The 41,131-nt window shown below is 34.4% G+C and carries 46 protein-coding genes and 2 other annotated features; of the genes, 29 read left to right on the top strand and 17 right to left on the bottom strand.

Annotated features, from left to right (window positions below; genetic code table 11):
- From RZ74_RS06230 to RZ74_RS06220, 3 genes are all read right to left on the bottom strand, one after another.
- Positions 1 to 432, bottom strand: a 432-nt coding sequence (locus tag RZ74_RS06230; protein ID WP_083437194.1) for an Rrf2 family transcriptional regulator, incomplete at its 3' end; no start/stop codon positions are given.
- Positions 432 to 1,286, bottom strand: a complete 855-nt coding sequence (locus RZ74_RS06225) for an NAD(P)H-binding protein (RefSeq protein WP_053950540.1) — start codon at positions 1,284 to 1,286, stop codon at positions 432 to 434. The genes RZ74_RS06230 and RZ74_RS06225, both read right to left, overlap by 1 nt.
- Before the next feature lie 115 nt (positions 1,287 to 1,401).
- Complete coding sequence (locus RZ74_RS06220; protein ID WP_053950539.1) at positions 1,402 to 1,851, bottom strand: TM2 domain-containing protein; 450 nt, start codon at positions 1,849 to 1,851, stop codon at positions 1,402 to 1,404.
- A gap of 153 nt (positions 1,852 to 2,004) precedes the next feature.
- Between RZ74_RS06220 and RZ74_RS06215 the strand changes: the two genes are divergently transcribed.
- Both RZ74_RS06215 and RZ74_RS06210 read left to right on the top strand, forming a co-directional pair.
- Positions 2,005 to 2,442, top strand: coding sequence for a DUF805 domain-containing protein (locus tag RZ74_RS06215; RefSeq protein ID WP_053950538.1), 438 nt, complete (start codon positions 2,005 to 2,007; stop codon positions 2,440 to 2,442).
- 120 nt (positions 2,443 to 2,562) lie between these two features.
- Positions 2,563 to 2,946, top strand: a complete 384-nt coding sequence (locus RZ74_RS06210; RefSeq protein WP_053950537.1) for a DUF805 domain-containing protein — start codon at positions 2,563 to 2,565, stop codon at positions 2,944 to 2,946.
- A 38-nt stretch (positions 2,947 to 2,984) separates the two neighbouring features.
- Here RZ74_RS06210 and alsS read toward each other — a convergent pair whose 3' ends face one another.
- Positions 2,985 to 4,658, bottom strand: coding sequence for an acetolactate synthase AlsS (alsS, locus tag RZ74_RS06205; protein WP_053950536.1), 1,674 nt, complete (start codon positions 4,656 to 4,658; stop codon positions 2,985 to 2,987).
- A 157-nt stretch (positions 4,659 to 4,815) separates the two neighbouring features.
- Here alsS and RZ74_RS06200 point away from each other — a divergent pair, with 157 nt between their 5' ends.
- A complete protein-coding gene (locus RZ74_RS06200; protein ID WP_053950535.1) occupies positions 4,816 to 5,229 on the top strand; it encodes a MarR family winged helix-turn-helix transcriptional regulator in 414 nt (137 codons plus the stop codon).
- Positions 5,230 to 5,254: 25 nt separating this feature from the next.
- Here the strand turns inward: RZ74_RS06200 and RZ74_RS06195 are convergent, their stop codons facing one another.
- The 4 genes from RZ74_RS06195 to RZ74_RS06180 all read right to left on the bottom strand — a co-directional run bounded on the left by RZ74_RS06195 (position 5,255) and on the right by RZ74_RS06180 (position 8,547).
- Positions 5,255 to 5,986, bottom strand: a complete 732-nt coding sequence (locus RZ74_RS06195; RefSeq protein ID WP_053950534.1) for a CAP domain-containing protein — start codon at positions 5,984 to 5,986, stop codon at positions 5,255 to 5,257.
- A 196-nt stretch (positions 5,987 to 6,182) separates the two neighbouring features.
- Positions 6,183 to 7,205 (bottom strand): YdcF family protein, encoded by a 1,023-nt coding sequence (locus RZ74_RS06190; protein ID WP_053950533.1) that lies wholly within the window; start codon positions 7,203 to 7,205, stop codon positions 6,183 to 6,185.
- A 65-nt stretch (positions 7,206 to 7,270) separates the two neighbouring features.
- The gene (locus RZ74_RS06185) at positions 7,271 to 8,305 is read right to left on the bottom strand and encodes an SEC10/PgrA surface exclusion domain-containing protein (RefSeq protein ID WP_053950532.1); all 1,035 of its coding nucleotides are present in this window, start codon (positions 8,303 to 8,305) and stop codon (positions 7,271 to 7,273) included.
- An 11-nt stretch (positions 8,306 to 8,316) separates the two neighbouring features.
- The gene (locus RZ74_RS06180; RefSeq protein ID WP_053950531.1) at positions 8,317 to 8,547 is read right to left on the bottom strand and encodes a hypothetical protein; all 231 of its coding nucleotides are present in this window, start codon (positions 8,545 to 8,547) and stop codon (positions 8,317 to 8,319) included.
- Between the two features lie 149 nt (positions 8,548 to 8,696).
- Between RZ74_RS06180 and RZ74_RS06175 the strand changes: the two genes are divergently transcribed.
- The 4 genes from RZ74_RS06175 to RZ74_RS06160 all read left to right on the top strand — a co-directional run bounded on the left by RZ74_RS06175 (position 8,697) and on the right by RZ74_RS06160 (position 11,742).
- Complete coding sequence (locus RZ74_RS06175; RefSeq protein WP_053950530.1) at positions 8,697 to 9,929, top strand: MFS transporter; 1,233 nt, start codon at positions 8,697 to 8,699, stop codon at positions 9,927 to 9,929.
- 64 nt (positions 9,930 to 9,993) lie between these two features.
- On the top strand, positions 9,994 to 10,248 hold the full coding sequence (locus tag RZ74_RS06170) for a hypothetical protein (RefSeq protein WP_053950529.1): 255 nt from the start codon (positions 9,994 to 9,996) through the stop codon (positions 10,246 to 10,248).
- A gap of 90 nt (positions 10,249 to 10,338) precedes the next feature.
- Positions 10,339 to 11,373 (top strand): oxidoreductase, encoded by a 1,035-nt coding sequence (locus RZ74_RS06165; protein ID WP_053950528.1) that lies wholly within the window; start codon positions 10,339 to 10,341, stop codon positions 11,371 to 11,373.
- 87 nt (positions 11,374 to 11,460) lie between these two features.
- Positions 11,461 to 11,742 (top strand): hypothetical protein, encoded by a 282-nt coding sequence (locus RZ74_RS06160; RefSeq protein ID WP_053950527.1) that lies wholly within the window; start codon positions 11,461 to 11,463, stop codon positions 11,740 to 11,742.
- Between the two features lie 34 nt (positions 11,743 to 11,776).
- Here RZ74_RS06160 and RZ74_RS06155 read toward each other — a convergent pair whose 3' ends face one another.
- Complete coding sequence (locus RZ74_RS06155; protein WP_053950526.1) at positions 11,777 to 12,376, bottom strand: DUF3862 domain-containing protein; 600 nt, start codon at positions 12,374 to 12,376, stop codon at positions 11,777 to 11,779.
- 121 nt (positions 12,377 to 12,497) lie between these two features.
- Positions 12,498 to 13,067, bottom strand: coding sequence for a TetR/AcrR family transcriptional regulator (locus RZ74_RS06150; protein ID WP_053950525.1), 570 nt, complete (start codon positions 13,065 to 13,067; stop codon positions 12,498 to 12,500).
- A gap of 611 nt (positions 13,068 to 13,678) precedes the next feature.
- On the opposite strand from RZ74_RS06150, the gene RZ74_RS06145 reads away from it, so the two are divergent.
- Positions 13,679 to 14,401, top strand: coding sequence for an MIP/aquaporin family protein (locus RZ74_RS06145; protein ID WP_263505224.1), 723 nt, complete (start codon positions 13,679 to 13,681; stop codon positions 14,399 to 14,401).
- 907 nt (positions 14,402 to 15,308) lie between these two features.
- A complete protein-coding gene (gene budA / locus RZ74_RS06140) occupies positions 15,309 to 16,022 on the top strand; it encodes an acetolactate decarboxylase (RefSeq protein ID WP_053950523.1) in 714 nt (237 codons plus the stop codon).
- A gap of 40 nt (positions 16,023 to 16,062) precedes the next feature.
- On the opposite strand, the gene RZ74_RS06135 is transcribed toward budA, so the two are convergent.
- Entirely contained in the window at positions 16,063 to 17,121 is a 1,059-nt protein-coding gene (locus RZ74_RS06135) for a hypothetical protein (protein ID WP_053950522.1), read from the bottom strand.
- 173 nt (positions 17,122 to 17,294) lie between these two features.
- Between RZ74_RS06135 and RZ74_RS06130 the strand changes: the two genes are divergently transcribed.
- Both RZ74_RS06130 and RZ74_RS06125 read left to right on the top strand, forming a co-directional pair.
- Entirely contained in the window at positions 17,295 to 17,921 is a 627-nt protein-coding gene (locus RZ74_RS06130; RefSeq protein WP_237756939.1) for a YdhK family protein, read from the top strand.
- A gap of 314 nt (positions 17,922 to 18,235) precedes the next feature.
- Positions 18,236 to 18,940: a class I SAM-dependent methyltransferase gene (locus tag RZ74_RS06125; RefSeq protein WP_053950521.1), complete on the top strand. Its 705-nt coding sequence runs from the start codon at positions 18,236 to 18,238 to the stop codon at positions 18,938 to 18,940.
- Positions 18,941 to 18,978: 38 nt separating this feature from the next.
- Here RZ74_RS06125 and RZ74_RS06120 read toward each other — a convergent pair whose 3' ends face one another.
- Complete coding sequence (locus tag RZ74_RS06120) at positions 18,979 to 19,710, bottom strand: gamma-glutamyl-gamma-aminobutyrate hydrolase family protein (protein WP_083437192.1); 732 nt, start codon at positions 19,708 to 19,710, stop codon at positions 18,979 to 18,981.
- A 174-nt stretch (positions 19,711 to 19,884) separates the two neighbouring features.
- On the opposite strand from RZ74_RS06120, the gene RZ74_RS06115 reads away from it, so the two are divergent.
- From RZ74_RS06115 to pnuC, 9 genes are all read left to right on the top strand, one after another.
- Positions 19,885 to 21,507, top strand: coding sequence for a peptide ABC transporter substrate-binding protein (locus RZ74_RS06115; protein ID WP_053950519.1), 1,623 nt, complete (start codon positions 19,885 to 19,887; stop codon positions 21,505 to 21,507).
- Between the two features lie 159 nt (positions 21,508 to 21,666).
- Positions 21,667 to 22,548, top strand: coding sequence for an ABC transporter ATP-binding protein (locus tag RZ74_RS06110; protein ID WP_053950518.1), 882 nt, complete (start codon positions 21,667 to 21,669; stop codon positions 22,546 to 22,548).
- Positions 22,548 to 23,405, top strand: coding sequence for an ABC transporter permease (locus RZ74_RS06105; RefSeq protein WP_053950517.1), 858 nt, complete (start codon positions 22,548 to 22,550; stop codon positions 23,403 to 23,405). The genes RZ74_RS06110 and RZ74_RS06105 overlap by 1 nt, the downstream gene beginning before the upstream one ends.
- 32 nt (positions 23,406 to 23,437) lie before the next feature.
- A complete protein-coding gene (locus RZ74_RS06100; protein ID WP_053950516.1) occupies positions 23,438 to 23,893 on the top strand; it encodes a LytTR family DNA-binding domain-containing protein in 456 nt (151 codons plus the stop codon).
- Between the two features lie 8 nt (positions 23,894 to 23,901).
- The gene (locus RZ74_RS06095) at positions 23,902 to 24,327 is read left to right on the top strand and encodes a DUF3021 family protein (protein WP_148562082.1); all 426 of its coding nucleotides are present in this window, start codon (positions 23,902 to 23,904) and stop codon (positions 24,325 to 24,327) included.
- A gap of 57 nt (positions 24,328 to 24,384) precedes the next feature.
- Positions 24,385 to 25,179 (top strand): CPBP family intramembrane glutamic endopeptidase, encoded by a 795-nt coding sequence (locus RZ74_RS06090; protein WP_053950514.1) that lies wholly within the window; start codon positions 24,385 to 24,387, stop codon positions 25,177 to 25,179.
- Between the two features lie 94 nt (positions 25,180 to 25,273).
- A complete protein-coding gene (locus RZ74_RS06085) occupies positions 25,274 to 25,981 on the top strand; it encodes a CPBP family intramembrane glutamic endopeptidase (protein ID WP_083437191.1) in 708 nt (235 codons plus the stop codon).
- A 105-nt stretch (positions 25,982 to 26,086) separates the two neighbouring features.
- Positions 26,087 to 26,458 (top strand): hypothetical protein, encoded by a 372-nt coding sequence (locus tag RZ74_RS06080; protein WP_053950512.1) that lies wholly within the window; start codon positions 26,087 to 26,089, stop codon positions 26,456 to 26,458.
- A 307-nt stretch (positions 26,459 to 26,765) separates the two neighbouring features.
- Positions 26,766 to 27,512 (top strand): nicotinamide riboside transporter PnuC, encoded by a 747-nt coding sequence (gene pnuC / locus RZ74_RS06075; protein ID WP_053950511.1) that lies wholly within the window; start codon positions 26,766 to 26,768, stop codon positions 27,510 to 27,512.
- 37 nt (positions 27,513 to 27,549) lie between these two features.
- On the opposite strand, the gene RZ74_RS06070 is transcribed toward pnuC, so the two are convergent.
- Positions 27,550 to 28,722: a tetratricopeptide repeat protein gene (locus RZ74_RS06070; protein WP_053950510.1), complete on the bottom strand. Its 1,173-nt coding sequence runs from the start codon at positions 28,720 to 28,722 to the stop codon at positions 27,550 to 27,552.
- Between the two features lie 127 nt (positions 28,723 to 28,849).
- Here RZ74_RS06070 and RZ74_RS06065 point away from each other — a divergent pair, with 127 nt between their 5' ends.
- Positions 28,850 to 29,713 carry a TPM domain-containing protein gene (locus RZ74_RS06065; RefSeq protein WP_053950509.1) on the top strand — a complete coding sequence of 288 codons (864 nt, stop codon included), beginning with the start codon at positions 28,850 to 28,852 and terminating at the stop codon, positions 29,711 to 29,713.
- A gap of 16 nt (positions 29,714 to 29,729) precedes the next feature.
- Positions 29,730 to 30,338, top strand: a complete 609-nt coding sequence (locus tag RZ74_RS06060) for a LemA family protein (protein ID WP_053950508.1) — start codon at positions 29,730 to 29,732, stop codon at positions 30,336 to 30,338.
- Positions 30,339 to 30,389: 51 nt separating this feature from the next.
- Here the strand turns inward: RZ74_RS06060 and RZ74_RS06055 are convergent, their stop codons facing one another.
- From RZ74_RS06055 to brnQ (RZ74_RS06040), 4 genes are all read right to left on the bottom strand, one after another.
- On the bottom strand, positions 30,390 to 31,028 hold the full coding sequence (locus RZ74_RS06055) for an LptM family lipoprotein (protein ID WP_053950507.1): 639 nt from the start codon (positions 31,026 to 31,028) through the stop codon (positions 30,390 to 30,392).
- An 86-nt stretch (positions 31,029 to 31,114) separates the two neighbouring features.
- On the bottom strand, positions 31,115 to 32,503 hold the full coding sequence (gene brnQ / locus RZ74_RS06050) for a branched-chain amino acid transport system II carrier protein (RefSeq protein ID WP_083437190.1): 1,389 nt from the start codon (positions 32,501 to 32,503) through the stop codon (positions 31,115 to 31,117).
- Between the two features lie 126 nt (positions 32,504 to 32,629).
- Positions 32,630 to 32,866, bottom strand: a binding site (T-box leader).
- A 56-nt stretch (positions 32,867 to 32,922) separates the two neighbouring features.
- Positions 32,923 to 33,564 (bottom strand): hypothetical protein, encoded by a 642-nt coding sequence (locus tag RZ74_RS06045; protein ID WP_053950506.1) that lies wholly within the window; start codon positions 33,562 to 33,564, stop codon positions 32,923 to 32,925.
- A 92-nt stretch (positions 33,565 to 33,656) separates the two neighbouring features.
- Positions 33,657 to 35,033, bottom strand: coding sequence for a branched-chain amino acid transport system II carrier protein (gene brnQ, locus RZ74_RS06040; RefSeq protein WP_053950505.1), 1,377 nt, complete (start codon positions 35,031 to 35,033; stop codon positions 33,657 to 33,659).
- 142 nt (positions 35,034 to 35,175) lie between these two features.
- Positions 35,176 to 35,402 (bottom strand) — a binding site (T-box leader).
- A gap of 171 nt (positions 35,403 to 35,573) precedes the next feature.
- On the opposite strand from brnQ (RZ74_RS06040), the gene RZ74_RS06035 reads away from it, so the two are divergent.
- The 7 genes from RZ74_RS06035 to RZ74_RS06005 all read left to right on the top strand — a co-directional run bounded on the left by RZ74_RS06035 (position 35,574) and on the right by RZ74_RS06005 (position 41,109).
- On the top strand, positions 35,574 to 35,888 hold the full coding sequence (locus tag RZ74_RS06035; RefSeq protein WP_053950504.1) for a SemiSWEET family transporter: 315 nt from the start codon (positions 35,574 to 35,576) through the stop codon (positions 35,886 to 35,888).
- A gap of 102 nt (positions 35,889 to 35,990) precedes the next feature.
- Positions 35,991 to 37,289: a Y-family DNA polymerase gene (locus RZ74_RS06030; protein WP_053950503.1), complete on the top strand. Its 1,299-nt coding sequence runs from the start codon at positions 35,991 to 35,993 to the stop codon at positions 37,287 to 37,289.
- A 64-nt stretch (positions 37,290 to 37,353) separates the two neighbouring features.
- The gene (locus RZ74_RS06025) at positions 37,354 to 37,815 is read left to right on the top strand and encodes an NUDIX hydrolase (protein WP_053950502.1); all 462 of its coding nucleotides are present in this window, start codon (positions 37,354 to 37,356) and stop codon (positions 37,813 to 37,815) included.
- Complete coding sequence (locus RZ74_RS06020; protein WP_053950501.1) at positions 37,808 to 38,131, top strand: hypothetical protein; 324 nt, start codon at positions 37,808 to 37,810, stop codon at positions 38,129 to 38,131. The genes RZ74_RS06025 and RZ74_RS06020 overlap by 8 nt, the downstream gene beginning before the upstream one ends.
- Positions 38,132 to 38,138: 7 nt before the next feature.
- Positions 38,139 to 38,495, top strand: coding sequence for a hypothetical protein (locus RZ74_RS06015; RefSeq protein ID WP_053950500.1), 357 nt, complete (start codon positions 38,139 to 38,141; stop codon positions 38,493 to 38,495).
- Between the two features lie 69 nt (positions 38,496 to 38,564).
- Positions 38,565 to 39,950, top strand: a complete 1,386-nt coding sequence (locus tag RZ74_RS06010; RefSeq protein WP_053950499.1) for a hypothetical protein — start codon at positions 38,565 to 38,567, stop codon at positions 39,948 to 39,950.
- Between the two features lie 202 nt (positions 39,951 to 40,152).
- Entirely contained in the window at positions 40,153 to 41,109 is a 957-nt protein-coding gene (locus RZ74_RS06005; protein ID WP_378252568.1) for an LCP family protein, read from the top strand.
- Positions 41,110 to 41,131 lie beyond the last annotated feature (22 nt).

Below are 41,131 nucleotides of genomic sequence, written 5' to 3'. Positions count from 1 at the left end.
GGGACTCTTTTTACTTTCTTCGACAACGTCATTTACGACATCTTGAAGGGTAATTGCGTTTAATTGTTGTTCTGCTTGTTGTTGGACTTGGTTGTAAGCTTTATGTAAAGCTTGTTGAATGTTAGCGCCAACCGGACAACGTTGATTAGTTTCTTCGTCGACATGAATTAAGTCGGGTTCTTCAATCGCTCTATAAACATCTAAAAGAGTTATTTCTGATTGAGGTCGACTTAACGCCACTTCTGCTTTCCCGGGAACACTGGTGATTAAACCAGCAGTCTTTAGTGCAGACATTAAGCGTCTAACTAGGCTGGGGTTAGAATTGATACTTCCAGCAATCGCACGACTTGATAAATCATCTTCGACGATGCCTGAAGCACCTATATATGTCAAAATATGAATCGCATCACTGAAACGATGAGAATACTTCATTATTTAACAACCTTCTTAATTGCATCAGCAAGTGGAGTTAGGGGATGACTGATAACTGCAGTTAAGTCACTAGTTTCTTCGTCTAATTGACCTTCCTTGATTAGTTGTTGAATGCTTGAAACGATTTCAACAGTAGCATCATCTAATCCAGCTTCCTTTATACCGTTAGTGTAGTCTTCCATGTTAGCTGAGATAACTGGGAAATCAGCACCGGTAGCTTCTTTTAATGCTTCAGCTAGTTCATCATAAGTGTGTCTAGGACCAGCAAATTCGTAAACTTCCTTTGGTTGTTTGCTTAATAATACGCGGACAGCACCCTCAGCATATTCTGCTTCTAGCGCCCAACCAACGTGACCATCTTCGGCAGCGTATACAAATGGATTACCTTGAGCAGCAGGAGCTAAAATAGTTGCTTCATTTTCTAGATACCAGTTGTTACGTACGAAAGCATGGTTTAAACCGGCTTCTTTAATCGCAGCTTCAGTCTTAGTGTGATCGTGTGATAAGAAGTTATCAGCAGATTCTGCATGTGGGAAACTAGTGTATATCACGAATTCAACGCCAGCTGCTTTGGCAGCATCAACGACGTTTTGGTGTTGAGTCAAACGAGGTATTTCCATGCTTGGTTGAGATGAAACGAATAGTAGTTTATCAACATCTTGAAGTGATTCAGTCATTTGTTCAACATTTCCATAGTCAAATGGGCGAACATCTAGACCGGCAGGAAGTTGCTTTTCTGCCTTTTCAACGTTTCTTGCTAAAGCGACGATTTCATCGCGGTGAACATTCTTCATTAAAACTTTAATGGCTTCTTTACCAAAATTACCTGTTACGGCACTAATTGCATATTTCATAATTACATTCTCCTTATAGTTGTTACTTTATAATTAACATGTTACATATAAAATAACAGGTCTAAAAATAAAAGTCAAATAAAAAATCTTTCTACATAAATAGAAAGCCAAAAGTTTATTCACGTGGTTTACTGAAATCAGTTTGATCATCAAAGTTAACGCCAAATGAAGATGATTGCTTACCAGTAAGTTCTAAGACACTTTTACCGGAAATGATAGGGATACCATCATATGCTTTTTGAATTCGATCTTCTTTAATCCATTGTTGAATGGAGAAAGCATCGATAATCCACCAAACCCAGACAATGGCTAATATAATTATTCCAATGAATATAATGACAGTTAACCAACCGATAATCCATAATATTAACATTAAGAGAGCGTGATTACGTTTTAAGTAAAAACGGTGTGCACCGAATCGACCGAAGAAAATCCATAAAATCCATGCTGATACAGCGCTATTGGAATGAGTGTCAATATATTCATTTAAAGTAAGTTGGTCTTCTGTTGACATGTTTTTTCTAGCGGCAATTACTTGTTGTTCTAGTGAATCATTATTGATCATGATAACACCTCCGTTATGTTATAATTTAATTATATCATCATTAGATAAATCGATGAAATGATAAAATTTAAGCTTTTCTTACGTTTTATCAGATTGATTTTTAATAATTTCTTTATTAAGATAGACTTAATAATTAAAAAGGAGATTTAAATTATGTTAAAAGCATTTAAATTATTTTGGAAAAACTACTTTAACTTTAGAGGCGTAAGTAAACGTGCTGAATACTGGTGGATGGCTCTAATTAACGCTGTTATCTATGCTGTATTTATCTTAGGTTTTGGTGGTATCGGTATTATCACAGCAGCAGCTTCAGGTAAGACATTTGAAGGATTTGGTATTGGTGCATTAATTGGTTTCATATTAGCAGTTATATACTCAATAGCAGCTATTATCCCTGGCATTAGCTTGGTATTTCGTCGTTATCGTGACGCTGGTGTTACTCCATGGTGGTTATTAGCTACTGCTGTATTACCTGCATTAATCCAAGTTTCAGATTTTTATGACAAATACGCTTGGTTAAGAACGGTTGTGTTTATTATCGGTGTAATAAACTTCATCATTCTTGTGTTACCTAGCAAAAACAATGACTAATTAATTATTTTGAGTCTGAGAAGTGGTTTTATCCACTTCTTTTTTTATTTGGTAGTGATATAATAGTGAGACATATATTAACTAATGTAACTAAAAAACTAAAAAATAGGATGTGATTTGATGTTAGGCTTTTTTGAAGGATTTGGGATGTATTGGACACGTTATTTTGATTTTAAAAGTCGTAGCCAACGTTCTGAATTCTGGTGGAGCTTTGTGGGCCTAACCATCCTTACTGGAATAATCGCTGGAATTACTAATATTAATGATCGAATTGGTAAAATGGTTTACTTAATTTTTACGATTGTGACCTTTATTCCTAACCTATCTCAATACGCGAGACGTTTTAGAGATATCGGGATCAATCCCAAATGGATTATTCTAACTTACGGATTACCATTATTATTGGTTGAGGTAATTAATTACCTACCATGGTACATACAATTGTTGGATATATTATTAGTATTAGTAGATATGGGACTATCCGCTTTGCCTAGTAAAGACTAAAAAAGAGCTAAGACAAATAATGTCTTAGCTCTTTTTGTTTAATTAAATTCGTTTGGAATTAATTTAGTTTTTAGTTCAATGTTATCTTTGTAATCAACAGGAATTTCAATAATAACAGGACCTTCTACTTCGCTAGCTTGTTTTAAAGCGTCATCTAATTGATCAACATCATTAGCACGAATTCCGGTTGCACCGAAACTTTCGGCGTACTTAACGTAGTCAACGTAACCGAATTTAACACCGGCGTCATGACCGTACTTAGCGACTTCTTGGAATTTAACCATGTCGTAGTAACCATCAACCCAAATTAGTTGAATGATGTTTAGTTTTAATCTAACAGCAGTTTCTAGTTCTTGACCAGAGAATAGGAATCCTCCATCACCTGAGATTGAGATAACCGGTTGATCAGGGTTAGTAAGTGCAGCCCCGATTGCCCAAGGAAGTGAGACCCCAAGTGTTTGCATACCATTACTGAATAGTAAGTGGCGAGGTTTGTAAGTCTTGAAGTAACGCCCCATCCAAATGTAATGACTACCAATATCAACTGTGACAATGGTATCTTCATTCACAAATTTTTGTAGTGATTGAATTACTGAAATTGGGTGTAGTCCGTTATCTGTAGTTTCATGAATTTCTTCGATTGTTTCAGTGAAGTGTTCACGTAACTTATGAAGTTGGTCTTTAACTTCAGCGTCTAGTTCTAGTGAGTCATCTAGGTATTCAGTTAAAGCAGTTAAACTTTCTGCGATATCAGCGTTAACGATGATTTTTGGTTGGTATTCTGCTGTAATTTCAGGAGAAACCGTATCAATGTTAATTACTTGAGTGTGTGATTGGTTCCAGTTACGAGCTTCGTATTCCACTGGGTCATATCCAATCGCGATTACTAAGTCACTATTCTTCAAAATCGTATCACCGATTTGGTTATCAAATAAACTAACACGACCGTAGTAGTTTTCTACAAGGTCCTTAGAAATAACTCCAGCACCTTGATAAGTTTCAACAACTGGAATAGAGAATTTACGTAATAGTGCATGCAATGCTTCAGAAACTTCTTTAGTAGAAGAACGCATACCTGCTAGAATTACGGGTTGCTTTGCTTGGCTGATTAATTCAGCAATTTCTTTCATGCGTGTCTTATCAACACTACCATTAGTGATAGCAGGAAGTTTATCGATTACTGGACGAGTAACTTCTTCGCTTAAAATATCTTGTGGTAGTGATAGGAAAGCAGCTCCTTTTTTAGGAGATTGAGCACTAATATATGCATTTGAGAATGTTTCTGAAATGTTGTTAGGGTCTTGAACTTCAACTGAAGTCTTAGTAGTGCTTCTTAATAAATCAGCGTTATTAATACTTTGGTGGGTCAAACGTAATAAGTCATCACGTTTAACTTGTCCACCAATCGCAATCACTGGGTCACCTTCAGAAGTGGCGGTGATAAGTCCAGTAGCTAGGTTAGAAACACCGGGTCCAGAAGTTACGGCTACAACACCAGGTTCGCCAGTTAAACGACCGATGGCAGCAGCAATGAAAGCAGCGTTTTGTTCATGTCTAGTGACAATTAATTTGGGTGCTTTTGGATCCTTACTGTCTTGTAAGTCTTCGAAAAATTGGTCCACTTTGGCACCGGGAATTCCGAAAACGTATTTAATATTTTGGTTGATCATGCTTTGGATTAAAGCTTTTGATCCGGTTAATGGTTTATTCATAATTACACCTCTTAAAATAAACAGAAAAAATTTGATTGATTAACTATTAATTACTAAACGATAGTAGTATCATGATTAAAGGGTCAATTTAATTGACCTTTTATATAATAACACTATTTGGAAAAAGGTCAACTTAATTGACCTAAAGGAGAATTTGATGATCGATAAAAAGAAATTAATGGTCTTTTATTTCGCCTATCAAGAAATTGCTAGAAGTATTGATTTAGAGCAATATAACTTAACTTCTAATCAACAAAAAATGTTATTCTCAATTGATACAATTGAAGAAATTACAATCAAACAATTATTAAAAATATTGGATATATCGAAACAAGCATTGAATGTTGCGTGTCGTGATTTGCGCGAACGTAATTTAGTTTATACAGGTCCATCTAAGACTGATAAACGAAAAAAAGTGGTCTTTTTGACCGATGGAGGAAAGGCCTTAATCGAAAAGATTGAAGCCGAACAACTTAAGTTTATTAACGATATTTGCGATAGTACTAATTACAATTGGGAAGACACCATGAAGAAGTTAACTAAACAATATTTAGACGATATTAGAAAATAAAAACGTTGCCATCTGGCAACGTTTTTTAATTTGTTTCAATTACGACATAGTAATTATTTAAATTGTTGGCGTTACCTTGATAAAGCTGACTATTTTTAGCAGCAATACCAATTGATGTGATGTTATCGCTTGTGATTAAGTCGTTAAATTTAGTATTAGTTTGTTTGGAAAACTCGCTAAACATTAACCAACTTAATGATGTTCCTTGGTAGTCAGCACTATCTTGGAAAATCCAATATGATAGATTATCAGTGTTGGAAGGAAGAACTGATTTATCAATATATGATAGTTTGGCTTTGGCTTCGGATTCTAATGCGAAATTAAAACGAAGTGGACTTAGTCCATTGCTGCGGCGGTAGGAGTTAATGTTTTCTACCATGTTAATTGCCACTTGGTGACTAAATGAAGCGGTTTTGTTAGTTTGAATAGCTCCGTGCCAAAGATATCCTACCAATTGATGGTTTTGATAGATTGCTTGATAGATTTTTTGCTTACCGTTAATATTAACGTGATAACTAGTTCCAACGGTTACAATCTGATTGGATAATGTATTTGCTTTTTGTTTTATTTGTTTAAATGTTAAATCGCTATAGATATTTTCATTATGGTTAGCAACCACAATTCCAATACTGTCTGCGGTTTCTTCAGTTACTCTATAAATAGATGGGCTAGCTATTGACTTAACGCTAGCTTTGGTAGTGATACTGGGTGTGATTGTTAAAAGTAGTAAAATAACAATCATAATCATATTTTTCATTTAAGCACCTTCTTTATGATAAACAGTATATCAGTAAAAGCTTTAAGAAATATTAAACTAACGTTACAAAGGAGAATTAAAGATGAAACAAGATAAAATGGTCGTTGCAGCCATGGTTGTAGTAGGTTTAGTGCTAATTGGATGTATTGTTACTTATTTAATTAATTAAAAAGACGTCGTAATGCGACGTCTTTTTTTATAGATGTGGAATCACTGCGATTAAAATGAATGCTAAGACAATCATTAAGTTTGCTAACTTGTGACGCATTAAAATGGCAATGAATTCCCTAATAATAGCGTTTGGTAAGAAGAAAAAACTAGTTTTTGCACCTAAACCATAGATATTCATACCAGCTTGGTGTGCATATGAGCTCGCACGATAAATATGATAGTTGTTGGAAACGAAAATACCGCTATTATGATCTAATTGACGTTGATCAACGATTTGCTTAGAGAAAGCAAAGTTTTCAATCGTGTTTCTTGATTTATCTTCAGCGACAACATCATTAGCATCAACTCCTTGAGCAATAACGTAATCTCGCATTGCGACACCTTCTGGGGTTGTTTCGTCGCCACCTTGACCACCAGAACAAATAATGAGTGGACGATGACCTTCGGCAGCTTGTTGTTGGTATACATCAATTGCTCTTTGGATACGGGCAGCTAATAGTGGTGAAACCTGATTACCGTTTAATAGTCCAGATCCCAAGACAATAATGAAATCTTTATAATTCTTTGGACGATAGAAGTTACAAATCCAGACTGAAATAGAGAAAATAACAAACAAACTGATTAAGTAAAAAATACTTAAGTTACAAATTAATTCTAAAATCGAGTTATATGGTTTAGGAATTAATTTATGAAATAGTAAAAAGTTAATTAGTGGGTATAACAACATGAAGATACCCAAGATTAAAGTTAATAAGTTAGCAAGAGAATGACTTTCTCTTATCCAGACAATGATTCCATTCCAAATGAAGATAACTGCGTGAAATGTATATATTATAATAATTCCAACAACTGTTATTATAAAAGTTACTAAAAATATAGTATGTAATAGTTTGCTATTGCTATATATTGAAAAGAAAACAAAGTTACCAGCAAGCGAAAATAATGTCATTAAGGCTAAAAAGCCGTTCCATAGGCTGGCTTGGTGTTTATAAAATGACCATGAAAACAGGCCAACTAGAATTAAAAAAATGATCGGTAAAACAAACATGATTGTCATCCTTATCTTTAGAATATAAAAGCTCACAATCAGATTGTGAGCTTTTTGATTTATCTTTATTTTACATCAATAGTATTACCAACAACATATTGTTTGTTAACTAATTTGTTGTGGGGAACCATGAAAAAGTGAATTCCACCAAATTTATCGAATGAAACAGCGAAGTAGTTTGGTTGGTACTTTTTATGAATGTCTAGATTCATTAATGCACTAGCGTGACCCCAGTATGATGGTCCGTCCTCAAATAGTTGAAGAGCGATTGAATTGTAAACAGCATGCTTTAAGGCAGCCATTGATACAAAACGCTTTTTGATTTTAGTACTAGTTAGAGCGAATGAAGGGTTATCACTGTAGTTTTCTTCGGCAACATCAGAAATATTAAATTTCTTAGAAATTAATTTTTGAGCTTTTGAATCATGACCTGTCTTTTTGCCCGTATTGTTCCAGTTATCTTTACTGTAAACATCTGCATACGCTTGAGCGGCCTTAATAGTGTTTGATGATGCTTTATATTTAATTCCCTTAGCTTGTTTGATGGCAGGGTTTAAAATACTTAGAGCAAATTTAGTTAGTTCTTTTGATTGAGCGTAAGTAATTTTGTTTAAGTTTACTTCACGGCTTAAATCCTTTTTACTTGGTGTAAATGAATTGATTACTAAACCGTTTAGACCAATTTTACCAAATTTAATTTGTAGATTACGGTTAGAAACATTTTTTCCATTAGCTACAGATTTAAGTGCTTTAATTGTATATCCCTTTGGAAGTTTAATTACATTTTTGGGATTTTTTGTTGCTTTATAATTAATTTTAGTAACAAAGTTAGCATCAGATCCAGGATCAGTAACTGTGTTACCACTTGTTTTAATAGCTTCTGTAGGAATGAAGTTGTTTAAATCATCCTGAGTTAATTTGCTGATGGATTTTTTGGTAGCAATAATTGCATCATCAGTAGTTTGTTGTTTAAATTTAGTAATTAATGCGTTTTCGGAAGTACTGGTACTTTTCGTATTAGCACTTACTGTTAAAACAGAAGTAGAGAATGTTGTAGCTACTAAAGTTGATAAAGCTATTGTTTTAAAAAATTTATTCATAATTATATCTCCTATCTAGTTCCTAATAAATAAATAGCGGCGGCAACTAAAATGATACCGATTACCACGATGACTGCACCAAAGCGAATTAGCTTTCCGCCAATTCCGTCCCAGGCAGGTTTATTTGCCATTGCACGAAGTTTAAAGAAGAACCAACCTAATCCCATACAGATTGCTCCAAATAGAAAAACACCGTATGCAAATAGCATAAAAAAGCTTTGGGTGTGTTGAACAGCTTGCATGATTTCCTCCCATATTAAAAATTATTTTAAGTAATGTTATCACAATGATAATTAAATACCAATTAAATTTGCTTAATCTTAATAATTACTTAATAATTCTCATGAATTTGGATAAGTGTTATAATTTTTAATTATGTCATAAATAAATCATGTATAAGGAGATGAGTTCACCCTTGGGTGATCGAGCGATTAATTGGAAACAAAACTTGAATGTTTTATGGTTTGGTAACTTTATAGCAGGGATTGGGTTTAGTTGTATTAGCCCATTCATTGCTTTGTTTATTGGACAATTGGGTAACTATAGTACGGAACAGGTTTCAATTCTAAGTGGAATGGCATTTGCCGCACCATTTTTAGTTAAGATGGTAGTATCACCACTTTGGGGAATCCTGGCTGATAAATATGGTAGAAAGCCCATGTTACTACGTGCATCTTTAGGGATGGCAATTGTGATTGGTTCAATGAGTTTAGTTACCAGTGCATGGCAACTAATTGTGTTAAGACTATTGCAAGGAATCTTCTCAGGATTCATTAGTAATGCAAATGCTTTAGTTGCGGCAGAAACTCCTAAGGATCATGTCGGACACGCTTCTGGTAAATTAGCGACTGGAAACGTTTCTGGGACATTGATTGGTCCAATGATTGGAGGATTAATCGCTGATACTTTTGGTTATCGTTATACCTTCTTGATTACAGGGATTGCGATGCTAACTGCGTTCTTCTTAAGTGTTTTCTTTGTTCATGAAAACTTTAAGCCAATCGAACGTAAGAAGGGTGAAAAACAACCACATTTCTTATCCGGGATTCCCACTAAGCAAATTTTATTCGGGATGTTTTTAACCACTTTATTTATTCAAGCGACAAATAACTCAATTTCACCAATTTTGAGTTTGTACGTTAAACAACTAGATCCAACATCTACTAACATTGCGTTAACCGCCGGAATTATTCAAGCGATTAACGGGGTGGCGATGGTATCAATTGCGCCGTTCTTTGGTCGATTGGGAGACAGGATTGGTTCACATCAAATATTGAAGTTTGGATTAGTTTTCTCAATGGGAATTTTCTTCTTAACCACGTTTGCGCAAAATGTCTGGGAATTAGGAACACTGCGTTTCTTTATCGGGATATCTGATGCCGCATTACTACCAACTGTTCAAGCTATTTTGGCTAAATATAGTCCACATGATCGAATTAGTCAGGTCTTTAGTTGGAATCAAAGTTTCCAAGCAGCCGGTAACGTGACTGGTCCGATGATTGGTTCAGCGGTGGTATTGATTGGTGGTTATCGTGGTGTCTTTATTGCCACAACCATCTTAGCGGGAATTAATTTATTCCTAGTCCGTAAGAATATTAAATCAATTGAAACGGATAAGAACTAAATAGTTGTCGATTCCTGAATTGTCATTATAATTAATTAGATAACAATCGTGGAGGTAGATAATTATGGAACAAGCACAAATTGATGAAACACTACTAACACTTAAAAGAACTCGTTCACATATTATTAACGCGCTAGACGGTACTAATCGTGATAGCAATGTGATTAGAGATATTGATCATTTAGTTGAATATTTAAACCAAACAGATAGAGCTGAAATTACGCAAGAATACATCGACCGTAAATTTAGAATTATCAAAGGTGAAATTAATTGTTCACTAGACTGTTTTAATAATGCGATGAAGGCATTAACAAAATAAGCATTCCTGAAAAAGGAATGCTTTTTCTTTTGGAAAGAAAAAATGGACGTGTATAATAACTTACATTAAATAAGTGAGAGGAAGATGACAATGTCGAAATTATTATCACCAGCAGAAGTAGGTGGATTACAACTAGCTAACCGTGTTGTAATGTCACCAATGTGTACTTATGAGGTGAAAAGAGAAGATGGAATTCCAACTCCATTTCATTTTGCCCACTACGGCATGCGCGCGATTAGTAAAGTGGGACTAATTATTACTGAATCTACTGCAGTCGATCCTAGAGGTCGTATTAGTAATAATGATTTAGGCTTGTGGGATGACAGTCAAGTTTCTGAATATAAACGTTTGATTGATTCTCTACACTACTTAGGAACAAAAGTAGGAATTCAATTAAATCATGCGGGTAGAAAAGCAGCTGATGAAAATTCTCCAGTTGCTCCAAGTCCAATTGCATTTGATGAAAACAGTCAAACTCCTGTTGAATTATCCGTAGAAGATATTAATAAAATTGTTGCTGAATTCGGTGCAGCTGCAAAACGCGCAGCTGATGCAGGGGTAGATATGCTAGAAGTTCATGGAGCACATGGATATCTATTGAATCAATTCTTATCACCAGCTACTAACCATCGTAATGATGAATATGGTGGAAGTTTAGAAAATCGCTTCAGAATCGTTAGACAAGTAATTGAAGCAGTTCAAGCCAACTTTGCTGGCCCAATTTGGGTTCGTTTATCACTAACTGACTATGCCGGTGAAGGAAATGAAAATTCAATTCAAGATTGGCAACAAATCGGTCGTTGGTTAGAAGATCTTAAGGTCAAATTAATTGATGTCTCAACTGGTGGATTATTACCAATTGGTCCGAACTTCCCGGTTCATGATGGATACCAAACACGATTTGCGACTGAATTAAAGAAAGCAATTGATATTGACGTTTCTACAGTTGGATTACTAGATAATCCAGGTTTAGCAGAATACATCTTACAAAACAACCAAGCGGATTTGATTATGCAAGGTCGTACATTATTAAGAAATACCAATTGGTTAAATGATGCTGCCAAAGAATTACATGATAAAGAATTTACGGCTTTTAATGCATCTTATGAACGCGGTCAAAAGTAATCATATTAATTAGTTCAATCGTATTTTCATCTAATTTTAATTTGTTATATAATTGATTCTAATGCATCGATAAACGAGGTGATTTATATGTATTGGACTAATGAGCGAATTATGACCTATCAAGCCAAGATTAAGGGAGCTTGGTATGTACAAAAATTCCAACAATACTATCAATTCGACCTGCGAAAACCTGAGGACAAGATTCGAATGTATCGTCAATTAGAACCTAAGACAATTAAGTCATATTTCGATGATTTAATTGATACTTATGAAGAACAATATTTAAAGCAACTTAACAACATGGGTAATGATGAACTACTAGAAACCTTAGACGCACTTAGAGAAGATGGTTACATCGATATTATGTAAAAAAGGAACTGATCTATTAAATCAGTTCCTTTTTTTAGTTACTACTTAAAGTGACAAATTCAGTTTTACTTAGTTTATTGTTACTAAACGTTAAATTACATGCGTGATTATTTTTATCAGTTTGGTATGTCATAAAGGCAACACCATCTGATACTTGTTCAGATAGAGGATCGCCCAGCTTATCTTTAATTTCTTTGAAAGTCATTGAGTTTGTCAAAGTTTTAATTTTGGTCTTGCTTACGATTTTTGAATTAGTATTTTGTTGGAAACCTTTACTCAATACTTTATCCTTGTAAATGATAGCAAAGATGTATTGAAGCTGAGCGTTCCCACCCATTTGCCAAGTGTATTGGGTGGCGGAATCGTTATTAGTAAGCTTAGTTTGCTTAGAAGAAGTGGGTTTGCCTAAGATACTCATGATTTTCTTAGTACTGTCACCACCGTTTAATTGTTGGCTAGTGTATTTGATTTGGTCATATTTTTCCAGAGAAATTCCGGATGTATTTAGCGCATCAGATAGGGTAGGCTTAGGTGCTGAAATGGTCTTGTGATCATCAGCATTTTTCTTACCACAAGCGCTAAGGATTAGAATTGATGTTAACAACGCAAGTGAGATTGATAAAACTTTTTTCATAATCGTTCTCCTTAATTATTTCGATACCTTCATTTTAATTCGAATGGGGGCCAAATATCAATGATTAACGGCTATAATGTTGAATTTTATGTATAAAAAAAGAGTCCCATCGACTCCTTAACTACTCTCTAATTACAATTCCGCAAATTTCTGTCATTGAATTATTGATTAATTTATAGAATATTTTTTTGAATTCAGATGGAGCAATTGGAATTGGTTGTGATATCCAAGCCATGATTGCATCTAAGATTACTCTAAAGAAAAATGTTAATGTGAAATATTTAGGAATTCCTAGTTCCTTTTCGTCATAATGTTCAAAGTAAGGAATTAAGAATTTTTCATAATGAGTTTGTAAGAATTCAAATAGTTGGGGTTCATAAAATTTATATAATACTTTAATGTACTCTCTGTCTTCATAAACAATTGGAAAAACATTTTCAGTTAAAATGTAAAAGAAGTTTGAATATTCTTTATCTACATTTTCAAATTGTTCATCTAAAGATTCACTAATTGATTCTTCCATAAAGTTAACAATGTCAATTTTGTTTTTAAAATGATTATAGAAAGTTCCTCTAGAAATATTTGCATTATCAATGATGTCGTTTGTGCTAAGAGTGTTGATGTCTTGATGAGCTGAAAGGTTCAAAAAGGACATAACAATTTTTTTCTTTGATTTACTTCTAATGATCATAATTGTTCATCTCCTTTGTTCATAATGTTTATCGAATTTTTATATATTTTTTTAATTTATTATTCCCACATATACATTATAGTATCGATTCTTCAAATGAAAATTTAAGATTTGGATAAATTTATTAAATTTATCTATACTTATTATGAGAAATTTAAGAATGATAAATAATTTTTATATAAAGTGACAAAAAGTAAAAAGATGCTCCTCCAATGTATTGGCTACAAATCAACGTTTTTGAAAAATATTGTTTTTAATAATTAAATATTTATTATTGATGTTGAAAAAAATCCATATTCGCCATATAATCATATTTGCTAAAGTGGTCTTGATATGTTAGGTAGATTCTTCTTTAGCAGCTCATTTTCAACTTGATCACTGTGAATAAGACACGGTTTTACCACGACTTAATAACGGCAAGAAATACATAAACATTGAAATAGATATTATGACTGAAGGTTTATTAAATCGAATCAAGACTTTATAACCCTTTTTTGTATGCCAAAAAAAGATTGCTGAGAATATCTAGTTTTAAGAGCAAGTGAATTTGATGGAAACGTAGACAATGATAGTCGACATAAGTCGATAATAATATGATAGGGGATAGAAATTTGGATCATTATACGTTATTAACTAAATGCATTGCCGAATTCATTGGAACAGCCATTATGGTGGCTTTAGGAAATGGTTCTGTGGCTAATGTAGAATTGAAGGGAACTAAGGGTTTCCATGGTGGATGGATTTTAATTGGATTGGGATATGGAATTGGGGTAATGATTCCAGCCTTAATGTTTGCGACTGTTTCAGGAGCGCAAATTAATCCAGCGATGACATTGGCATTAACGTTCACTCACCAGTTTCCATGGCACGAAGCGGTGTTTTACATCATTGCACAATTTTTAGGAGCTGCAGTTGGTCAAATTGCAGTCGTAATTGCTTACAAACCTTACTATGACGAAACAACTGGAGATGAATGTATCCTAGGTACTTTCTCAACTATTGATGCAGCACATAGCTACTTTAATGGTTTTGTGAATGAATTCATTGGAACATTTATTTTAGTCTTGGGTGCATTGGCAATGACCAGGGACAGTGTTGATCCTCGTGCTGATTTCATTGGATTAGGATTTTTAGTAATGTGTTTAGTTATTTCATTCGGTGGACCTACTGGACCAGCGTTGAATCCTGCAAGGGATTTAGCGCCAAGGATTATTCATTCATTATGTCGTTTTCCAAACAAAGGAAATTCGCATTGGAAGTATAGTTGGGTTCCGGTAGTTGCTCCAATTTTAGGAGCTTTACTTGCAACAATTCTTTATCAAAAACTATTATAAAAAATAAAAGAGACGTTATAATAACGTCTCTTTTATGTCTTAATAAAAATGTAAATAAGAATAATATTTCTTATTATTTTTTAGACTATGGTGTTAATTTTTGGTCGTTTTAATCTTGAATAGTGTATAAAAACGGATTTTTTTATACATATGTACATTTTTGCCTTCGTTGACACCTATATACAATGGTTATATTCTAACCTAGAAGATTTCGTAATTTAATTGTTTACTCATTTTTGATGTATCAATTGAGTGGAAGTCTTCAAAATATTGGGATAAATCTTTGTAAATTGGTTTTTAATGCAAAGTGTAAGAATGGTTAATATAACTAAGACTACGGTAGGCCGTGGAATTATAGAGAATAATCGCTTATATAATTTATAGTCTAGTTAATGTTCATTCATCGACTTTTTATTAAAATATATATTTAAGAGATCATCTTAGTCTAACTCTTTTAATTTAGTTTTTTCTGGCTCTTTTTATTTAACTATCTCTAACCGTATAAAATATCAAGTCGCGCTGATATCTTATATTAATAAAATCCGCAATGTATTGAATTTCCCCGAATTTGATATATTAATTCTCGTCCAGAAACCAGAAAAAGCAAAGTCTTATAAAATTAAATTGCTTGCATGTGTTCATATCAATATATATCCTAAATAATTATCATTGATCTCACTTCCAACACCTCAATATCATATAAGTATGATTGAGGCCTAGTAATCGAATATTTAATTAAGTCAAGCTTTGTAGTAAAGACTAATTTACGTAGATATAGTTGTCGCAATAGACAATTTATTAATAACCGATACTTTATAGTATTGGTTATTTTTTTATCCAGATTTAAATTACACCAAAATAAATCGATTGTGATAAACTTGAATAAATGATTAAGGAGATGACAATAATGAATAATGTGGATTCATTATATCAATACGGAACGTTGGCATTATTAGTTCCGGGATTATTTGAAGGTAACTTAAGCTTAACTGATTTACTATCACACGGTGATACTGGTATCGGAACTGGTGATGGATTAGATGGTGAGTTAATCATTTTAGATGGCATCGCATATCAAGTTGATGGTGATGGAAACGTCAATGAAGTTAAAGACGGTTTCACAGTTCCATTCGCTAATGTTCACCAAGGTGCATTCAAACCATTAACCGATGTTGATGCATCACTAAGTGCTGCCGACTTTGAAAAGAAGGTATTGGATGATACTAATTGGGAAAATACTTTCTTCTCAGTTAAAGCCCACGGTAAATTTAAGTTTGCACAAACTAGGTCAATTAATAAACAACCAAAGCCATACCCTGGATTAGTGGAATGCGCTAATAACCAAAGCGTCTTCAAAAAAGAAGATGTTGAAGGAACCATTATTGGTTATTATTCACCACAAATCTTTAATGGTGCCGCTGTAGGTGGCTTCCACTTACATTTCCTAGCTGATGATCACTCAATGGGTGGTCACGTAATGGACTTCGAAATGCAATCAGGAAATATTGAAGTACAACAATTCAGTAAGTTGGAACAAGAATTACCAGTTAATAACAAAGACTACATGAATCACGACTTTTCAAAAGACGACATTCAAAAGGCGATTGGTGAAGCTGAATAAAATAAAAGACCGACATTTAATGTCGGTCTTTTATTTTATATTATTGGTTGTTGCTAGGAGTGTAAATGTTACTGAATAACCATCCATTTATCATTGGAACGTATACATATACGTCATATGATTGATGGTCACTTCTAATAGTTAGCCATTCATCGCCTTGTACAGGTTGGAATCCTTTAACCATTACGTTTCGACTATCATCAGGTGCATATTTAGCAACAATCATTCTACCAGTGGTCTTACCATCTTTGGTTACATTTTGAAGGTAAGTGTTAGTTAGAGTTGCAACTGGATTGCTGGAGTTTGAATTAAAGTTGTAGGTTGTACCGTTCACGATAAGTGATTGTGATGAATCACTGGTCTTTGCCACTTTAAGAGAGTCTCCTGGATAGATTGTTGTACCACCAGCGGTATATGATCCTAAAGCTAGTGATGAGTATCCGTCAACGTATTCAGATGATGTTGGATTAGCTGAATCTACAGTGGAGAACTTAGTAGCGAATACTTTTTGAACATTCATCCAATTAGATTTAGTTGATGTGTATACCCAAGCACCATTGTAGTTTGGTACATTGCTGCCAAAAACGATCCAGCCACCATTATTAGCTAATTTTCTGGTGTATAGTGTAACACCTTTTTTGATGGTAGCTTTCTTAGCGACTTTACTTTGGATGACGTTATTAACGACTTTGTGGGCTATGATTTTAATATCTTTGGTAGTCTTGACAAATCTAGTAGAGAAAGCTGGATCTACATAGATTTTCATCCATGAAGTAGTGTTTTGCTTAGTAATCCAAACGGCACCATTGCTGGATTTAATTCCAGATAGTAACCATTCTTTATGATTATTGTTAATGCGACTAACAGTTAAAGCAGTTCCTTTTTTAATAGTCTTCTTCTTTAATACAGTATTTGAAAGAGTGTTGTTGCTAACGCTATGTTCGTAAGCTGTAATATTTCTAGTAGTTTTAATACTACGAGATTGAGTCCAATAGTTTGAATTCCTGTTAGGTAATGCTTTGGCGTTGGCTGCAACCGCTGGAGTAGCAAGTACAACTACCGCTGCAAGTAGGCTAACAATAGTCTTCCTAAATTTCATAATAGTCCTTCTTTCAATGTCTTTAGTTAATATCATGGTAACGTAGAATGAATAAAATTTCTATTATTTTATAATATTTGAGCAAAATATAGGACAATGAAATCTGATTTTGTTATATTTTTACATAGAGTAAGATTATTTAATGCAAAATATTTTTTAAGGGGTGCCTCAAAATGAAAATGAGTAAGTTATTCGCAACTGTTTCAGTTGCTACTTTATCATTATCAATGTTAGCTGGCGTTTCAGCTAATGCATCTTCAAAGAAAGACATGCACGATATGTCATCAATGAAGATGGATAAGAAATCTTCAATGAGCATGAACCATTCTTCAATGAAGATGAACAAAAAATCATCAATGATGATGGATGGTTTAGAAATGAACATGAATTCTAAACTACCTAAGGGTCTAAAGAAGGCTACTAACGCTAAGTTCAAAGTTGGCTCAAAGGTTACTTTGAAGGCTAGACACATGGAAGGTATGTACAACGCCAAAGCGACTGTTGCTGGTGTTTACAAGACTGACCTATACGAAATCGACTTTATGCCAACTAACGGTGGTAAAATGGTTAAAAACCACAAATGGGTTGTTGCTAGTGAACTAAAAGCCAAGGGTGCTTTAAAAGCTGGTAAGAGCGTAACTGTTTTAGCAGATCACATGTACAACATGAAGGGTGCTAAAGGTAAGATTGTTAAGGTTCACAAGGGACCTGCATACGTAGTTAACTTTACTGATACTAAGACTCACATGGTTATGAAGAACCACAAGTGGTTAACTCAATCAGAATTAAAAGCTAGATAATAAACAAAAAAGAACGTAACGATTATCGTTACGTTCTTTTTTATATCAATGATTTCATTCCTAAAATGACTAGTAAGATTACATAAAATATTTCTATTCCTAGTCTGGGTGAAATTTTAAATGCGTAGATGGCTTTTCATATATATTAAAAAACTAGTTAAAAAAATTTTTACGGATACTTTAAATGTAAATCTAAAGGTGTTACAAAAGTAGTAAAAACTGTGTGCATCAGCGAAAAAAGATTTATTTTTTTAATAAAATGGATTATATTTGTTATTATATATTCAAAGGGAAATAAGAAAGGATACATAATAATGAATAAATTTACTGGCTGGGTTAAGCACTGGTACAGATACAAGACTGATGAACCTTACATCATTTCAGCAGCGATTGTTGGTGCCTTAGCAATGTTTGGCTCAATCTTAATGGATCGTAAAAAACATTTATATATTTATGCAATTATTTTAGTGTTAATTGCCTTGTGGGCATTGTTTAGAAGTGTTACTTTTAAGAAAAATTTTGTAAGAGATTTCATCAAACAAAGTCACTTCAACCCAAATCAAGTAGGTCTAGATATTGGAACTGGAACAGGTTATGCACTAATTAAATTAGCGCGTGATACTGATTTAGATAAGGTATATGGTGTTGAAGATAAATACCAATATACTGTTCGTCGTCTAGAAAAGAATGCCGTATTAGAAAAAGTAAAGAACAAAATTGAAATAACTACTGCTGACATTAATAAGATTCCATTTGAAGACAGAAGTGTTGATGTGGTAACTGCAATTTCAGCAAATGGAAACCAATTCAGTACCCCTAAGAAAGCAATTATTCAATCTATTTCATATGAAATGAAAAGAGTATTGAAGCCTTCAGGTGTGATGTTTATGGTTAATACTCCAGCGATGATTAAGAAGTATGCAGCTACTTTTGAAAAGAGTGGGTTTGAAGTTACTTACATGCATCGTCGTTTCGAACGATTCTTCTTTATTCGTTCTATTATTGTTAAATACAAATAAAAAAATCCAACCGAAATGGTTGGATTTTTTGTTTGTCATTATTGGTGAACACGGTTGAAGAAATCAACGAATAGTTGGTTTTCATCTTCGTAGTGATCCCACATGTTTTCAGGATGCCATTGAATACATTGGATGGTTAAGTCATCGTTTTCCATTGCTTCGATGGTACCGTCGTCAGCTCTGGCAACGACATGAAGTCCTTCAGCAACATCTTTAGCAGCTTCGTGATGGAATGAGTTTACAAACGCACGAGTGCCAAATGTTTTGGCTAATTCAGAGTTTTCATCAATAGTGATGTGATGAACTGGTGAATAACCAATTGTTTTTTGTTCATGTTGTAATAATGGTGAACCGTTTTCTGGTTTGAATTGAGCACCCAAATCTTGGTATAAGGTTCCACCCATAGCCACGTTCACGATTTGTAAACCACGACAGATAGCTAGGATTGGCTTCTTCATAGCAATTGCTTGTTGAACAAGTGCTAATTCAAATTCATCTCTATTTTCATAAGTACGACCAATTTGAGCAATTGGTTCTTCGCCATAGTACTTTGGAAGTACGTCAGGTCCACCGGTCATGATTAGACCATCGACTGTTTCTAATAAGTCATGTGCCATATGAGGTTTACCGACTGGGAAAATTACAGGGGTAATGTCATTAGCTAATAGACAATTCATTAAAGTTCTTTGTGCAAAATGGCCTTCTCTTTGTCTGAAAGGTTCGTTTTGGCTAAAAATAATATCAGAAGTAACACCGATACGCATATTCATCAGTCCTTTTCATTAATATATCCTATATGTAATTGTATCATTGTTTTAATTATTTATCAGACAAAAACATTTGTGTGCGATACTTTTGATTGCATTGCTAATTTATTTGTGCTATTTTTGAATACATGTTATAGGAAATATTGTATATATGGTTATCAATAGGGGGAAGAAATAATGAAGTTTAAATCAATGATTAAGCTTGGTTTGACTGCTGTAGCAGCTTCATTAGTATTAGCAGCATGTGGTAATTCAGCTAATGAATCATCACGTACTGACTCATTAAATTGGATGAGTAATACTACTTTAACTACTTTAGATCCATCTAAAGCAGTGGATGTTACTTCGGATCAAGTTTTATATAATTCAATGCGTGGTTTAGTTACTCCTGATAAGGGAAATAAAGTTGACCTAGCACTTGCTAATAGTTACAAAATCACCAATGGCGGTAAAACATACACATTTACTTTGAGAAATACTAAGTGGAGTAATGGTAAACCAGTTACTGCTCAAGATTTTGTTTACGGAATTAAACGTAGTGCTAATCCTAAGACTGCCTCACAAATGGCATACTACATGGCCAATGTTGTTAATTACAGCCAAATTAAGATGGGCACTATGAGTGCTGATTCTTTAGGCGTAAAGGCATTAAATGATCACACTCTACAAATTAACTTGGTAAAACCACAAGCTGATTTCTTAAATGTATTGGCATTGCCAGTATTCTATCCTCAAGTTAAGAGTATCGTTGATAAGTACGGTTCAGCATACGGTACTACTTCTGACAAGATGGTTTACAATGGACCATTTACTGTTACTAACTGGAAGGGTAGTAATGATGCTTGGACACTATCTAAGAACAAAGATTACTATGACAATGCAAGTGTTAAGCTAAAGAGTATTAATTACACTGTAATTAAAGACCCTCAAACTGCATTAGATGAATATCAATCAGGCAAATTAGATCAAACTTTATTAGCTGGGAAACAGCAAGTAACTACTTACAAAAACCGTTCTGATTTCTACAACAGAAAAGGTTTCATGGTTCAATATTTGTCAATTAACCAAAACAATATTCCAGAATTAAAGAACAAGAATTTAAGAAGAGCATTATCATTAGCAATCGACCGTAACGCTTTAACTAAAGATATTTTAGGTGACGGTTCATTTGCTGCGAGAGGACTAGTTCCTGATACCCTTGCTTACAAAGATGGTAAGGACTTTAACGATTACGCAACTGTTAAAGATGCTACTACTGGTAACTTAGCTGAAGCTAAGAAGCTATGGGATAAAGGACTAAAGGAAATTAACAAGACTTCAGTTTCACTATCAATTATGAACAACAACGATCAAACTAGTCGTGCTGTGACAGAATTCCTACAAACTGAACTAGAAAAGCTTCCTGGTTTAAAGGTAACTGCTGAAATCTTACCAAATAACGTTGCATCAGGTCGTTCATTAAAATCTGATTACCAACTATCAGTTTCAGGTTGGGATCCATCAATCAGTGACCCAATTTCACCGCTACAAACTAAGGTCTCAACTAGTTCAATCAATACTTCTAAATGGGGTAAAGCAATGTATGACATGTACATTGACCGCTCAAATAATGCGGATGCTACTAACCCAACTAAGCGTTTTGATGACTTAGTCAATGCCCAAAAAGTGATTCTAAATGATCAAGGAATCATTCCATTAATTCAAAAGGCACAACCAGAATTAATTAAGAGTAACGTTAAGAACGTTAAGTATCTAGGAAACGGTCCAATCTGGGACTTCTCCCATGCTTACATCAAATAATTAAAATTTTAAAAGCAACTCGGATATCCGGGTTGCTTTTTTATATGCTTAAAATGACCACTTAGGAATAAAAAATTACCTGTTAATTTAAAAGGCGATTTAAATACTGAAGCTGATGCTATGATATGACCATCGAATAATAGAAAGGAGTTTCTTTAAATGCTTGAAGTAACCGAATTAACTAAAAGCTTTGGTCATAAAATAGCGGTTGACCACATCAATTTACAGATTGAAAAAGGGCAGCTAATCGCTTTTTTAGGACATAACGGAGCGGGAAAATCGACCACAATTAATATGTTAACGGGATTATTAAAACCAGATGCTGGATCAATTAGTTTGGAAGGACATCAACCAACAGAAAATCAATATAGCCACTACTTAGGGGTGGTCTTCCAAGATAGTGTTTTAGATAAACAACTAACTGTTGTGAAAAATTTATCAATCGCGTCTAAGTTATACAGAGATTGTGATAAACAATTTTGCGAAGATTTAATGCAAAAATTTGAAATCGACACGATTAAAAATCAAAAGTACGGTAGTTTATCAGGTGGACAAAGAAGACGAGTGGATATTGTACGTTCTTTGCTAAGTCAACCAGAATTACTATTTTTAGATGAACCATCAACTGGATTAGATATTCAGACTAGAAAGAAAATCTGGGAAGTTCTGGATCAATTAAGACAAGAGTACGGATTAACCATTATCTTAACCACTCACTACTTAGAAGAAGCTAATCAAGCTGACTGGGTTTACGTGATGGATAAAGGAAAAATTGTTGCATCTGATACGGTCGATAATTTGAAAGCCCAATATGCGAAAAATAGTCTAACGTTATTCTTCAAATCAGAAGGGTTAGCACAATCAATGCCATTAAGAGAGAACGATCAAAGAGTGGGGAAAAAAGTGACCGTCAAAATCACATCATACCAAGAAGCGATGCAAACAATTAATCTTTACCAAAATGATATTAATGATTTTGAATATGTGCATGGCACTATGGATGATATTTTCATTGAACTAACTGGAAAGGAGATCAAATAATGATTTTACTTAATTTAGTGAGACGCAATTTAGCGCTTTACTTCAATAACCGTAAACGCATCTTCTTTTCATTGTTTGGAGTGCTAATTTCAATTATTTTATATTTCGTCTTTTTAAAAAGCATGATCCAACGTGGCTTTAGTTCTATTCCAGATGGCGTTAAATTATTAGATAGCTGGTTAATTGGAGGGACAGTATTACTAGCTGCGATTACAACTACAGAGGATAGTTTGTATCAAAAATTATATGACCGAGATAGTAATCGAATTAAAGACTTATTGGTAACGGATGCTAGCTATGCACAAATTGATATTAGCTATGCGATTTCAGCTTGGTTGATTGGGTTAATTATGCAATTCATTGTTTTCGTAATTCTATCAGTTATCTTCATGGAATCTGATGGTCTTTCAATTGACATATCAATATTGCCACAGTTAGTGCTTGGAATGGCGGTAAGTAGTTTAGTTTGGACGCTATTTAACATAATCATCGTAATGATTATCAAATCAAGTACATTAGTACCATCCATTAGTTCGATTATCAGTAGTTGTGCAGGATTTTTTGCTGGTGTTTACATGCCGATTGGTTCACTTCCTACCGGAGCGCAAACGTTTTTAAACTATACTCCAGCGCCATATGGTTCTGCGATGTTTAGGGATGTTTTGATGCACAATCAATTACAAACTAGTTTTCAACATGTTAACCCCAGTGTTATGAATGATTTTATTAAAACAATGGGGTTGAAAATTAATGGATTTGATACTTTTAATGGCAATATGATGATGTCATTGCTATTTGTTGCGATTTTATTAGTTGTCTTTTTCGCTTTATTATTTATTAATAAGAAGAATGCTTAATATGGTAAGATAAACGTTAAGGGGGTGGTGGCATGAAAATTGATTTCAATCAGGACAACCAATTACCAGATGGCGAAATTAACATTCAAGTTAGCGCAAGTCAATTAAGTGACGAAGTGATTGATTTATTAGCAGATTTAAAGAATTTATCCAAGAATGATGATAATTGGTTTCCAATTAATACTGCCGATCGTGTTCAAATGCAGTCGATTTCAGATATCATCGGCGTTGAAATTTATCACAATGAATTAATGTTTTACACCACCAAAAGCACTTATACCACCAATGGAACACTAAAGGATGTATATAGCAAATTAAAGTCTCACCACTTTATTCAAATTAGTAAATCATCAATTATTAATATTGATCACTTAGATTATATGGAGACTGCTTTTTCAGGTAATATGACCGCGTTTTTAACTAATGATTTGAAGTTAAGCATTAGCCGCAAGTATTTACCAGGATTGAAAAAGAGTCTTAGAATGTGAGGGATAATATGAAATATATTTACAGCTTTATTGGCAGATTTTTGATTGGAATGATGGTGGGATCATTAGTATATATGATAACTGGAGTTTATACCGACGCCCTTACATTAAAGTTTAAGGTTTTATACTTAGGAGCTTCTGGCTTAGTTGGTTTATTATCGTATATTTTTGAAATCGAAAGGATTGGAATCGTCTGGGAATGGCTAATTCATGGAACATTAACATTCTTCATCGTGATAGGGTTAAACTTTTCCCTCGATTCACATTTTCCATTATTCGAGTATCCGCTAATCATCACGTTTACGGCAGAATTTATTGTCATCTACGTGATTATATGTACGATTAGTGCGATTATGTTCCACCGCTCAAGTAAAGAAATTAACGAAGATATTCAAAAACGTAAAGCAAATATGAAAAACAAAAGCAGTCATTAATGGCTGCTTTTTTAGTATGTTATTATTAACTTATTAATAAACTAGGATGTGACCAATATGTTAAGTCAAAAATTAAAAAATAATTGGCAATGGATTTTAATTCCATTGTTTATGGTAGCTGAATTCGCGATTGATCAAATTGTGTTTGGTCGAGTTTGTCGTTTTATTTTTAAAATGTTATCTATTAATCCGTCAACGCACTACATTTTGATTTTGAATCTGTTCAAGGCATTTTCAGTGTTAACGATTTTAGTATTGAACTACTACTTCTTTAAGCAGAAGTTTTTCTGGCAACCAAGTAAGAAGTCTAGTGGTTGGATTGTTTTTGCGGTGATTTGTTTTGGTATCGTTGCTTCTACAATTAGAACTCCTCATTTCTGGAGTGCATTAGATACGGGAATTATTGCTGCTTTCCCAGAAGAATTTATGTTTAGAGGAGTTATCTTAGGAGTAGTCCTAATGATACTAACCCGTGTGAAAGCAAACGCATTCCATGTGAACTTAGCAGTTGTAATTAGTGCTGTTTTATTTGGCCTATATCACTACATTAATTTAGCAAATCAATCATTCTCATTCACAACCATGCAAGTGGTCTCTGTCTCTGGATTTGGATTAATCTTAGGAGCTGTCTACGTACGTTCTGGCAGTATTATCGTGCCAATTTTATTGCACTTTATTTATGACTACGTTGTGACTTTACCTAAAGGTTTTCAAGTAACTAATTACTCCCAAGTCACTGGAGTACAAATGATTGCATTAAGCGTTTGGCTTGTTATCTATGCGGTAGTTGCATACTTAATTGTTAACTATCGATTTGACAGCAATAAAATTTTACCAAAACTTAAGAATTAATTTATCTACTAGGTGGTATAATTCTCAAAGTAATTAGATATGAATAATAATTAAAGTATAGTTTTACATTGATGTTTCCTAGAAAGAAGGATGAATGTTGAGAGACGGTGACTATTGGAGTTCTGATCACCTTTTAAAAAGAGGTTTCGTGGCATTATGCCTTGTCTTTATGGTTGCTAGTTCAATTCAGTTTATTCCGGTTCAATATATCTCAATTAATAATAAAATTATCGAAAATGTAACGTTAACAGTTGAGTTCTTTGGTGCGTATTTTATTATGATTAATTTTGCAATTTATGCGTATAAAAATTATGGGATAGGACCGCTTCTCAAACGGTTGGACTTATCTGGATACCAAACTACTGCATTTGCAACTGTAATAGCGTTTTTGATAGCTCAAGCATATATTTTTATGTCTGATATTTTTGTTCAAAATAGATTTAGCATACAAGCAACTCATTTCCCTAAGTACCTGTATAACAATTCATGGTCACTGATATTACTTATAATAGGTTATGTGTTTTTATCCCCTATAATTGAAGAACTTGTTTTTAGAGCATATTTATTAGATGTTGCTTTTCCTACTCAGTTAAAATGGGCAGGCGAGATTGTTTCTTCTGTTTTATATGGACTATTTCATATGAGATATCAAAATATTTTTTCGTTTGTTTTCTTTGCACAATATGGATTTTGGATGGCATGGCTATATAATCAAACAAAAAATATTAAATCGCCGATAATCATGCATATCGTCATTAATGCAGTTGGCATTACCATAATTGGATATTATTATTATCATTAAAAGCAGTATCTCTATGAAGATATTGCTTTTTTTATTTGTCCTTCTACCTAAAAATGACTCAAAATGATACAATAATAAATAAATGATTACATAGGTGGCGAGTTAATGAGAATTGATTGGCGATACTTTATGTCAGAACTATTAGTAATATGGGCTCCATTAACAATTGCGATGATTATCTGTCAGTTTTTAAATTTTAACTGGATTTTAAGCTCAGCATCATTATTATTTGCTTATTTCTTAGTGGTGCTTTTTAACCGCTCTAACAGATTATTTACATATTTATTTCATGTTGAAAAACAATCACATAATTCTTTTTTTGAATCAGTATTATTTTTCATCCTAACAGCAATTGGATTTTTTATGATTTTGCATCTTTTTAATGATGTGTTGTTGGGGGTTAGTGGAATTATCTTTATTGGTGTTTTTGCCGGATCACTGGTGATAGGTCCATCTAGTAAGAAAAATTCTTACTAAAAAACGATCTTCTTAGAGGGTCGTTTTTTATGTGTGGTCAAGTAAAAAAACAGCAAATTATTCGTGATAAAAAGTTAATCAAAATTTATTTCAAAATTTTTTTCGGCGAATTGATTCAGCGAAATGACTGAATTTTTACAGATTAGAAAACGCTAAGGCCTAAAAACGGGATTGAAAAAATATACCAGCGTGGTAGAATATATAGTGTTGTTTTCGCAAAGACCACTACATATAGTGTATATTACATAATTTTTCCGGAAAAATATGTGCTTGAAAGCAAAAATATCATAATAAGGGGATTTTCACTGTGTCAGCATATTTTAAATTTTTGGCTCACCAACTAAAGGGTTGGCCACAACAAAACTACTACTTATTTTTTTTCAGTTTAGGTTGCCAAGTAATGACTTTGGTAAACGCACCAATTACATGGTTATCAATTCTTACTTTCATTGGAACTACTTTAGGAGTTCTATGTGTGCTAGCAATCAATGCTGCTAAATCAGTTAACGGTGTATTAGGTATTTTATCAGCACTTTGCTTTATCGTTGTTGGTTTTTCTGCAAAGAACTTCCTAAGTATTGGTGAACAAATTGCTTACGTTATTACTTTAGATATTCCTGTTTTAATGAGTAAAAACTGGAACGTAAACATGGTTTCTAAGATTAGAAAATTCAATGCTAAGAGTTGGATCGTTTCAATTCTATTCACATTTATTGTTTACATTGGTTCTGGTTTCGCAATTCAAGCACTAACAAATGAACCTCGTCCATTCTACGATGCCTTCAGTTTTGCGGTTTGTTTAACTGCTGGAATCATCTGTTTCCTACGTTACAACAACCAATACTTCTGGTGGTTAGCATCTGGTGTGGCTCAATTAATCCTTTGGTTCATCACTTTCAGACAAGGATCAGCTACTCTAGCTATGTTCGTTAACTCAGCAATCTACATTGCTAATGATGTTTTAGCATTCACTATTTCACCATGGTTCAATGAACGTGAAAAGAAACGTTTAATGCAAGAAGAACAAGCTTACGCTGACAAGGTCGAAGCTTAATAATAAAAAAGAAGTTACCAATTGGTAACTTCTTTTTTTATACTTCAATGTTGGTGTCGATTAGTACTTTGACACGGGAATTATTGATGTTAAAGTCATCGGTAAATTCTAAATCGTGGTTAAACGACTCATCATTAATGCCTTTAATGACTAAGTTTTGGATGTTATCATCGTTAAATTGATCACCGAAGTAATCTTTCGCCAATGCAGCAATAAAACAATTAATAGAATCTTGATTGTATAGGATGCGGTTCTTGTAGATGTTAAAAATAGCACCGTCATAATCGATTTCTTCTTTGTGGGACAATTGTTTATCTTTAAGTTCTAGTGGGCTCTTACCAGCTAATAATAGATATGAGTAGGTATTAGTTTCCCTTTGGACTAATTTATAAAATGTAAAAGTTAATTGTGGATCGACGTTAAGCCCACAAACGTCATAAATTTCAGCTCCCATATCGACTAACGTATATTTATCTTCAATATAGGTAGGTAAGTCATTATGCGCTTCGAATAAAGGTAGATTGGCAGGTAAGAACTCTTCCAAACTAGTTTGTTCAAATCCGTGGTTGGAGTTGAATTCACGAATTTGGTTTAACTTTTTAGTGGTAGCTTCTGTTGGGAACAATTGAACGCTACCGTCGTATTTGTTTTCGATTTGATCGAAATCCATTTTCTTAAAAGTCCCGATTGGACTATCGATGATGGCGTGAGACATGGATTGACCAATTAAGTAATCAATCGCAAAAATGGTATCACCATGATCGACTAATTCGCTCATTTCTTCAAGCGAATCTTTAGCAGATTGATAGAAACGATCGCCTTTAATACTATTATCTAAAGCATTTTGCATGCATTTTAATGCTTGTGCGATGTTACCATTGTTCATTAATAGTTTCCCTAAGTAAAAGTTTGCTGGAACAAAGTTCGCGTCATAAACTAAGGCTTGTTGGAATAAGTGGACTGCGATGGGGTCTAAGTTAGTTCCAGAATCAGAGAAGATAATTCCTAATTTGGTTAGGACTTCTGATCGAGTTGGAACGGTTTGATTTAATTCTTCTTGAGTGATTGCGTTAGCAGGGTATAAAGAAATTGCCGAGCTAAGTAGTGAGATTGCATCGTCTCTGCAATCTTCATCAATGCATTGAGCAGCTAATTCAATGAATTTATTTAGCTGTTGGGCATTGTCTTTTCCTAAGTCAATTGAATCCATTGTGATGCTCCTGTCGTTTTATAGAATATCTATATTATAATCAATTTTTCAAAATAAAAAAACTTTACTATTAAACGGCTTTTCTGTAGTATGGTAGCTAATCAAATCATGGGGGTGAGGAGATACGTTGAAAAAATTAAAATGGCTAATTGTATTGGCGTTACCATTGCTATTGTTAGCGATGGCTCCAAAGTCAATTGATAGTCATGCAGAGAGTACTAATCCAACACCGACCAAAGAGTATGTGGTTGACGATTATGCTAATATTTTAAGTGATAGCACTAAGCAATTAGTGATTAATCAAGAGAAAAAATATCAACAAACCGAGACCAAACCACAGATTGTGGTGATGACTGTTAAATCAACTGGGAACTATTCAATCGATGATTATGCTGATCAGTTACTAGAAAATAGTCGTTGGAAATTTGGAAAAAAAGGATTGGATAACGGTGTTTTAATCTTATTTGCACAAAATAATGGACAAAACAACGTTAGAATTAGTACCGGTTATGGGGTGGAAGACATCTTGCCAGATGCCCTAACTAATCAAATCTTACAAAGTAATAAAACCTTATTGAAGTCTAGTGATAATAATGACATCAATAAAGGAATCCAAAATACGTTTCAACGAGTAGCAACCATCTTAGACAAGCGCTATGCGAACCTAAGTGAAAAACAAGCTAAACAAAAATTAGCTGATAAAAAGCCAAACTACTTAGTAGTCGGATTAGTTTTTATTATCATTGCTGCAATAATTGTGTCAGTGATATTACTTATCCGCAATCAAGATGACGACGATAATGACCATCATTATGGTGGTGGCGGTGGTCGCCGTTCTGACGATGGATTAGGTTCATTTATCTTAGGTGGTATCATTGGTAGCTTACTTAGTTCTGGCGGTCGTGGTGGATCATATGGTGGTTCTAACGGCGGAGGATTTGGTAGTTCCGGTGGTGGCGGAAACTTCGGTGGCGGAGGCTCATCGATTTAATAAAGGAGAATAAATCATGGAAAACAAACCATTTTATAAAAAAGGCTGGTTCATTTCACTAGCCGTTGTCGTTGTTGTATTATTTGCGTTAATTGGTGGCTTTATCAAGTCTGCTAACAGTATGGCAACCAGCGAACAAGGCGTTGAAGAACAATTAGGACAAGTCCAAACTGTATTACAACGTCGTGCAGACTTAATTCCAAACTTAGTTAGTGCCGTTAAAGGTCAACAAAAACAAGAAAAATCAGTTTATGGTGATATTGCGAAAGCCAGAACTGAATACTACAATGCCAAAACTAAGTACAGCAATGCGAGTTCAACTTCAGATAAGGTTAGTGCATTAAGTTCACAAGAACGTTCACTTAATGTATTAGTAGGATCAATTAAAGAAGCATATCCTAACCTATCTTCAAACAGCAATATGCAAACATTGATGGTTCAACTAGAAGGTAGTGAAAACCGTATTAGTGTTGAAAGAAATCGTTACAACCAAGCAGCCCGTGCTTACAACGATAAGCTAGTTAAATTCCCAGGATCATTAGTCGCAAGTATGACTGGTCACAAGAAGGTTAACTACTTTACAGCTGATACTAGCGCTCAAAACGCACCATCAGTTAATTTCTAATTTAAGAGCAAAATAAAAACGTTGAGAAAATTAATTCTCAACGTTTTTTTATTATTTAACGATGTCGATAGCGTTTTTAACTTTCTTAGCGTGAATATCGTTAATCGCAATTGAATGATGATGCTTACTAATTACTGAAGCATTAGTGTAATCATCTTGAGTGGAAATGTTTAGCGTTTCGTTCTTACCATTGTCAACTAGTTGGAATGCGTCTGAACTAGTAACGATAATAGTTTGATGAGGCTTGATTGGTTCGTTATCCCAACTTTGTTCAAATGAATTTAGATAACTTTGTTGATTGTACATTGTATTTGGATAAGCTGATGAATATGCTAGTGGTTGGTCCAATGAAGTTTTCTTGCCGTCGACCTTAGCATTTGCAACTAATTTAGTATTGTTTACAATTTGAGCTGCAGTAAGCATTTTGTTGGTGTTGTTAGTAGCTTTGTAGCTAAACAATACCATGTCAAAACGTTTCTTGGCATTATTATCGTAGCTAGTTCCGCGATAAGTTTTGTAGAAAACAATGCTTCCCTTTTTAGTGATCAACTTAGTTTCTTTTTTATCGTTCACTAACTTCACTAGTTTAGTTGGCTTAGTTGTTTCATCAGCACTTTTTTGCTTTTTACCACACGCACTAAGTGATAGTACGGCAATTAAAGCAACTGCAATCACAGATAATTTTTTCATTTTGCACCCCCGAAATATTTTCTATAACCATTCTACACTTTTTAGAAATTAAAAACGACTATTCCTATTTGGAATAGTCGTTTTTTTTATTCTTGACCGCGGGCTAATTGATGACCCTTAGTTTTGTAAATGATTAATCCAATTAGTAGTCCGACAAAGGCTGGAATTACCCAATCCATGCCAATTGATGCAAATGGTAGGATGCTTTGTTCAAAGTGAACTAGTGCTTTGATAAATGATAGGTTAGCTAAAACAGGTGGTAGTGCAGCTAACATATCGAAGAAGGCAGGGACTAAAGTAAAGATAATCGTAAAGAGATAAACGTTTTTATCCTTATGAATTAGTGGGGTACATAATCCAAGAATGATTAGAACCATCGCAAATGGGTATAAGAACATTAATACCGGGATGGACCAAGTGATAATCAGAGTTAATCCTTCGTTGGCAATGATAAATGATAGGAAACAGTTAATGGCTAACCATTGGTGATATGACAAACGAGGGAAGTGATCGTGGAAATCTTGAGCAAAAGCGGCCACTAGCCCTACGGCAGTAGTAACGCAAGTTAGAGTCATTAAGGTAGCTAATAATGCATGCCCGGTCATTCCTAAGTAGTGACCCATGTATTGGTTAAAAGTAGTTCCACCATCATCGTTGCTAATTTTGAATAGGTTTAAAGTAGTAGCCCCAATCCAAATTAGGATGATGTAGATAATTCCAACTAATGCTTCAGCAATTAAACCGGCACGAGCAGTCACTTTAGCATTTGATTTTGGTGTGGTCTTACCTAGTTGTTTAACAGCAGCAACAACAGTAACCCCGAATGCCAAACCAGCTAGGGCATCCATGGTGTTGTAACCTTGTAAGAATCCATTGAAGAATGATTGGTGTTTGTATGCTTCAGTAACGGGTTGTAGGGATGCATTTCCCATTGGGTGCATAAATGCTAGTAAAAATGATAGGAATAGTAATGCTAAAAATAGTGGGTTTAGAATCTTACCTAAGTTATCGATAATACTAGATGTGCGATATGATAGGTAGAATGTTGCGATAAAGAATAGTGCAGTGAAGATTAGCATCGCAATCTTTACGTATGGTGCGGGGATGAATGGTTCAATTCCTACAGTAAAGTTAACGCTGGCAGTTCTAGGGGTTGCAAATAGTGGTCCTAAAGTTGAATGAACTAAAACTAAAAAGATAATGGCAAAAACAGGACCGAGTGGGCGAGCAATATCGTATACTCCTTTGGCACGGGAAATACTAATTGCAAGTACTGATAATAGTGGTAGTAATACTCCTGACGCTAAAAATCCTAGCGTTGCTGGGACCCAGTTAGCACCGGATAATTGACCTAGGTGAATAGGGAAGATTAAGTTACCAGCACCGAAGAATAGTGCAAATAACATTGATCCGATAATTAAGTATTGTTTGATTGATAATGGTTTTGTATTGATGTCTTTAATTTCATTGTCCATAATGTTTCCTCCTTGAAAATACGGGTGTTAAATTGATTGCATGTATTAACTACTCACGACATTTGTCATAACCATCATCTCCTTTTTTGTAAAAGCAATAAAAAAAGCACCCTTAGTTCGTATTGAACCAAGGGTGCTTTCGCACGGTACCACCTTAATTGCTAATCGATATTCGATTAGCCACTTCACGTACTAACATACGCTAACACTGTAATGGGTGTACCCAATATACGTTACTCTCCATAAGGATTTCGGTATATAGCTCCAAAGATACTTTCACAAATAATCGGTTATCTCATTTCCAGATACTAGAGACTCTCTTGAACTCGCTTAAATGTTACTCTGCTTTTTCATCGCTTTTATTTAAACTGATTTATTTACTTAAAAAATATAGCAGTAAAATTTTTGAAAGTCAAATACTATTTTAAAGAATCTAATTCATCAGTTGAGATGTAGTGCTTATCAACTAATTCGGGATGGCTTTTCTTGAAAGTGTATTCCTTAATTGGATTCTTAGTTGGAACAGAAGTGTAAATCTTAAAGTCGTTAAATTGGTTGGCGTTACTTGTTACCATAACGTTATAACTTTCGTCACCATTAACCTTAAGCACGGCTGGCCAGTAAGTGTTGATTTTGTATAGTGATTCGATGTAAACGGCATCGGTTTTACCATAACGTTCCATCACTAATGGACCTTCTCCAGATACTGGATCAGTAGGGTGGTCGCCTCTGAATAAGTCAGGTTGAACCACGATTTTAGCTACTTGTCCGTAGTACCAATTACCATAGTAATTACTAGTGATTGGTTTGTAGACTGGGTTAGGATTGATGTCTTGGGTGGTTTGTTTCTTAGTGTCTTTTTTAACTGTTTTTTGGCTTGAAGAGCTACTCATAGAAGATGAACTGATACTTGATGGTGTTGAAGAAGAAACACTAGTTGAACTAGTAGCAGTCTTATCGGTTTTAGAGTTTGAATGGTGATATGCACCAAATGCCACGATAGCTAGAATGATGACAATTACGGCTGAAATTGCAGTAATAATTGCTTTTTTGTTTTTCACGATAACACGTCCTTTCAATTGCTATGTTATCACTTTGAAGAGATAAAAAAAGAGTTGAATCTTGGACTCAACTCTGATTTATTAAAGATGCTTTATTCTACAGTGTTTGCTGCCAAACGTTTATTTTTTAAGTAGTGACACATTAGGCCTAATAGTAAACCAGCGACTGCGAATACGACCCAATCCATACCGATTGATGCAAATGGTAGGTAGTGTTGTTGGAAACCACCAACGACTTTAGCAAATGCACTTTGTGATACGACTGGTGGGAATGATGCCAACATGTCCATTAAAGCAGGAACAGTGGTAAATAATACTACCCAGAAGTAAACGACTGGATCACGTTGGAATAGTGGTGAGAATACTGAAAGTAGGATTAAGACCATTGCAAATGGGTATAGGAACATTAGCATTGGTGTTGACCATTGGATGATGGTGTCCAAACCGAAGTTAGCAGTTAAGAATGATGCAACACACATTAGACCTAACCATTGAACATAGCTTAATACTGGGAAATGTTTGTGGAAATCTTGTGCGAATGCAGCAACTAAGCCCATTGCAGTAGTTAAACAAGTTAATGTAAGTAGTGTAGCTAAAAGTGCGTGACCAGTAGTTCCTAAGTAGTAACCCATTAATTGGTTAAATGCGACTCCACCGTCAGCAGATAGTTTGAAATGACCTAAAGTAGTGGCACCTAACCAGATTAGGACAACATAGATTAATCCGACTAAACCTTCAGCTAGAAAACCAGCTTTGGCAGTGACCTTGGCGTTACTAAAAGGATTAGTTTTACCTAGTTGATTAACAGCAGTAACGACGGTTACCCCGAATGCTAAACCAGCTAGGGCATCCATAGTGTTATAACCTTCTAAGAAACCGTTAAAGAATGATCCGTTTTGGTAAGCTGCAGTAACGGGTTGTGCAGCTGCTGAACTCATTGGGTGTAGGAAAGCTAGGAAGAAAACAACGAATAATAGCACTAAAAAGACGGGGTTTAATAGTTTTCCGACACTGTCCATGATAGTTGATTCCTTGTATGAAAGAAGGAAGGCAACTAAGAAGAATAAGAATGAAAATACTAGTAGTCCCACGTGGACATATTTGTCTGGTAAGAATGGTTGAACACCAACTGCGAACGGAACAGTAGCAGTTCTAGGGGTTCCAAATAGTGGTCCAATTGTAGCATGGATTAAGACCATGAAGACTAGTGCAAAGGTAGGTCCTAGTGGGACCCCAATGTCATAGACTCCTTTGGATCTAGTGACACTGATTGCTAATACTGATAGTAGTGGTAAAACGACTCCGGTACATAGAAAACCCAGCATCGCTAAGACCCAATGCGATCCGGATAATTGACCTAAGTGAATTGGAAAAATTAAGTTACCAGCTCCGAAGAAGAGGGCAAATAGCAGTGAACTGACGACTAAGTATTGTTTGGTTGATAGTGGTTTGGTATTTAAATCTTGCATAGTAAGACTCCTTTAATAATCTAATTGTGGTAGTTATGTTTGTTATCGGTAAAATGTCAATCGGACTATCCATTGCCATCATCTCCTTTATTATTTTTTGATTGCGGGAATAAAAAAAGACGCCCTTAATCTATTTTCATAGACTAAGGGCGTCTTTCGACACGGTACCACCTTACATTCGTAGCTAAAAAAGCTACCTTGACGTACTAACATACGCTGACGCTGTAAGGGGCGTTCCCCATGCACTTTACTTTTAGTTCAGTACATCGCTCGAAAGGGATTTTCGCAACCGAATCAATGCTTCCTTCCACCAGACGAAGCTCGCTTAAATTAATGTGAGTTGTTACTCAACTTTCTCATAGCAATCTTTTATTTTACATTATATTAAAACTTGATGAGAATAATGTCAACAGTATTTTTAAAATAATAATTCTTATACTTTTCTTAACAAATCCCTTGATTCACAAGTGATATAATATTACTATACTATAAACCAATAAATAGCTGTCAATTTTTTAGTATGATAGAGGAGATATATACATGAAGATTGATAATTATGTTCCAAAGAATCAAAGAAGAGAAGTTTCTGATCAAAGAATCAAAAACTTAAAAATTATGAGTAAAGTGGCTATCTTTACTTCATCACTTATGTACATTGCATACATTCCAGAAATTATTCAAAACTTTTCTGGAACACCAGTTAGCCCAATTCAACCATTCGTTGCAACAATTAACGCAACATTATGGACACTATATGGTTGGTTTAAGACCTATAAAGATTGGCCTTTAATTATTTCAAATGTCCCGGGAGTTATTTTTGGTTTAGTAACGCTGGTAACAGTGTTTGTACATTAATAAAGAGCCTAATGAGCAGATCGAAGTCGGTCTGCTTTTTTTTTTATTTGCCAAAAAGAACATTTGTTCGTATAATAAATTTATCGAAAGGAGGAACTGCAAATGGATTATTCAAAAGAACCCAAAGGTGTATTTATGGTGATTGATAATAAGTCTTTTTATGCCAGCGTTGAGTGTGTTCAACTAGGATTGAATCCACTAACCGCAAGTTTAGTGGTGATGTCTGATCAGGATAATACTAACGGTGGATTGATTTTAGCATCTTCTCCAACTGCTAAGAAAAGATTCCATATTACTAACGTTACTAGAAAGCGCGATTTACCTTGGGATGATTCATTGATTGTAGTTCCTCCTAGAATGAACTTGTATATCCAAAAGAACTTAGAAATTAATCAAATTTTCCATGAGTTTGCAGATGAAAAGCACTGCTTTCCATATTCAATCGATGAAACGATTTTAGATTTAACGCATTCATGGCAATTGTTTGGTAATTCACCAGCGGAAGTTGCCCGTAAAATTCAAAAGACCGTTAGAAAAAGACTTGGTCTTTATACTACAGTCGGCATTGGTGATAACCCAGTTCAGGCTAAATTAGCATTGGATTTATTTGCCAAACACAATCGTGATTTAGTTGGTCAATTAAGCTATCAAAACTTTACGGAATTAGTGTGGCCAATTCAACCGTTGGATAAAATTTGGAGCATCGGTAAGCACACTAGACAACACTTAGAAAGACTCGGCATTCATAATTTAGGAGAATTGGCTCGAACTGATCCATACGAATTAAAAGCCCATTTAGGCGTAATGGGATATCAGTTGTTTGCGATTGCATGGGGAATTGATCGTGCTCAATTAGACCAAAAGGTGCCGATTAAAGATAAGGGACTATCAAATTCGCAAGTTCTACCTAGGGACTATAAAGATAAGCATGAACTAGAAGTTGTTATTACTGAAATTGCTGAACAAGTAGCATCTAGATTACGTCATCGTAAAAAGCAAACTAGTTGCGTTCATTTATATTTGGGATTTTCATACGTAGAAAGCGAAGGTAGTGAACGGACAAGTATTTCGCATGAACAAAAGATTGCGACGACTTCTGACAATCGGGAATTAATTGGAGCGGTTTTGGACTTGTTCCATAAACATTGGCACGGCGAACGAATTAGAAATGTCGGCGTTTCATATACCAGATTAAGTGATAGTAATGCACAGCAATTAGACATCTTTTCTAATCCAGAAGTTCAAATCAAAAAGTCAAAGTTAGACCAAGTAACTGATGAAATTCGTGACAAGTTTGGTGCGACCGCCATTTTTAAAGGCCATAGTTTAGAAAAGGGTGCCACAATGCTCAAGCGTTCCGGGTTAGTCGGTGGTCATAATGGAGGAAATGCATATGACTAATCATAGATAATGTAATTCAAACGGATTATAATCCTGTTTAAAACTTAGAAAGGACGAAAAAGTTATGGCAGATTACATTAAAGATATTAGAAGTCAAATTGGTAATTATCCAATTATATTAACTTTTGCAGGCGGAATTTTAACGAATGAAAAGAATGAAGTTTTATTGCAAAAGAGATCTGATTTTAACGTTTGGGGATTGCCTGGCGGAGCTATGGAATTTGGTGAGACGGCTAGGGAGACATGCGTAAGAGAATTTAAAGAAGAAACCGGAATTAATGTAATTATTCAAGAACTTTTAGGAGTGTCTACAAATCAAATCCAAGAATATCCTAATGGGGATAAGGCGCAGTGCGTAGTTATTAATTTTATCGTAAAAAAGGATAGTAAAAGTAATTGTGTATTAAGCGATGAAACACTGGATTTAAAATATTTTAGCTTAGACAACCTTCCTAAACTAATAAATGATCAGCACTATAAAATTATAGAAAACTATTATTACAACAGGTTCCCTTATTATGACTAATCAACAAACAGCTAGATTAATATTAGACCGTGCAATTCCTCTGTTTAAGCGAGAATATAACGTTCAATACCGTTTAAAAGTCGTGTTGGATCCATATGACCACCAATTTAATTTCTACATGATTAGATTTAAACCAGGTCATATTACTAGAGTGACACCGCTTCATCATGTTAAAAGCACTAACATTTTAGATTTAGAAGAACTACTATCTTTAATAGAACAAGAGCTTAAGTTAACCGTAGTTTTTGCTGGATTTGAAGGAATTAAATGGGAAAGTAAGAAAGGCTATATTCAACGACCTAAAAGAAGGGACTGAGAAATAGATGAATCATAATGTTGATGATCAAACAGTACAAAATTTCTTTGACTATTACTATCATGATAGAGGGATGCTGAAATGGCAGGGATTTATGTTATCCGATCACGTGAGCGCACTGCGTAAAGAACAGCGTGAATCAATTGATGATAGTTATTTATATATGAGTCAAAAGGAAATTTATAAGCAATTAGATTTAAAAGGAAAAAAGAAACAACCTGTTGAAATCACCTTGATTAACGTCGAAAATCAACAACAAGTTATTAATGGGATTGTGGTTAATCTACAACCTGATCAAGTAACTATATTGGTTGATACAACTGAAATGATTGTGTTGATGGCAGAAATTTTAATCGTTAAATAGTAAATAGATAAAAGTCTAAAATACTTCTGTTATAATGGATAGTAACAAATAACGAAAGGTGAATGGTGGATGAGTAAAAAAGCCAAATTAACACTTGGAATCTTCTTATTATCAATTGTCTATATGCTCTTTTTCATGCATCCGACGATGTGGCGTGATGAAAGTTTTACCATGGCATTAATCAGTCATAATTTTGGCGATATTATTAGACTAGATGCAATGGATGTCCATCCACCTTTTTATTACCTTTCGTTAAAAGCGTTTTTAAATGTAACTACTTTTTGGACTGACTCATTATTTACTCAAGTTGTGTTCGCCCGTGTATTTTCATATCTCGTAGCAATATTAACTTTTATTACATTGTCTAGAACTGTTAAGAATTTAGGAGTGCCAAGATCACACGCAATTCAATGGATTGGTTTCTTCTTAGCGCCAAGTATCATGCGTTATTCCACTCAAATTAGAATGTACGCATTGGCAGCATTATTATTAGCGTTACTATTTAACCAATTACAACATTATGATCATTCGCATAAATCTGGCCATATTGTCTTGGCCGTATTATTTGCTTCTTTGGCATCATATACTCATTATTTTGCGGCTGTTGCTGCAGGTTGGATGCTGCTTTTGTACTTCATTAAGTTTCAGCTAAATCGTCATGATACACATGCGTTATTATCATCTATTATGGTCTTTTTAATCATGTTTATTCCTTGGGGTGTTGTCGCATACTCCCAAGTCCAACAAGTTAAAAGCACTTATTGGATTCCGGATGTAACTTGGGGAACGGTTTCTGGTAATTTTACCAACTTATTCGCAGATGTTTTTACCGAAAATGGAGGCAGTATTTATGCGATTGCCTTCTTAGTATTATGTGTTTATCCGGTGATCTGGGCTTACTTTAATATGTCCAAACAATTTAAGATTGGATTAACGATGGTTATATCAATATTTATCTTAACCACACTTACTGGAATTATTGTGTCAATCTTGGTTAAACCAATTTATATTGCAAGATATGGATATCCGGTTTATGCAATGTTGATTTTCTTTGTGATGACGATTGTGGCACAGATGATTAGTCGATATAAAGCCAGATTATCAAATCAATATAGCAGTTACTTACTTTTAACTGCTTTTACAATTTTGATTGGAATTAATGTCGGATTTTTGGCTACTAATCAATTCACACGCTACGTACTACCAGTTGTTAACTTATCTCAAGCAGTTCAGGGATATCAAGAAAATCCTAATAAAGCAATCCATGTTAATCCAAAACAAAGTGTTAACACAATTGTTGAAAAAATTGTTTACATTAAATCTATTAACAAAGAAGTCATTATTAAGAATTTTGATATCGGGCATTTAGTTGGTAATAATAACCAGGCACTATTCCACGGAGTCTTTGACAACGTCAATGTTGATATGTATAAAAAACAAGCAAAAGGTAGCTAACTTTAAGTTAGCTACCTTTTTAGTAACAATAATGTAATATTTTTATATCGTGCCCGACATAATAACTATGAATGTGCTTTCATAAAATGAAGGGTACCGATATATAAAGGCAGAGTGTGATTTTTTATTGTATAATACCAACAATGTTATACATATAAAATAAAAACAGAAAAGAGTGAGTCTTGTGAACAACGACGAACAAATGAGTCGCGTAAGCAAACAAAACAAAAATAAAAAGCCAAAGAAACGTATGAAAACATGGAAAAAAGTTACGTTATGGATTGTTGGAATATTAGTTATTTTAATTGGTGTAGGGGCATTCGCTGCTTACTATAAAGCTAATCAAGTTGCTAATGATGTTTATAAAGCGTCTGGAGCTAAGTCTGTAAGAAATGCTGATAAGATCCTGCAAGAAAAGAAACCGGTATCCATCTTATTTATGGGAACGGATACTGATTTCGATGGTAGAAGTGATAAAGGTCGTACTGATAGTATGATGGTAATTACTTTAAATCCAAAAACTAAGACTACTACAATGGTGAGTGTTCCTCGTGATATGAAGGTTAACCTACCTGATTTTCCACAATATTCTCCATCAAAGATCAATGCCGCATATACTTATGGGGATGCAAAAGAAGCAATTAACGCAATGCAAGAACATTTTAATATTCCTATTGATTACTATGTTGTATTAAGTCTAGGTGGTCTTAAAAAAGCGATTGATCAAGTTGGTGGTGTTGATGTAGTATCTCCTTTGACATTCAGCTTTAAAGGTGAAAATTATGTTAAAGGTCAACTAGAACATATGGATGGAACTAAGGCAATGTGGTTCTCAAACATGAGAGAACAAGACCCACAAGGTGATTATGGACGTCAAGCACGTCAAAGATTAGTTTTAACAGCCTTAATGAAAAAAGCCATTTCATATAAGACAGTTTTAAATACAGCCTTCCTAGATTCACTATCTAAAAACTTAAAGACAAACTTAACTATGAATGACATGCTTCAATTAGCTCTTCATTACCGTGACACTAACAAAAACATTAAGAGTGACTATGCTCATGGTACAAACGATAATGAAGACGGGGTATCATTCCAAGATGTTTCTGGAAGTGAACAAACTAGAATTTCAAATGTAATTAACAACAGTTTGAAATAAAAAAACAAAACCTTCGGGTTTT

It is taken from the genome of Apilactobacillus apinorum, assembly GCF_001281175.1.
Lineage (GTDB): Bacteria > Bacillota > Bacilli > Lactobacillales > Lactobacillaceae > Apilactobacillus > Apilactobacillus apinorum.
The sequence above is the reverse complement of the archived record's forward strand: the minus strand, read 5'-3'. Positions and strand labels throughout refer to the sequence as shown.

What these genes read in the sequence shown, in the direction of transcription:
- alsS (WP_053950536.1), bottom strand. Translation starts at nt 4,658, where the DNA reads ATGAATAAACCATTAACCGGATCAAAAGCTTTAATCCAAAGCATGATC.
- RZ74_RS06120 (WP_083437192.1), bottom strand. Translation starts at nt 19,710, where the DNA reads ATGAATATGCGTATCGGTGTTACTTCTGATATTATTTTTAGCCAAAAC.
- RZ74_RS06130 (WP_237756939.1), top strand. Translation starts at nt 17,295, where the DNA reads ATGAAAATGAGTAAGTTATTCGCAACTGTTTCAGTTGCTACTTTATCA.
- RZ74_RS06155 (WP_053950526.1), bottom strand. Translation starts at nt 12,376, where the DNA reads ATGAAAAAAGTTTTATCAATCTCACTTGCGTTGTTAACATCAATTCTA.
- RZ74_RS06030 (WP_053950503.1), top strand. Translation starts at nt 35,991, where the DNA reads ATGGATTATTCAAAAGAACCCAAAGGTGTATTTATGGTGATTGATAAT.
- RZ74_RS06105 (WP_053950517.1), top strand. Translation starts at nt 22,548, where the DNA reads ATGATTTTACTTAATTTAGTGAGACGCAATTTAGCGCTTTACTTCAAT.
- RZ74_RS06165 (WP_053950528.1), top strand. Translation starts at nt 10,339, where the DNA reads ATGTCGAAATTATTATCACCAGCAGAAGTAGGTGGATTACAACTAGCT.
- RZ74_RS06180 (WP_053950531.1), bottom strand. Translation starts at nt 8,547, where the DNA reads ATGCAAGCTGTTCAACACACCCAAAGCTTTTTTATGCTATTTGCATAC.
- RZ74_RS06225 (WP_053950540.1), bottom strand. Translation starts at nt 1,286, where the DNA reads ATGAAATATGCAATTAGTGCCGTAACAGGTAATTTTGGTAAAGAAGCC.
- RZ74_RS06220 (WP_053950539.1), bottom strand. Translation starts at nt 1,851, where the DNA reads ATGATCAATAATGATTCACTAGAACAACAAGTAATTGCCGCTAGAAAA.
- RZ74_RS06190 (WP_053950533.1), bottom strand. Translation starts at nt 7,205, where the DNA reads ATGTTTGTTTTACCGATCATTTTTTTAATTCTAGTTGGCCTGTTTTCA.
- RZ74_RS06080 (WP_053950512.1), top strand. Translation starts at nt 26,087, where the DNA reads ATGAGAATTGATTGGCGATACTTTATGTCAGAACTATTAGTAATATGG.
- RZ74_RS06020 (WP_053950501.1), top strand. Translation starts at nt 37,808, where the DNA reads ATGACTAATCAACAAACAGCTAGATTAATATTAGACCGTGCAATTCCT.
- budA (WP_053950523.1), top strand. Translation starts at nt 15,309, where the DNA reads ATGAATAATGTGGATTCATTATATCAATACGGAACGTTGGCATTATTA.
- RZ74_RS06170 (WP_053950529.1), top strand. Translation starts at nt 9,994, where the DNA reads ATGGAACAAGCACAAATTGATGAAACACTACTAACACTTAAAAGAACT.
- RZ74_RS06210 (WP_053950537.1), top strand. Translation starts at nt 2,563, where the DNA reads ATGTTAGGCTTTTTTGAAGGATTTGGGATGTATTGGACACGTTATTTT.
- RZ74_RS06200 (WP_053950535.1), top strand. Translation starts at nt 4,816, where the DNA reads ATGATCGATAAAAAGAAATTAATGGTCTTTTATTTCGCCTATCAAGAA.
- RZ74_RS06025 (WP_053950502.1), top strand. Translation starts at nt 37,354, where the DNA reads ATGGCAGATTACATTAAAGATATTAGAAGTCAAATTGGTAATTATCCA.
- RZ74_RS06100 (WP_053950516.1), top strand. Translation starts at nt 23,438, where the DNA reads ATGAAAATTGATTTCAATCAGGACAACCAATTACCAGATGGCGAAATT.
- RZ74_RS06185 (WP_053950532.1), bottom strand. Translation starts at nt 8,305, where the DNA reads ATGAATAAATTTTTTAAAACAATAGCTTTATCAACTTTAGTAGCTACA.
- RZ74_RS06055 (WP_053950507.1), bottom strand. Translation starts at nt 31,028, where the DNA reads ATGAAAAAATTATCTGTGATTGCAGTTGCTTTAATTGCCGTACTATCA.
- RZ74_RS06125 (WP_053950521.1), top strand. Translation starts at nt 18,236, where the DNA reads ATGAATAAATTTACTGGCTGGGTTAAGCACTGGTACAGATACAAGACT.
- RZ74_RS06150 (WP_053950525.1), bottom strand. Translation starts at nt 13,067, where the DNA reads ATGATCATTAGAAGTAAATCAAAGAAAAAAATTGTTATGTCCTTTTTG.
- RZ74_RS06160 (WP_053950527.1), top strand. Translation starts at nt 11,461, where the DNA reads ATGTATTGGACTAATGAGCGAATTATGACCTATCAAGCCAAGATTAAG.
- RZ74_RS06015 (WP_053950500.1), top strand. Translation starts at nt 38,139, where the DNA reads ATGAATCATAATGTTGATGATCAAACAGTACAAAATTTCTTTGACTAT.
- RZ74_RS06175 (WP_053950530.1), top strand. Translation starts at nt 8,697, where the DNA reads ATGTATAAGGAGATGAGTTCACCCTTGGGTGATCGAGCGATTAATTGG.
- RZ74_RS06115 (WP_053950519.1), top strand. Translation starts at nt 19,885, where the DNA reads ATGAAGTTTAAATCAATGATTAAGCTTGGTTTGACTGCTGTAGCAGCT.
- RZ74_RS06090 (WP_053950514.1), top strand. Translation starts at nt 24,385, where the DNA reads ATGTTAAGTCAAAAATTAAAAAATAATTGGCAATGGATTTTAATTCCA.
- RZ74_RS06195 (WP_053950534.1), bottom strand. Translation starts at nt 5,986, where the DNA reads ATGAAAAATATGATTATGATTGTTATTTTACTACTTTTAACAATCACA.
- RZ74_RS06085 (WP_083437191.1), top strand. Translation starts at nt 25,274, where the DNA reads ATGTTGAGAGACGGTGACTATTGGAGTTCTGATCACCTTTTAAAAAGA.
- RZ74_RS06005 (WP_378252568.1), top strand. Translation starts at nt 40,153, where the DNA reads ATGAGTCGCGTAAGCAAACAAAACAAAAATAAAAAGCCAAAGAAACGT.
- RZ74_RS06060 (WP_053950508.1), top strand. Translation starts at nt 29,730, where the DNA reads ATGGAAAACAAACCATTTTATAAAAAAGGCTGGTTCATTTCACTAGCC.
- brnQ (WP_083437190.1), bottom strand. Translation starts at nt 32,503, where the DNA reads ATGGACAATGAAATTAAAGACATCAATACAAAACCATTATCAATCAAA.
- RZ74_RS06095 (WP_148562082.1), top strand. Translation starts at nt 23,902, where the DNA reads ATGAAATATATTTACAGCTTTATTGGCAGATTTTTGATTGGAATGATG.
- brnQ (WP_053950505.1), bottom strand. Translation starts at nt 35,033, where the DNA reads ATGCAAGATTTAAATACCAAACCACTATCAACCAAACAATACTTAGTC.
- RZ74_RS06010 (WP_053950499.1), top strand. Translation starts at nt 38,565, where the DNA reads ATGAGTAAAAAAGCCAAATTAACACTTGGAATCTTCTTATTATCAATT.
- RZ74_RS06110 (WP_053950518.1), top strand. Translation starts at nt 21,667, where the DNA reads ATGCTTGAAGTAACCGAATTAACTAAAAGCTTTGGTCATAAAATAGCG.
- RZ74_RS06135 (WP_053950522.1), bottom strand. Translation starts at nt 17,121, where the DNA reads ATGAAATTTAGGAAGACTATTGTTAGCCTACTTGCAGCGGTAGTTGTA.
- RZ74_RS06070 (WP_053950510.1), bottom strand. Translation starts at nt 28,722, where the DNA reads ATGGATTCAATTGACTTAGGAAAAGACAATGCCCAACAGCTAAATAAA.
- RZ74_RS06035 (WP_053950504.1), top strand. Translation starts at nt 35,574, where the DNA reads ATGAAGATTGATAATTATGTTCCAAAGAATCAAAGAAGAGAAGTTTCT.
- RZ74_RS06215 (WP_053950538.1), top strand. Translation starts at nt 2,005, where the DNA reads ATGTTAAAAGCATTTAAATTATTTTGGAAAAACTACTTTAACTTTAGA.